Annotated in this window: 56 protein-coding genes, 3 tRNA genes, 1 pseudogene and 1 other annotated feature (2 of these 61 only partly in view); of the genes and pseudogenes, 22 read left to right on the top strand and 38 right to left on the bottom strand. The window is 58.9% G+C overall.

From position 1 onward, the window contains the following. A protein-coding gene (locus tag B9Z31_RS02070; protein ID WP_100117879.1) for a 3',5'-nucleoside bisphosphate phosphatase crosses the window boundary here: on the bottom strand, positions 1-415 show its start. It extends 431 nt beyond the left edge of the window; 415 of the gene's 846 nt are visible here — the first part of the coding sequence; the start codon lies at positions 413-415; the stop codon falls past the left edge of the window. Positions 416-574: 159 nt separating this feature from the next. Here B9Z31_RS02070 and B9Z31_RS02065 point away from each other — a divergent pair, with 159 nt between their 5' ends. Next, entirely contained in the window at positions 575-823 is a 249-nt protein-coding gene (locus B9Z31_RS02065) for a YfhL family 4Fe-4S dicluster ferredoxin (protein WP_100117878.1), read from the top strand. Positions 824-838: 15 nt separating this feature from the next. On the opposite strand, the gene pth is transcribed toward B9Z31_RS02065, so the two are convergent. The 7 genes from pth to B9Z31_RS02030 form a co-directional block, all read right to left on the bottom strand. Continuing rightward, positions 839-1,480: an aminoacyl-tRNA hydrolase gene (gene pth / locus B9Z31_RS02060; RefSeq protein WP_100117877.1), complete on the bottom strand. Its 642-nt coding sequence runs from the start codon at positions 1,478-1,480 to the stop codon at positions 839-841. Positions 1,481-1,593: 113 nt separating this feature from the next. Next, on the bottom strand, positions 1,594-2,220 hold the full coding sequence (locus tag B9Z31_RS02055) for a 50S ribosomal protein L25/general stress protein Ctc (RefSeq protein WP_100117876.1): 627 nt from the start codon (positions 2,218-2,220) through the stop codon (positions 1,594-1,596). Positions 2,221-2,320: 100 nt separating this feature from the next. Beyond that, entirely contained in the window at positions 2,321-3,298 is a 978-nt protein-coding gene (locus B9Z31_RS02050) for a ribose-phosphate pyrophosphokinase (RefSeq protein ID WP_304441700.1), read from the bottom strand. Between the two features lie 41 nt (positions 3,299-3,339). Beyond that, positions 3,340-3,416: transfer RNA gene (locus B9Z31_RS02045), tRNA-Gln, on the bottom strand. Positions 3,417-3,450: 34 nt separating this feature from the next. Next, entirely contained in the window at positions 3,451-4,296 is an 846-nt protein-coding gene (ispE, locus tag B9Z31_RS02040; protein ID WP_100117875.1) for a 4-(cytidine 5'-diphospho)-2-C-methyl-D-erythritol kinase, read from the bottom strand. 46 nt (positions 4,297-4,342) lie between these two features. Next, entirely contained in the window at positions 4,343-4,861 is a 519-nt protein-coding gene (locus tag B9Z31_RS02035) for a lipoprotein insertase outer membrane protein LolB (protein ID WP_100117874.1), read from the bottom strand. Beyond that, positions 4,858-6,585, bottom strand: coding sequence for a lipopolysaccharide assembly protein LapB (locus B9Z31_RS02030; RefSeq protein ID WP_233200624.1), 1,728 nt, complete (start codon positions 6,583-6,585; stop codon positions 4,858-4,860). The genes B9Z31_RS02035 and B9Z31_RS02030 overlap by 4 nt, the downstream gene beginning before the upstream one ends. 77 nt (positions 6,586-6,662) lie before the next feature. Here B9Z31_RS02030 and mutM point away from each other — a divergent pair, with 77 nt between their 5' ends. Continuing rightward, positions 6,663-7,478 carry a bifunctional DNA-formamidopyrimidine glycosylase/DNA-(apurinic or apyrimidinic site) lyase gene (mutM, locus tag B9Z31_RS02025; protein ID WP_100117872.1) on the top strand — a complete coding sequence of 272 codons (816 nt, stop codon included), beginning with the start codon at positions 6,663-6,665 and terminating at the stop codon, positions 7,476-7,478. Continuing rightward, the gene (gene mutY / locus B9Z31_RS02020) at positions 7,478-8,503 is read left to right on the top strand and encodes an A/G-specific adenine glycosylase (protein WP_369804614.1); all 1,026 of its coding nucleotides are present in this window, start codon (positions 7,478-7,480) and stop codon (positions 8,501-8,503) included. The genes mutM and mutY overlap by 1 nt, the downstream gene beginning before the upstream one ends. A gap of 43 nt (positions 8,504-8,546) precedes the next feature. Here mutY and rapZ read toward each other — a convergent pair whose 3' ends face one another. The 3 genes from rapZ to B9Z31_RS02005 are packed head-to-tail and all read right to left on the bottom strand — an operon-like array spanning position 8,547 to position 11,995. After that, positions 8,547-9,410 carry an RNase adapter RapZ gene (gene rapZ, locus B9Z31_RS02015; RefSeq protein ID WP_199174415.1) on the bottom strand — a complete coding sequence of 288 codons (864 nt, stop codon included), beginning with the start codon at positions 9,408-9,410 and terminating at the stop codon, positions 8,547-8,549. Then, the gene (recN, locus tag B9Z31_RS02010) at positions 9,407-11,098 is read right to left on the bottom strand and encodes a DNA repair protein RecN (protein WP_100117869.1); all 1,692 of its coding nucleotides are present in this window, start codon (positions 11,096-11,098) and stop codon (positions 9,407-9,409) included. The genes rapZ and recN overlap by 4 nt, the downstream gene beginning before the upstream one ends. 3 nt (positions 11,099-11,101) lie before the next feature. Beyond that, entirely contained in the window at positions 11,102-11,995 is an 894-nt protein-coding gene (locus tag B9Z31_RS02005; protein WP_100117868.1) for an NAD kinase, read from the bottom strand. A 28-nt stretch (positions 11,996-12,023) separates the two neighbouring features. Here B9Z31_RS02005 and hrcA point away from each other — a divergent pair, with 28 nt between their 5' ends. Further along, entirely contained in the window at positions 12,024-13,028 is a 1,005-nt protein-coding gene (gene hrcA / locus B9Z31_RS02000; RefSeq protein ID WP_100117867.1) for a heat-inducible transcriptional repressor HrcA, read from the top strand. A gap of 408 nt (positions 13,029-13,436) precedes the next feature. Further along, positions 13,437-13,766, top strand: a complete 330-nt coding sequence (locus B9Z31_RS01995; protein WP_199174409.1) for a hypothetical protein — start codon at positions 13,437-13,439, stop codon at positions 13,764-13,766. 280 nt (positions 13,767-14,046) lie between these two features. On the opposite strand, the gene B9Z31_RS01990 is transcribed toward B9Z31_RS01995, so the two are convergent. Genes B9Z31_RS01990 through B9Z31_RS01980 form a run of 3 tightly spaced genes read right to left on the bottom strand, consistent with a single transcriptional unit; the run spans position 14,047 to position 16,065 of the window. After that, positions 14,047-14,451, bottom strand: a complete 405-nt coding sequence (locus tag B9Z31_RS01990; RefSeq protein WP_100117866.1) for a type II toxin-antitoxin system PemK/MazF family toxin — start codon at positions 14,449-14,451, stop codon at positions 14,047-14,049. Beyond that, positions 14,451-15,032, bottom strand: coding sequence for a hypothetical protein (locus B9Z31_RS15590; RefSeq protein ID WP_233200622.1), 582 nt, complete (start codon positions 15,030-15,032; stop codon positions 14,451-14,453). Before B9Z31_RS15590 ends, B9Z31_RS01990 begins: the two co-directional genes overlap by 1 nt. Before the next feature lie 25 nt (positions 15,033-15,057). Then, complete coding sequence (locus B9Z31_RS01980) at positions 15,058-16,065, bottom strand: P1 family peptidase (protein ID WP_100117864.1); 1,008 nt, start codon at positions 16,063-16,065, stop codon at positions 15,058-15,060. Positions 16,066-16,215: 150 nt separating this feature from the next. Here B9Z31_RS01980 and B9Z31_RS01975 point away from each other — a divergent pair. Continuing rightward, positions 16,216-16,292: transfer RNA gene (locus B9Z31_RS01975), tRNA-Arg, on the top strand. 67 nt (positions 16,293-16,359) lie between these two features. Continuing rightward, on the top strand, positions 16,360-16,914 hold the full coding sequence (gene greB, locus B9Z31_RS01970; RefSeq protein WP_100117863.1) for a transcription elongation factor GreB: 555 nt from the start codon (positions 16,360-16,362) through the stop codon (positions 16,912-16,914). A 13-nt stretch (positions 16,915-16,927) separates the two neighbouring features. Here the strand turns inward: greB and B9Z31_RS01965 are convergent, their stop codons facing one another. The 4 genes from B9Z31_RS01965 to B9Z31_RS01950 all read right to left on the bottom strand — a co-directional run bounded on the left by B9Z31_RS01965 (position 16,928) and on the right by B9Z31_RS01950 (position 21,067). Further along, positions 16,928-19,198, bottom strand: a complete 2,271-nt coding sequence (locus B9Z31_RS01965; RefSeq protein WP_100117950.1) for a bifunctional (p)ppGpp synthetase/guanosine-3',5'-bis(diphosphate) 3'-pyrophosphohydrolase — start codon at positions 19,196-19,198, stop codon at positions 16,928-16,930. A gap of 102 nt (positions 19,199-19,300) precedes the next feature. Continuing rightward, complete coding sequence (gene rpoZ, locus B9Z31_RS01960) at positions 19,301-19,501, bottom strand: DNA-directed RNA polymerase subunit omega (RefSeq protein ID WP_062402588.1); 201 nt, start codon at positions 19,499-19,501, stop codon at positions 19,301-19,303. A 31-nt stretch (positions 19,502-19,532) separates the two neighbouring features. Beyond that, on the bottom strand, positions 19,533-20,153 hold the full coding sequence (gmk, locus tag B9Z31_RS01955) for a guanylate kinase (protein WP_100117862.1): 621 nt from the start codon (positions 20,151-20,153) through the stop codon (positions 19,533-19,535). An 11-nt stretch (positions 20,154-20,164) separates the two neighbouring features. Next, positions 20,165-21,067: a YicC/YloC family endoribonuclease gene (locus B9Z31_RS01950; RefSeq protein WP_100117861.1), complete on the bottom strand. Its 903-nt coding sequence runs from the start codon at positions 21,065-21,067 to the stop codon at positions 20,165-20,167. Between the two features lie 188 nt (positions 21,068-21,255). On the opposite strand from B9Z31_RS01950, the gene rph reads away from it, so the two are divergent. From rph to hemW, 3 genes are read left to right on the top strand one after another with little or no spacing between them, the layout of a single operon-like run. Further along, a complete protein-coding gene (gene rph, locus B9Z31_RS01945; RefSeq protein ID WP_100117860.1) occupies positions 21,256-22,014 on the top strand; it encodes a ribonuclease PH in 759 nt (252 codons plus the stop codon). 17 nt (positions 22,015-22,031) lie between these two features. Further along, positions 22,032-22,646 carry an RdgB/HAM1 family non-canonical purine NTP pyrophosphatase gene (gene rdgB / locus B9Z31_RS01940; RefSeq protein ID WP_100117859.1) on the top strand — a complete coding sequence of 205 codons (615 nt, stop codon included), beginning with the start codon at positions 22,032-22,034 and terminating at the stop codon, positions 22,644-22,646. A 16-nt stretch (positions 22,647-22,662) separates the two neighbouring features. Further along, positions 22,663-23,865 carry a radical SAM family heme chaperone HemW gene (gene hemW / locus B9Z31_RS01935; RefSeq protein ID WP_100117949.1) on the top strand — a complete coding sequence of 401 codons (1,203 nt, stop codon included), beginning with the start codon at positions 22,663-22,665 and terminating at the stop codon, positions 23,863-23,865. Between the two features lie 14 nt (positions 23,866-23,879). Here hemW and B9Z31_RS01930 read toward each other — a convergent pair whose 3' ends face one another. Further along, entirely contained in the window at positions 23,880-24,446 is a 567-nt protein-coding gene (locus B9Z31_RS01930; RefSeq protein ID WP_233200620.1) for a hypothetical protein, read from the bottom strand. Continuing rightward, positions 24,443-24,820, bottom strand: coding sequence for a hypothetical protein (locus tag B9Z31_RS01925; protein ID WP_100117858.1), 378 nt, complete (start codon positions 24,818-24,820; stop codon positions 24,443-24,445). The genes B9Z31_RS01930 and B9Z31_RS01925 overlap by 4 nt, the downstream gene beginning before the upstream one ends. A gap of 80 nt (positions 24,821-24,900) precedes the next feature. On the opposite strand from B9Z31_RS01925, the gene B9Z31_RS01920 reads away from it, so the two are divergent. Together B9Z31_RS01920 and B9Z31_RS01915 are read left to right on the top strand one after the other, a co-directional pair. Next, positions 24,901-25,866 carry a Gfo/Idh/MocA family protein gene (locus B9Z31_RS01920; RefSeq protein ID WP_100117857.1) on the top strand — a complete coding sequence of 322 codons (966 nt, stop codon included), beginning with the start codon at positions 24,901-24,903 and terminating at the stop codon, positions 25,864-25,866. Positions 25,867-26,009: 143 nt separating this feature from the next. Next, a protein-coding gene (locus B9Z31_RS01915; RefSeq protein WP_100117856.1) for an IS3 family transposase occupies positions 26,010-27,223 on the top strand; the annotation gives its coding sequence in 2 pieces (ribosomal slippage) (positions 26,010-26,304 and positions 26,304-27,223; 1,215 coding nt in all). Continuing rightward, positions 26,291-26,407 (top strand) — a sequence feature (AL1L pseudoknot). (Overlaps the previous gene by 117 nt.) A gap of 383 nt (positions 27,224-27,606) precedes the next feature. On the opposite strand, the gene B9Z31_RS15350 is transcribed toward B9Z31_RS01915, so the two are convergent. The 9 genes from B9Z31_RS15350 to B9Z31_RS01880 form a co-directional block, all read right to left on the bottom strand. Next, positions 27,607-28,875, bottom strand: a complete 1,269-nt coding sequence (locus tag B9Z31_RS15350; protein ID WP_143473803.1) for a hypothetical protein — start codon at positions 28,873-28,875, stop codon at positions 27,607-27,609. Between the two features lie 488 nt (positions 28,876-29,363). Beyond that, a tRNA-Ser gene (locus B9Z31_RS01910) sits at positions 29,364-29,451 on the bottom strand. A gap of 33 nt (positions 29,452-29,484) precedes the next feature. Beyond that, a complete protein-coding gene (gene ureG, locus B9Z31_RS01905) occupies positions 29,485-30,144 on the bottom strand; it encodes an urease accessory protein UreG (protein WP_100117855.1) in 660 nt (219 codons plus the stop codon). Next, positions 30,141-30,830, bottom strand: coding sequence for an urease accessory protein UreF (locus B9Z31_RS01900; RefSeq protein WP_100117854.1), 690 nt, complete (start codon positions 30,828-30,830; stop codon positions 30,141-30,143). The genes ureG and B9Z31_RS01900 overlap by 4 nt, the downstream gene beginning before the upstream one ends. Then, on the bottom strand, positions 30,820-31,458 hold the full coding sequence (ureE, locus tag B9Z31_RS01895; protein WP_100117853.1) for an urease accessory protein UreE: 639 nt from the start codon (positions 31,456-31,458) through the stop codon (positions 30,820-30,822). Before ureE ends, B9Z31_RS01900 begins: the two co-directional genes overlap by 11 nt. Next, positions 31,458-33,176, bottom strand: a complete 1,719-nt coding sequence (ureC, locus tag B9Z31_RS01890) for an urease subunit alpha (RefSeq protein ID WP_100117852.1) — start codon at positions 33,174-33,176, stop codon at positions 31,458-31,460. The genes ureE and ureC overlap by 1 nt, the downstream gene beginning before the upstream one ends. Before the next feature lies 1 nt (position 33,177). Continuing rightward, positions 33,178-33,483 carry an urease subunit beta gene (locus tag B9Z31_RS01885; RefSeq protein WP_100117851.1) on the bottom strand — a complete coding sequence of 102 codons (306 nt, stop codon included), beginning with the start codon at positions 33,481-33,483 and terminating at the stop codon, positions 33,178-33,180. 7 nt (positions 33,484-33,490) lie between these two features. Continuing rightward, on the bottom strand, positions 33,491-33,661 hold the full coding sequence (locus B9Z31_RS15450; protein ID WP_158235642.1) for a hypothetical protein: 171 nt from the start codon (positions 33,659-33,661) through the stop codon (positions 33,491-33,493). Between the two features lie 18 nt (positions 33,662-33,679). Beyond that, positions 33,680-33,982 carry an urease subunit gamma gene (locus B9Z31_RS01880; protein ID WP_100117850.1) on the bottom strand — a complete coding sequence of 101 codons (303 nt, stop codon included), beginning with the start codon at positions 33,980-33,982 and terminating at the stop codon, positions 33,680-33,682. A gap of 225 nt (positions 33,983-34,207) precedes the next feature. On the opposite strand from B9Z31_RS01880, the gene urtA reads away from it, so the two are divergent. The 5 genes from urtA (at position 34,208) to urtE (ending at position 40,051) form a co-directional block, all read left to right on the top strand. Beyond that, positions 34,208-35,485 carry an urea ABC transporter substrate-binding protein gene (urtA, locus tag B9Z31_RS01875; protein WP_100117947.1) on the top strand — a complete coding sequence of 426 codons (1,278 nt, stop codon included), beginning with the start codon at positions 34,208-34,210 and terminating at the stop codon, positions 35,483-35,485. A 102-nt stretch (positions 35,486-35,587) separates the two neighbouring features. Further along, positions 35,588-37,171, top strand: a complete 1,584-nt coding sequence (urtB, locus tag B9Z31_RS01870; RefSeq protein WP_100117946.1) for an urea ABC transporter permease subunit UrtB — start codon at positions 35,588-35,590, stop codon at positions 37,169-37,171. Between the two features lie 14 nt (positions 37,172-37,185). After that, a complete protein-coding gene (gene urtC / locus B9Z31_RS01865; protein ID WP_233200618.1) occupies positions 37,186-38,358 on the top strand; it encodes an urea ABC transporter permease subunit UrtC in 1,173 nt (390 codons plus the stop codon). Then, positions 38,355-39,230, top strand: coding sequence for an urea ABC transporter ATP-binding protein UrtD (gene urtD / locus B9Z31_RS01860; protein WP_100117849.1), 876 nt, complete (start codon positions 38,355-38,357; stop codon positions 39,228-39,230). Before urtC ends, urtD begins: the two co-directional genes overlap by 4 nt. A gap of 116 nt (positions 39,231-39,346) precedes the next feature. Then, the gene (urtE, locus tag B9Z31_RS01855) at positions 39,347-40,051 is read left to right on the top strand and encodes an urea ABC transporter ATP-binding subunit UrtE (protein ID WP_100117848.1); all 705 of its coding nucleotides are present in this window, start codon (positions 39,347-39,349) and stop codon (positions 40,049-40,051) included. Positions 40,052-40,235: 184 nt separating this feature from the next. Here urtE and B9Z31_RS01850 read toward each other — a convergent pair whose 3' ends face one another. After that, on the bottom strand, positions 40,236-40,901 hold the full coding sequence (locus B9Z31_RS01850) for a LysR substrate-binding domain-containing protein (protein ID WP_233200645.1): 666 nt from the start codon (positions 40,899-40,901) through the stop codon (positions 40,236-40,238). A gap of 96 nt (positions 40,902-40,997) precedes the next feature. Continuing rightward, positions 40,998-41,168 (bottom strand): annotated as a pseudogene (locus B9Z31_RS15585) (LysR family transcriptional regulator); the annotation flags it as partial. A gap of 137 nt (positions 41,169-41,305) precedes the next feature. On the opposite strand from B9Z31_RS15585, the gene B9Z31_RS01845 reads away from it, so the two are divergent. The 5 genes from B9Z31_RS01845 to B9Z31_RS01825 are packed head-to-tail and all read left to right on the top strand — an operon-like array spanning position 41,306 to position 47,416. Next, complete coding sequence (locus tag B9Z31_RS01845) at positions 41,306-42,163, top strand: fumarylacetoacetate hydrolase family protein (protein ID WP_100117945.1); 858 nt, start codon at positions 41,306-41,308, stop codon at positions 42,161-42,163. Between the two features lie 10 nt (positions 42,164-42,173). Next, positions 42,174-44,258: a hydantoinase/oxoprolinase family protein gene (locus B9Z31_RS01840; protein WP_100117846.1), complete on the top strand. Its 2,085-nt coding sequence runs from the start codon at positions 42,174-42,176 to the stop codon at positions 44,256-44,258. Next, a complete protein-coding gene (locus B9Z31_RS01835) occupies positions 44,255-46,006 on the top strand; it encodes a hydantoinase B/oxoprolinase family protein (RefSeq protein WP_100117845.1) in 1,752 nt (583 codons plus the stop codon). The genes B9Z31_RS01840 and B9Z31_RS01835 overlap by 4 nt, the downstream gene beginning before the upstream one ends. After that, entirely contained in the window at positions 45,999-46,421 is a 423-nt protein-coding gene (locus B9Z31_RS01830) for a hypothetical protein (RefSeq protein ID WP_100117844.1), read from the top strand. Before B9Z31_RS01835 ends, B9Z31_RS01830 begins: the two co-directional genes overlap by 8 nt. Positions 46,422-46,447: 26 nt before the next feature. Next, positions 46,448-47,416: a tripartite tricarboxylate transporter substrate binding protein gene (locus tag B9Z31_RS01825; RefSeq protein WP_100117843.1), complete on the top strand. Its 969-nt coding sequence runs from the start codon at positions 46,448-46,450 to the stop codon at positions 47,414-47,416. A 147-nt stretch (positions 47,417-47,563) separates the two neighbouring features. Here the strand turns inward: B9Z31_RS01825 and B9Z31_RS01820 are convergent, their stop codons facing one another. The 7 genes from B9Z31_RS01820 to B9Z31_RS01790 all read right to left on the bottom strand — a co-directional run. After that, positions 47,564-48,394, bottom strand: a complete 831-nt coding sequence (locus B9Z31_RS01820) for an urease accessory protein UreD (protein ID WP_100117842.1) — start codon at positions 48,392-48,394, stop codon at positions 47,564-47,566. 51 nt (positions 48,395-48,445) lie between these two features. Further along, a complete protein-coding gene (locus B9Z31_RS01815) occupies positions 48,446-49,213 on the bottom strand; it encodes an ABC transporter permease (protein WP_100117841.1) in 768 nt (255 codons plus the stop codon). Between the two features lie 14 nt (positions 49,214-49,227). After that, a complete protein-coding gene (locus B9Z31_RS01810) occupies positions 49,228-50,046 on the bottom strand; it encodes an ABC transporter ATP-binding protein (RefSeq protein WP_053170558.1) in 819 nt (272 codons plus the stop codon). 126 nt (positions 50,047-50,172) lie between these two features. After that, entirely contained in the window at positions 50,173-51,207 is a 1,035-nt protein-coding gene (locus B9Z31_RS01805) for an ABC transporter substrate-binding protein (RefSeq protein ID WP_100117840.1), read from the bottom strand. A gap of 172 nt (positions 51,208-51,379) precedes the next feature. Further along, complete coding sequence (locus B9Z31_RS01800; RefSeq protein WP_100117839.1) at positions 51,380-52,861, bottom strand: nucleobase:cation symporter-2 family protein; 1,482 nt, start codon at positions 52,859-52,861, stop codon at positions 51,380-51,382. 197 nt (positions 52,862-53,058) lie between these two features. Next, a complete protein-coding gene (locus B9Z31_RS01795; protein ID WP_100117838.1) occupies positions 53,059-53,901 on the bottom strand; it encodes a phytanoyl-CoA dioxygenase family protein in 843 nt (280 codons plus the stop codon). A 2-nt stretch (positions 53,902-53,903) separates the two neighbouring features. Next, a protein-coding gene (locus B9Z31_RS01790; protein ID WP_100117944.1) for a M20/M25/M40 family metallo-hydrolase crosses the window boundary here: on the bottom strand, positions 53,904-54,319 show its end. Its footprint extends 838 nt past the window's final position; the window shows 416 of its 1,254 coding nt (coding positions 839-1,254); the start codon falls outside the window, past its right edge; its stop codon occupies positions 53,904-53,906.

The following is a 54,319-nucleotide window of genomic DNA, read 5'->3' as shown; positions in this document are numbered from 1 at the left end:
GCGCAAAGTGGGTGCGTGAAATCAATTCGGGGTTGCCCACATAGCGCAAAGCCCCCTCGTAGGCGTTCAAGATGCCGACCTTGGCCAAACCGTCCGACATTTCTTGGGCGCGTTCGCCGCGACCGCCTCGGGTGCGGCGCAAACCTTCGGTCAAGGCGGTGTTGTCTGCATCGAAGCCCAAGCCCACGATGTGCACGGTTTGGTGGGCAAAGGTGACCGAAATTTCTGTCCCCGTCAGGAAGGGCAGGCCTTGAGCCCGGGCTGCTGCCAAGGCGCGCCCCAGACCCGACACCTCGTCGTGGTCGGTCAATGCCCAAAGCTCCACGCCATTGGCCTTGGCGCGCTCAGCCAAGGCTTCAGGGGTGAGGGTGCCGTCAGACATGACGGAGTGGCAGTGCAGGTCGGCGTTGATCATGCAAACATTTTAGGCCCTTGCCGATCTGGCACAGGGGCTTGCAGGGGGAATGCGCCTGCCAGGGCCGCTGTCTGGTAACAGCCCTGCGGCGCTTCGGGCTGATCGGCTTGGCAGATAATTCGTGATGACCTTGCAGCACTCTTTTGTGGATTTCCCCCTATGGCCCTGATGATCACTGACGAATGCATCAATTGCGATGTGTGCGAGCCCGAGTGCCCGAATCAAGCGATCTATCTGGGCGAGGAAATTTACGAAATTGACCCCTCCAAATGCACCGAGTGTGTCGGGCATTTTGACGAGCCCCAGTGTGTCCAGGTCTGTCCCGTGGCGTGCATCCCCCTGCATCCCCAGCATGTGGAGAGCCAGGAGACACTGTGGGCCAAATACCGCAGGCTGCAAGCGCAGTGAGCCTGCGTGCCCGCATCACCCGGCTGTCGGTGGCGGGGCGTCTGGCACGGGTGCTTTGACAGGCCGGGGTGGTTTGGGGCGCGGTGGTTTGCTGGTGTGGATGTGGGCCATGGCTTTTTCCATCTGACCCGCCAAAAGAAGTGGCAAGGCCGCGACCGAGCGGTAGATGCTGTCGTCGATCGCCTTGCGGTGCTCCAGCATCGGTTTTTTCAAGACCCAGCTGACCACTTCGGCCTTGTCCCCCGGGTGGCCCACGCCAATGCGCAGTCGCCAGTAATCGGCCGTACCCAGTTGGGCATGGATGTCGCGCAGGCCGTTGTGCCCCGCGTGGCTGCCGCCCAGTTTGAGCTTGGCTTCGCCGGGCACGATGTCGAGTTCGTCGTGCGCCACCAGAATTTCTTGGGGCTGAATTTTGAAGAAACGTGCCAAGGCGCCCACCGACTTGCCCGACAAGTTCATGAAGGTCTGGGGTTCAAGCAGCCAAAGCGTTTGTCCATTCACGGTGGTGCGGGCCACCAGGCCGTGGTAGCTGCGCTCGGGCACCAGGGACACCTTGAGTTCACGCGCGACGGCATCGATCCACCAGAATCCGGCGTTGTGGCGGGTGTCTTCGTATTCGTTGCCCGGATTGCCCAGGCCGACAAGCAGTTTGATCATGGTGCGTGATTATCCTTGTGCTCATGGGCTTGGGGCCCGAAAGCGGTGCGCCAAAGAAAAAGGCCCGCATGGCGGGCCTTTCGGAGGCGGGCTGTTCAGCCCGAGCGAGAAGATTACTTCTTGCCTTTGCCTTTTTTGGCGTCTGCAGGTGCAGCGGCCACAGGCGCTGCCACCACTTCTTCGACAGGAGCCACCACGGACACGAGGACCGGGTTTTTCTTGCCGTGCGTGATGGCTTTGCAGCCGGCTGGCAAGGTGATGTCGTTCAGGTGCAGCGATTTGCCCATGGTCAGGCCCTTCAAGTCCACCGCGATGAATTCGGGCAGGTTGGCAGGCAAGCAAGCCACTTCCAGTTCGGTCACGACGTGGGTGACTGTGCACTTGTCGGTCTTGACGGCTTCGGACTCTTCTTCGCCGCTGAAGTGCAATGGCACTTTCATGTGCAAAGTGGTGTTGGCGTCCACGCGCTGGAAGTCGATGTGTTGCACCAATTGCTTGTAGGGGTGCATCTGGTAGTCACGCAGCAAAACTTTGCTGGACTGGCCATTGAGTTCCATGTCCAAAATCGAAGCGTGGAACGCTTCTTTTTTCAGGGCATGCCACAAAGCGTTGTGGTCCAGCTCAATCAGTTGGGGGGCCGATGTGGAACCGTAAACGATGCCAGGTGTGCGACCGGAATTGCGGAGACGGCGGCTCGCACCCGTGCCCTGCTTAGCGCGCTCAAAAGCGACAAATTTCATACATTTCTCCTTCTAGGGTCCACCGCGACCAGTGCGACCCTGACTCAAAAAAGCCAGCCAGTCCCACAAGGACGGCTGGCCACTGTGGGCCCGGCTCCGATCAGGCTTGATCGGAGAACAGGCTCATCACCGACTCGCCATGCGCAATCCGGTTGATCGTTTCGGCGATCAGCGGAGCCACGGAGAGTTGGCGAATCTTGGAACACGCTGCAGCTTCAAGCGACAACGGGATGGTGTTGGTCACGACCACTTCATCGAGGGCTTCGCCCTTGGCAATGCGGTCGATGGCGGGGCCCGAGAAAATCGGGTGCGTGCAATAGGCGTAGACTTTTTTCGCGCCGCGCTCTTTGAGCACTTCGGCCGCTTTGACCAAGGTGCCTGCGGTGTCGATCATGTCGTCCATGATCACGCAGTTGCGGCCTTCGATCTCGCCAATGACGTGCATGACTTCGCTGACGTTGGCTTTGGGGCGGCGTTTGTCAATGATGGCCAAATCGCAGCCCAATTGCTTGGCCAGTGCGCGCGCACGGACCACGCCGCCCACATCGGGCGAGACCACGATCAGGTCTTCGTAGTTTTTCTGGCGCAGATCACCCAGCAAAACGGGCGATGCATAAATGTTGTCGACCGGAATGTCAAAGAATCCCTGGATTTGGTCAGCGTGCAAATCCATGGTCAACACGCTGTCGACGCCGACAGCTTCGAGCATGTTGGCCACCACTTTGGCCGAGATGGGCACACGGGTTGAGCGTGGGCGACGGTCTTGGCGGGCGTAACCGAAATAAGGGATGACGGCGCTGATGCGGCCAGCCGAGGCGCGTTTGAGCGCATCGACCATGATCAGCAATTCCATCAGGTTTTCGTTGGTGGGTGCGCAGGTGGACTGCACCACAAACACTTCGCGTGCACGCACGTTTTGTTTCAGCTCAACAGTGACCTCACCGTCAGAGAAACGGCCCACGTCAACAGCACCGAGCTGCGTGCCCAGGTGTTTGGCGATCTCGGCGGCCAAAACGGGATTGGCGTTGCCGGTGAACAGCATGAATTCGGGAGGGAGTGAGGCAGGCTGCATGTGCATTCCAGCGATCAGAAAAAAGGGCCTGTACGAATGAACGTATTTGGCAGGGGAAGAAGGACTCGAACCTTCGAATGCCGGAATCAAAATCCGGTGCCTTAACCAACTTGGCGACTCCCCTACACGGGTTGACCGCTGAAACAGCGACCGACCGATCAACTTTCGCTGGCTGCCCAACCCCGTAAAGGGTGAACCTCCAAATTGCTGCACTTGCGCACTTGCCAGCGGTCCGGGACCACCAAAGACGGCGTGCTTGACGTGCAATGTGCAAACACTGCACTGCCAGAACCTGTCATTCTGCCGTTCATGCCCGCCAACTTCAGCACTTGGAGTGCTTGGGTGACTTCGGGGCACAAAGTCTGAGCAACAGGCTGCAAATCATTGTGACCGTAGTCATATGGCTGTGCAGCGAAGACCGAAATTGTAGCAGGCTTTGTAGCGCGCTGAAGGTCTGGATGCTTAAAAATTTGCGGTGTTTCGACACCCGCGTGGGGTTTGATGACCCAAAAATCCGCGGGCGGTAGTGCAATGGGATTAATTTTTTCACCCACGCCCTCCACCCAGGCATTGCACCCACGCAAGAAGAAGGGGACATCTGCGCCCAGTTGCAAGCCCAGTTTCTCAAGGGTATCAAGGCCCAGCCGAAGGTTCCAAAGCTGGTTGAGGGCCAGCAAACAACTGGCGGCGTCAGACGATCCGCCGCCCATGCCCGCTTGTGCCGGGATTTGTTTGTCCACCGCAATGTGAACGCCTTGCGTGCAGCCTGTTTGCTGCTGCAGCAATTTGGCGGCGCGGGTGATCAAGTCGTCGGCGGGCAAGGGCACCGTCAGGTCTTCGCGGCTGATCGCGCCGCCCGGACGCCCTTCGAAGTGCAATTTGTCGCACCAGTCGATCAGCATGAACACCGATTGCAGCAGGTGGTAGCCATCGGGGCGACGACCTGTGATGTGCAAAAACAGGTTGAGTTTGGCTGGGGCTGGGACGTCGAGCAGTTGTTTCATAGGTCAAATGATCGTGAGGGGTCCCGCTGGGGTGGGGGGCAAGCCATCAGCGGTCGAGCACGATGCGCAAAACAGCTTGCGGCGCGGGCGCTTGGCGCTGGGCGGTCAGGCGACCTTGCGGGTGGGCAGACAAGTCCACATGCCACCCCGGCACCGCGGTGGCTTGACCCGCCAGCCAGTCGAACAAGGCGGCGATGGGCAGGTTGGTGCCTGTCAGCCGTTGACTCAAGCTTTGCAAGCTGGTGCTCTCTGTTTTGTCCTGACCTTGTTCCAGTTGGGCCGATTGGGGGGTCCAACTCAGCCGTGCCAAGGTGGTCCCGATGGGGCTGAGCAGCAGCAGTTCCCCTTGGGCTGCCGAGCCTTGCAATTCAAAACTGGTGCTCCAGTTTTGGGGCGGCAGGCTTTGCAATTGGAGGGCCAAACGGCCGGACCAAAATGAGGCCGGGTTGACAGGCGGGGGGCGCTGGGTCGCGCAACCGGCCAGGACCGACAAGAGCCAGAGGCCAGCGCCCAGCCCCGCAAGCCTTTTGACGGGATGCTTGACGGGTCCTTGGCTTGCTTTCATGGCTTGAAGTTGAAGCGCTTGAGTGTTTCGAGCAAAGTGTCGTTGTCGGCTTTGAGCAGCAAACCCTCTCGCCAGAGGGTGCCCGCTTCATTGGGCTGGCCCATGACCCAGAGCACTTCACCCAAATGGGCTGCGATTTCGGCGTCGGGTTTGGCTTTGTAGGCGGCTTTCAAAATGGCCAAGGCCTCGGCTTTTTCACCTCGGCGAAACTTCACCCAACCCAGACTGTCTTGAATGTAGGGGTCTTGTGGTGCCAACTGCACCGCTTTTTCGATCAGTTGCAGTGCTTCATCCAAGCGGATATTGCGGTCTGCCAAGGAATAACCCAAGGCATTGAAGGCATGGGCTTCTTGGGGGGCCAGGGCCATCAACTGGCGCAGCAGGGCCTCCATTTCGTCAAAGCGTTTGAGCTTTTCGCAAACGAGGGACAACTCGGTCAGCAGTTCGGTGTTCTTGGGCTGTTTGTCCAAGGCGGCTTTGACCAAGACATAGGCCGCTGGCGTGTCGCGGTGTTCACGCAGCCACATGGATTGCGCCAGTACTTTTCGAAGCGCTTGCTCGGCGTTGGCGGGTTTGACCTGTGCCAGCACTTGCCGTGCTTCATCCAGACGACCTTGTTGGGCCAGCACATCGGCTTGTCGGCTGGCCAGTTTGATGGGGTCTGCCCCCGCGGGCATTTGGGACAGCCACTGGTTGGCACGGTCCAGTTGCCCCTGCTTTTGCGCGAGTTGCGCCAAGGACATCAAGGCTTCGGCCAGGCCAGCTTGTTGCTCGGGTGCTGGGCTGCTGCCCAGCAAACGCACGTACTGCTCAAAGCGCTTTTCGGCTTCTTGCAGTTGACCATTTTCTTGCAGGACCAATCCGTGGATCAGCCAGCCGTCTGCAAACACGGGGTGTTTGTCATTGAGTTGCAGCAACTGCGCCAAAGCCTCTGGCAGCAGCTGCAGCGAGACCAGGGTGCGGGCGTAAGCCAAGCGCAGTTCGGGTGAAACGGCTGTGCGCATGTGCGCATCGACCATGGGTTTGAGACTGCTGTTGGCGTTGTCCAGCAAGCTCAAGGCCAAGGCCAAGGCCAATGGGCCTGTGGCCTGGGGGTCTGCGGCATGGCCTTGACGGGCTGCCTCGCTGGCCCGGGAAATTTGTCCTGCATCTCGGCGCATGCGGCCAACGGTGGTCCAGGCTGCGGCCACTGTGGCCTTTTGGGTGAAGGCTTTGGCCATGGCTTTTTCCACCGCATCGGCCGCAAGGGCTTTGTCTTTCACCAGACCAAAGATGCGCGGGGCGGAGGCGATCGCACCGGCTTGTTCATCCAAGGGCAATTCGTTGATGGACACCGCCAGGGCTTTGCCCGCTTCTTCGATGCGGTTGAGCGCCAGCAGTATCTGGAGAACGTAACGATTGGCTTCTGTGGCGGATGGAATTTCCCTTTTCCAGGTTTGCGCCGCTTGCAAAGCGGCTTCACCGGAGCGGGCTTGCAAGGCCATGTCCACCGAACGCTGGAACAAAGCAGGGTCCCGGGTCTTGCGGGCTGCATCGAGCATGAGGGAAAAACCACTGCCGGCTGCGCCTTGTCGGGTGTTCAGTTCGCCCAGCAAAATTTGGTAAAAAAGAGCCGCGTCCAGTGCCGATGGTTGGGGCTTGGGCTCTGCTTGGGGCGCGGATGACTGTGCCCAAGCACCGACGGCAAGCGAGGACAAAACGGCAAGTCGTAACCAGAATTTCATGCTGGACATCATAATCCAGCCACTTTTTAAACAAGCACGGCCAAGCCCAATGGCCGCCCTGACCGCCAGGCCCTTGCATGCCCGAACTCCCAGAAGTTGAAGTCACCCGTCGCAGTTTTGTGGATCGAATTGCTTCGGCCCACATCTTGGCCATGCATTTGGGCAAACCTCTGCGCTGGCCCCTGGGCGTGGCTGCTGCCAGTTTGGTGGGGCGGCAAATCTGGGGCGTTCGGCGGCGGGGCAAATACCTGCTGCTGGACTTGGACCAAGGCTTGCTGCTGGTGCACTTGGGCATGTCGGGAAGTCTGAACTTTGCACCCCAGCAAGCCGAAGCCGGCCCGCATGACCACATGGATTTGGTGACCGACCGGGGCGTGCTGCGCCTGCACGATCCGCGGCGATTTGGCGCGGTGGTTTGGGCGCCGTCCGAAGCTTCACCGCAAGCGCAAAAGCTGCTGGGGCGTTTGGGTGTTGAGCCTTTGAGTGCCCAATTTGATGTCACGGCGTTTGCCCTGGCCCTCAAAAAACGCCAGTCGGCCATCAAGCAAGTTTTGCTGGCGGGCGATGAGGTGGTGGGGGTGGGCAATATTTATGCCTCCGAAGCCTTGTTCATGGCGGGCATCCGCCCCACCACCCAAGCCGCGCGTTTGTCCAAACCCCGTGTGGCCCGGCTGCATGCCGCCATCGTGCAGGTGCTGACCCGTGCGGTGGAGCAGGGCGGCAGTTCGCTCAAGGATTTCGTGAACGCCGAAGGGCGTACCGGGTATTTCCAGCTGGAGGCGGCGGTTTACGGCCGCGCTGGTGAGCCTTGCCGGGTGTGCGCCACACCCATCAAGTCCATGCTGCAAGGCCAGCGCACCACCTTTTACTGCCCCACATGCCAGAAACCGTGATGACTTTGCCCGAAGGGTTTGCCCGCCGCATGGTGGACTGGCAGCGCCTGCATGGGCGCCAAAGCCTGCCTTGGCAAAACACCCAGGATCCGTACCGCGTTTGGTTGTCCGAGATCATGCTGCAGCAAACGCAGGTGAGCACGGTGCTGGACTACTTCCCCAGGTTTCTGGGCCGATTCCCGGATGTGGCGGCTTTGGCCGCTGCACCGCAAGACGATGTGCTGGCCTTGTGGAGTGGTCTGGGCTACTACAGCCGCGCCCGCAATCTGCACAAGTGCGCCCAGGAGGTGATGGGGCGTTTTGGCGGGGCCTTTCCGCGCCGCGCGCAAGACCTGCAAACCCTGCCGGGCATTGGACGATCCACGGCTGCGGCGATCGCGGCCTTTTGCTTTGCTGAGCGTGTCGCCATTCTGGATGGCAATGTCAAGCGCGTGCTCACCCGCATACTGGGCTATGGCGCGGACTTGGCGGTGGCCAAAAACGAAAAAGCCCTGTGGGCGCTGGCGCAAGACCTCCTGCCAGAGCCAGCGGCCGACATGCCGCGCTATACCCAGGCCCTGATGGACTTGGGTGCCACCGTGTGTTTGCCGCGCAAAGCGCAGTGCGAGGCTTGCCCGGTCAGCACGGTGTGCCAGGCAAAGGCGCAGGGCGAGCCACTGGCCTACCCTGTCAAAACCCGCAAGCTCAAACGCAGCAGCGCCACGCTGTGGCTGTTGTGGGCAGTGAACGCCAAGGGGCAGGTGTGGCTGCAAAAAAGACCGGACAGCGGCATCTGGGCGGGTTTGTTCAGCTTGCCCGTGTTTGATTCGGAAGCCGATGTTCTGGCCGCCTGGGCCACTGGGCAGGCGCCTCAATTCATCACGCCCTGGAAGCATGTGTTGACACACCGCGATTTGCACTTGCACCCGGTGCGCATGCGAGGGGCAGGGCGGCCAGCGCCGGCTTGTGAGGGACAGTGGGTGGACGCCGATGCCTGGCCCGGCATGGGATTGCCCGCGCCCATTCGGGCCTTGTTGGCATCCTGAACCGGGCAGGCCGGCGCCCTTGCTGCAGCCTGGAGGGGCAGCTTCAGAGCGCGTCCAGCTCCCTGTGCCGCTTGAGGGTGAGCCAACGGGTTCCAAAGCTTTGCGCCAGTTGCTCCACCATGAACACGGAGCGGTGTTGGCCCCCGGTGCAGCCGATGGCCACGGTCACGTAGCTGCGGTGATCGCGTTCGATGGCGGGAATCCAATGCTTCAAAAAACCTTCGATTTGCAGTTGCATCTGCACGAATTCCTCCGACTGCCGAAGGTAGGTTTGCACCGGCTCGTCTCTGCCCGTCAGGGGGCGCAAAGCGCTTTCGTAGTGCGGATTGGGCAGCATGCGCACGTCAAACACATAGTCGGCATCGGTGGGGATGCCGCGCTTGAAGCCAAAAGATTCAAACACCAAGGTCAGTTGCGCAGCAGGCGCGCTGACCAAAGTCTTGATGTAGGTTTGCAGCTGAGCCGAGCGCAGCAAACTGGTGTCGATGACGTGGGCGCGGTCGCGCAAATCTGCGAGCAATTCACGCTCGAAACCGATGGTCTCCATCAAGGCTTTGTCGCTTTGCGGCTTATCGCCCCCCGATAAAGGGTGTTTGCGGCGTGATTCTGAATAACGTCTTTGCAGGGTGTCGGAGTTCGCATCCAGAAACACCGACTTCACGGTCATGCCCATGTCGCGCAGCAAATTCATTTGCTCAGGCATGAGGTGCAGCGAGTTGGCGCTGCGCACATCGATGGCAATGGCCAAGCGTTGTTCTTGCTGCTGTTCTTCGAGTTTGACAAAGGGGATCAGCAACTCCGGCGGCAGGTTGTCCACGCAGTAATAGCCCGCGTCTTCCAGCGCATGCAGTGCCACCGATTTGCCAGAGCCGGACATGCCGGTGATGAGGATGATGTCCATGTTCAGCTTTGGATGGCTTGGCGGCCACTCGGTTGGGAAGGGGTGCCCAGCATTTCACGGGCATGGGCCAAGGTGGTGGCGGATAACTTTTCGCCGCCCAGCATGCGGGCGATTTCGCTCACGCGCTCTTCACCGCTCACGCCTCGGACCTGGCTGCTGACCTGGCCTTGGACGGCCGCCTTGCTCACAAGCAGGTGGTGGTCGGCGCAGGCAGCCACCTGGGGCAGATGGGTCACCGCCAGCACCTGGCGGTGTTGCCCCAGCTGTTTCATGAGGCGCCCCACGGTTTCAGCCACGGCCCCGCCCACACCCGAGTCCACCTCGTCAAAGATCAGGGTGCCGGCTTCACCCAGCTCGCTGGTGGTCACGGCAATCGCCAGCGCAATGCGCGAGAGCTCTCCCCCTGAGGCTACTTTGCCCACGGGGCGTGGGGTGCTGCCCTCGTGGCCGGCCACCAGAAAACTGACTTCCTCCAGGCCGTGTTGTGCGGGTGCGTCCAGGGTTTGCAGTTGAACCTCAAAGCGCCCCCCTTGCATGCCCAGTTGTTGCATGGCGCTGCTGACGGCTTGGGCCAGCGGTTTGGCGGCTTTTTGGCGCTCTCGGGAGACGGCTTTGGCCGCGAGACTGCAGGCTGTTTGGGCCTCATTTGCCGCTTTTTGCAAGGCGTCCAAATCGGCTGCAGCGTCGAGCTGTGCCAGCTCTTTGCGCCAGGCCTGCAAGGCCAGTGGCAGTTCGTCGGGTGTTTTTTTGTAGCGCCTGGCGAGCGATAGCCACAGACCCATGCGCTCGTCCAGCTGGGCCAGCTGGGCCGGGTCCAGGTCGGTTTTGCGCAAATAGCTGTGCAGGCTGTGGGCCACGTCCTCCGCTTGGGCTTGCGCCGAAGTGAGCACGTCGGCCAGGGCCATGAACTCCGGCTCAAATTGGCCGAGCGACTGAAGGGCCTGGATGGCGCGGGACAGCTGGCGCAGCGCACCGCCACCGCTGTCGCTCTCACTTCCTTCCAGGCAAAGTGTCCCTTCGTTGGCCCCATCGATCAGGGCCTGCGCATTGGCCAAGCGGCTGTGCTGCGTGCTCAACTCTTGCCATTCGTCCACTTGGGGATGGAGTTTTTCCAGCTCGCCAATTTGCCAGGCCAGCCGTTCGCGTTCGTTGGCCAGCGTGCTTTGAGAGCGTTGCGCATCGGCTAGGTTTTGCTGCGCTTGTCGCCAGGTTTGCCAAGAGGCTTTGAGGGGGCGGATGTCGATGCCCGCATAAGCGTCGAGCAGTCCGCGCACCGCGTCAGGCCGCGTCAGACTTTGCCAAGCGTGCTGACCGTGAATGTCCAAGAGCTGTTCACCCAGTTCGCGCAGCTGTGTGGCGGTCGCGGGGCTGCCGTTGATCCAGGCACGGCTTTTTCCGCCGGTGTCCACCGTGCGGCGCAACAGCAAAGAAGCGTTGGTGTCGAAACCGGCTTCTTCGAGCCAGGCCCCAATGGTGGGCGTGGGCTCGAACTCGGCGCAGACTTCGCAGCGGCTGGCGCTTTCTCGCACCACGCCCGATTCGGCGCGTGCCCCCAAAGCCAATTGCAAAGCATCGATCAAAATGGATTTGCCGGCACCTGTTTCGCCCGTCAAGACACTGAAGCCTGGGGTCAGGTCCAGCTCGAGGGTTTGCACGATCACAAAGTCGCGCAGGGTGATGTGCGTCAAAGCCATGGCTCAATCGCCCCCATTCCAGTGCATTTTTTTGCGCAAGGTGTCGAAATAATTCCAGCCCGACGGGTGCAAAAACTTGACCGTGTGCTCAGACCGATTGACCACGATCCGGTCGCCCAAAATCAGGTCGGCCAAGGATTGCATGTCAAAGTTGGCGCTGACATAACGGCCCGCCACAATTTCGATGCTGATTTCTGACGATTCGGGCAGCACGATGGGCCGGTTCGACAAGGTGTGGGGCGCGATGGGGGCCATGACCCAGCCGCCAATGGCCGGGTGCATCAGTGGGCCTCCCACCGAGAGCGAATAGGCGGTGGAGCCTGTGGGTGTCGCAATGATCAAGCCGTCGGCTCTTTGGTTCGACACAAAGCGGCCATCGACTTCGACCCGCAGCTCCACCATGCCCGAGGTGCCGCCACGGTTGACCACCACGTCGTTCATGGCCAGTGCGTTGAACACGCTGCGTTGGTCCCGCATGACGTGGGCTTGCAGCAAACTGCGGTCTTCTGTTTGGTAGTGGCCCTGCAGCATGGGCAACAACACATCTTGGTAACTTTGCAGCGGGATGTCGGTGATGAAGCCCAACCGACCTTGGTTGATGCCCATGAGTGGCAAATTGAAACGGGCCATCTGGCGGCCAATGCCCAGCATGGTGCCGTCGCCGCCAATCACCAAACCCAGATCGCATTGCTGGCCAATGTCTTCCATGTCCAGCATGGGGTACTGGCTCAAACCCGTGTGCATGGCGGTTTCCCGGTCCAGCACCACGTCGCAGCCTTTTCGCGTCAAGAACTGGGCCACATCGTCCAGCGCGCGGCGAGAGCTGTCCAACGCACCACCATGCGCGGTGGTGTGGTACTTGCCAAAGAGTGCAACGTGACGGAACTTTGATCTCATCGGTAAATTACATCATTAAAATGACCGCATGCTAGATGATCGTGCCAAGTTATTGCTCAAAGCGCTGGTGGAACGCTATATCGCGGATGGCCAGCCTGTGGGCTCTCGCACGCTCTCTAAGGCCTCCGGTCTGGATTTGTCACCCGCCACCATCCGCAATGTGATGTCGGACCTGGAAGATCTGGGCCTGATCGCGAGCCCCCACACCTCGGCCGGCCGCATACCGACCAGCCGGGGCTACCGCTTGTTTGTGGACACCATGCTCACGGTGCAGCGCGATGGACTGGAAACCCCCGCCCTCATTCCTGACCAGCCGCAAAAGGTGATCGCCAGCGCGGCCAACTTGCTCTCCAACCTGTCCCATTTTGTGGGCGTGGTCATGACGCCGCGCCGGCCCTCGGTTTTTCGGCACATCGAATTCTTGCGTTTGTCGGAGCGGCGTTTGCTGGTCATCATCGTCTCGCCCGAGGGAGATGTGCAAAACCGCATCCTGTTCACCGAGACCGATTACTCGCAAAGCCAGCTGATTGAAACGTCCAATTTCTTGAACACCCATTACGCCGGCATGGCCATCGAGCAGGTACGCAGCCGGGTGCAACAAGAACTGGTCAGCCTGCAAAGCGAAATCGCCACCCTCATGCAGGCGGCTGTGCAGGTCAGCACCGAGGCGCTGGCCGAAGACCAAAACGAGGTGGTGATTGCGGGTGAGCGCAACCTCCTGTCGGTGAGCGATTTCTCCAGTGACATGGGCCATTTGCGCCGGGCGTTTGACCTGTTTGAACAAAAAACCCAACTCATGCGCTTGCTCGATGTGTCCAGCCAAGCCGAAGGCGTGCGCATCTACATTGGCGGAGAGAGCCAAATGGTGCCCATGCAGGAGCTGTCCGTCGTCAGCTCTCCCTATGAGGTGGATGGCCAAATTGTGGGCACCCTGGGTGTGATCGGCCCGACCCGCATGCCCTACGACCGGATGATCCAAATCGTCAACATCACCTCCCGCTTGGTCAGCAACGCCCTGAGCCAGTCCAAATAAGCGCTGGCTGGGCCACTACAATCAAACCTTCGGTTGGGGCGTTAGCTCAGTTGGTTAGAGCAGAGGACTCATGAAAATTGTGCACCGAGGTAGGAAACTCCTCGTGTGAATGGCGTCAAATTCGGTGAAAGCTAAGTGCAGTCATGCATACGCCAATGCCGAGCCAAGCTCAGTGAGAAATCACTTTGAAGGTGTAGAGACTAGACGGCGCCCGTCTAAGTGCAGTGATGCATAAGATGAAGGCATAGTCCAGGGAGTAGTGAAAGCTACACAAACCAGAATCCTTTGGTCGACAGTTCAAGTCTGTCACGCCCTACCACTTGTAAGAAGCCACCTTTCGAGGTGGCTTTTTCTTTGATGTGGGAGCATAATTCTTCTAGAATTTAAAACGCATTAAAGGAAAAATTTATGTTCAAGTTGTCGATAATTTTGTTGGCTGCACTCTCAGCATCGTTCGCAGTCCATGCTCAAGTAGGCGGTACACGCTATGGCAACACAACTCAGTACAACAATGGTGTGACGGCTAATCAGTACGGTAACACGACGCAATATTCCAACGGTGTGACTGCTAATCGATACGGCAACACCACCCAGTTCTCCAATGGTGTGACTGCTAACCAATACGGCAATACGACGCAGTACTCCAATGGCGTGACCGCAACCCAGTATGGCAACACCACACAATATTCCAACGGCAAAACTTGTACCCAGTACGGTAATACAACTCAATGTAACTAATCATTGAGAGCCATTTCAGTGCAGAAAGCGACTGTTCTAACGGCAGTCGCTTTTTCTTTATCTGAAGGTTGCACACTTACTCAGTTGACAGTGCATAGGGCTGGCAATTCATTCATCGGATGCCCGCAAAAGTCGAGTCCACGGGCACTACCCCTAATCCCTAGACACTTTTCACAGCGCAGTTTGCCGCATGTGTTCCTTAGCGGCTGCAGCCATGTGTGCTTTGCGCTGACAGAAATCCAATGCCCATCAGCCCGTGCAGTTGTAGCCATGGTTGAGCCTATTTGCTTGCTGCTGCGAAAGCGGTGGCGGCAATCTTGACCATGCTCGGATGCAGTGTCCCCAGCTTTGGGAGCTGGCCATGCGGTGCATGGGGAGGAACCGAGAAATAGGCGTCGTTGAACGGAAGCTCAAGCACGTTTCTCAAGTCGAACTTGGTGTCATAACTCAGTCCGGCGCTGTTATACGCGGCTGGATGCTCACTTTTGGCGATGCGAAACTCTCCGCTGTACAGACGGTCCGTCTTTTGGCTGGTGCCGTATGCCACGCTCACGAAGGTCATGCCCTCGTCGTCTTCTTTGGTCGAAACAATCAGGCCTGGCCGTGGTTTGGGCTTGGGGTGAATATTGTCAGGAAAGTGGCACCAGACGATTTCGCCAGCTGTAGGTTCTGGCCACCACCGCATCAGGCGCTTTCCAGTTCAAAAAGACTGCTGCGAACAGTGCCGCCCTTGGCTTTGGGTGCTGATTTTTTGACCTGACTGAGCTGGGCCTTGGTCAGAGCGCCCTCATCAGCCTCGTATTGAGGCAGAAATTTTGTGGCCAGCTCATGCAGGGCCAAGTGAATGACCTGCGTTTCATCAACGCCCAGAACCTCAGCCAGGCGCTTGGCTGTTGTACGAGTCACGCCTGTTGCGCTGTCCTGCGAACGGTAGCGAAAGGCGATCTGAGCTGTTGCAGCTGTCATGGCTAGCCCCTTTGTGTGAATAGATATCTTAAAGATATCAAATGCGGCCCAGGCTGTCAACCAGAGGGGAAACCGGTGCTCGGAAAGATGAAGGAACTGGAGATATCGCCAAAGTTCCTGAATCAGTTCTTTGACCGTTCCCCATTGATTTACTGAAATGGCAGCGTTGTCCCAAGCTCTTCGAAAGGAGTGACCAATGCTGCGAGCAACACCAGCACCCGAGGCGCCTTCATCCAGAGCGCCGCTTCCCCTGAATCCACCATGCCCAAGCAGCGGGTGTTGAACACGGCTACCCCTCATCCGGTGGGCTTTGTCGTATTGGGGTTCAAGTGGCCAGATCTTTGGCAGCTGGAATGTCGCCCCAAACTGTGCGGATGCCCCGTGCCTGGCGAATGGCATCGACCGTGGCCAATGCGGTGGCCTCGGCAGCCATGACAGTGAGCAGCATCAAATCCACCGGGCTGGACTCGGTGCCTGTGGCCAAGGCAAACAGGGTGTCACCGTCCAGCGGGGTGTGGGCCGGGCGGATGCTGCGGGCCAGGCCGTCGTGCGCACTCATGGCCAGGCGTTTGGCTTGGGCTTTGGTGAGGGTGGCGTTGGTGGCGACCACGCCAATGGTGGTGTTGGTGCCAGGCAGGGGACGACTGCCGCGCTCGCCCGCCAGCAATGCACGTTGGGTGTCCAGCAGTTGCAAGCCATCGGCCGTGCGGGCGCCCGCCAGCAGCTGGCCTGTTGCCGGGTCAAGCACATCGCCCACGGCGTTGCAGGCGACCAAGGCGCCCACCACCCAGGGACCCACGCGAACGCTGGCATGGCCGATGCCGCCTTTCATGCAGCGATCGAGGTCGAACAGTTTGCCCACACAGGCACCGGCACCTGCGCCCACATTGCCTGCGGCGGGTCGGGCCGTGGTGGCCGCTTGGCAGGCGGCGTAGCCAGCATCTGCACCGGGCCGGGCTTGGGGGTCATCGCCCGTTCGCACCACGGGCAAGTCAAACAAGACGGCCGCAGGCACGATGGGCACGCGGCCGTAACCGGTTTCAAAGCCGATGCCTTGCTCATCGAGCCAGCGCACCACGCCCGTGGCTGCGTCGAGACCAAAGGCGCTGCCGCCGCTCAGCACCACGGCATGGACTTTGTCCACCAGGTTGCTGGGGTCCAGCAAATCGGTCTCACGGGTGCCCGGGGCGGCCCCGCGAACGTCCACTGCGCCCACGGCCCCAGGGGGGCTCAGCACCACTGAGCAACCGCTCAGGCGCTCCTTCAGCGTGAAGTGGCCCACCAGAAGACCCGGGACGTCGACCATGGATCCTGTGATCATTGAGCTCGGCATGTTATTGATTCCTCCCGTTGAGATGACGCTTGTGGTGAGACTTGAGAATAACGCTTGCACAAGGCCTGTACCAGGGACACTTTGCCCAGCCATTTAATTGAGGTGCGGGCCGGGATGCCCTCAAAAGCTTGCTATAATTGCGTGCATGATGCGGCTGTAGCTCAGCTGGATAGAGTACTTGGCTACGAACCAAGGGGTCGTGGGTTCGATTCCTGCCAGCCGCACCAAAAATTAGAAAGCCCACAACGAAAGTTGTGGGCTTTTTTCTTTTTTTCTAGCGGTCCACAGCCTGCCATGAGCAAAGCTTTCACTAAAGAGTCCGACGGCGACGAAGACGAAGCACTGGGTTTGCCGGCCTTGCCCGTGGGTGCGCGCAACTACATGACGCCTGGGGGTTACGCCCGCCTGAGGGCCGAGCTGTTCACCTTGATGGATGACGAGCGGCCCAAAGTGGTGGAGGTTGTGCATTGGGCCGCCAGCAACGGTGACCGCTCAGAAAACGGGGATTATTTGTATGGCAAGAAACGCTTGCGTGAGATCGATCGGCGCATCCGTTTTTTAACCAAGCGGCTCGAGGTGGCAGAGGTGGTCGATCCCACGGTTCACCATGGCAGTGAGCAGGTTTATTTTGGCGCCACGGTCACGTATGCCGAGGCTTCTGGCACAGAACGCACGGTGACCATTTTGGGGATTGACGAGGCCGACAGCTTGCAAGGGCAGGTCACCTGGGTATCGCCCATCGCCCGCACCTTGCTCAAGTCGCGCGAAGGCGATGAACTCAAACTGGTGACCCCGTCGGGTGTGGTGCTGATCGAGGTCTTGAGCGTCAGTTATCCCGCCCCGGCTTGAGGGCCCCACTTCCTCAGACGCTGGTGATGCCTTTGTTGGTTTGGCGCTCAGCTTTGATCACCGAAGGGGTGCGCTTGAGGTGGCGCATCACTTGCTCCAGGTGGGTCGTGTCCCTGACCGCGACCACAAATTTCAACTCTGCGGTGTCTTGCGGCGTTTCATGGCCCATGTCCACGTGAACGATGTCGGTCTCCGCGCTGGCCAATGCACCGGCCACTCTGGCCAATACGCCTTGGCCGTTGACCACGGTGACGTTGATGCCGGTTTCAAAACTGCGGGTCATCTCGTCCGACCACTCCACACCAATGAAGCGCTCGCTGTCTTTGTGTTCCAGTTTGCGCGCGGTGGCGCAGTCCCGTGTGTGAACGGCCAGGCCTTCGCCACGGCCCAAATAACCCACGATGTCATCGCCAGGCAAGGGCCTGCAGCAACGGGCGTAGACCACCGATGCGTTTTCGCTGCCATCGAGGGTGATCGCGCCCTGGGAAATGGATTCGTGCGCGGTAAAGCGCTCGCGTGTCATCAGCAGCGCGTCGGGCTTTTGGCCGTTTTCAGACAACAAAGCCGCTAAGCGTTTCGCCACGATGGTGGCGATGCGTTTGCCCAGACCAATGTCCATGAGCAAGTCGGGCAGATTGCGGTTGCCGGTAAATCGGAACAACTTTTCCCACAAGGCTTGATGGGCCTCGTTGTCTTCGGGCAATTTCTCAATGCCTTCAGCCCGCAGGGATTGGCTCAGGAGTTTCTCGCCCAGTTCCACCGATTCTGTTTGGGCCATGGTTTTGAGGTGGTGGCGAATTTTGGAGCGCGCGCGCCCTGTGCGCACAAACCCGAGCCAAGCGGGGTTGGGGGCAGACACGGGCGCGGTGATCACTTCGATCACATCGCCATTTTTCAATTCTGTCCTGAGCGGGACCTGTTCACCATTGATGCGTGCGGCCATGGCGTGGTCGCCCACGCGGCTGTGGATGGCGTAGGCGAAGTCCACCACCGTGGCGCCCCGTGGCAAGGCCATGATTTGGCTCTTGGGTGTGAAGACATAGACCGCGTCGGGGAACAAATCGACTTTGACATGGTCCCAAAATTCGGCTGCATCGCGCGTTTCGGTTTGGATGTCGAGCAGTGACTGCAACCACTGTGTGCCCAAACGTGCCGATTGGGCGCTGGCCGCTTCGTGTTCTTTGTACAGCCAGTGCGCCGCTACGCCCGACTCGGCCACCAGGTGCATGGCCTCGGTGCGCATCTGGAACTCCACGTTCACACCCGAGGGTCCGACGAGCGTGGTGTGCAGCGATTGGTAACCGTTGACTTTGGCAATCGCGATGTGGTCCTTGAACTTGCCCGGTACGGGTTTGTAAATCTGGTGCAACCAGCCCAAGGCGGTGTAGCAGTCGACCACCGAAGGCACGATGACCCGAAAACCGTAAATGTCGGTGACCTGCGCAAAACTCAGGTGTTTGTCGTCCATCTTTTTGTAAATGGAGTACAGCGTTTTTTCGCGACCACTGATGCGCACCTGCATCTTGGCTTGCGCAAAAACGGCTTCGACGTCCGCTTTGACTTTCTGGATCAGGTCCCGTCGGCGGTTGCGCGCGCGGGAGACGGCTTTGGTCAAGACCGCATAGCGCCAAGGCAAGAGGTGCTTGAAGGCCAGGTCTTGCAGCTCGCGGTAAATCTGGTTCAGGCCCAAACGGTGGGCAATGGGGGCGTAAATTTCCAGCGTTTCAGATGCGATGCGGCCCCACTTGCTGCGCGGCATGTCGGACATGGTGCGCATGTTGTGGGTGCGATCGGCCAGTTTGATCAGGATGACACGCACATCACGGGCCATGGCCAACAGCATTTTTCGAAACGACTCGGCCTGGTTTTCTTCTCGGGTGTTGAACTCCAACTTGTCCAGCTTGGTCAGGCCATCCACCAGTTCGGCAACGGGGGAGCCAAATCGCTCAATCAACTCGATCTTGGTGATGCCGCAGTCTTCCATGGCGTCGTGCAACAGGGCAGCAGCCAAGGCCTGCGCATCGAGCTTCCATTCGGTGCACAAACCCGCCACCGCGATCGGGTGGGTGATGTAAGGCTCGCCGCTTTTGCGCATTTGGCCCAAGTGGGCTTCGTCGGCAAATTTGTAGGCTTTGCGCACCACCTCGACGTCGGCTTCGTTCAGGTAGCCAATTTGGGCTTCCAACACCGCAAAACTGGCCGCCGCCGCATTGGCCGCCGCGGGGGCCAAGGCCTGGGGTTGGCTGTGACCTGTTTTGGATGACGGTGGCGTGACAGTGCTCATGACATCAATGTAACGCAAGCGGTTGAGGGCTTGATTTTCAGACGAAAAAAAGCCCCATGGCTGGGGCTTTGGCTGATCCGGCAAGAGCCGGACAGGGGTCGATCAGGACACGCGCTTGAGCATCTCGATACCGACTTTGCCTGCGGCGATTTCGCGCAGCGCCGTCACACCTGGCTTGTTTTTGCTCTCGATGCGGGGGGTGTGACCTTGGCTCAACATGCGGGCGCGGTAAGTAGCGGCCAAAACCAGCTGAAAGCGGTTCGGGATTTGTTCCAGGCAATCTTCAACAGTGATACGGGCCATGATGTTTTCCTTGAAAATTTGGGTGCTGGGTTCAAGCCATTTTGAGCGCTTGGAAGGTGTCAGGCCGGGCACGGCGCTGAACGTGGTACTTGAGCCGCTGGGCGTGAACAACCGCTTTGAGGTCAAACAAGGCACGATCAAATACTTCATTGATTATAACGAAGTCAAATTCAGGGGCCTGGGCGATTTCGATGGCCGCATTTTGCAGGCGCAGCGCGATGATGTCTGGCGCATCTTCGCCGCGCCGCTCCAAGCGAGCGCGCAGTTCTTCCCAGCTGGGGGGCAGGATGAAGATGAGCACCGCATTGGCATACATCTTCTTGATTTGCAAAGCGCCTTGGTAGTCGATTTCCAGGATCACGTCCGCACCTTGGGCCATGCGGTCTTCAATCATCCGCTTGGAGGTGCCGTAGCGCTGGCCATGGACATGGGCCCATTCGACGAAGGCGTCGCCCAGCACCATGGCATCGAACTCTTGCGCCGAGGTGAAAAAGTATTCCCGGCCATGCTTTTCCTGGCCCCTGGGCGCGCGGGTGGTGTGCGAGACCGTGGGCTGCACGCGTGAATCGAGCTCCATCAAGGCCTTGACCAAGCTGGATTTTCCGGCCCCGCTGGGGGCGGCCACGACAAACAGGTTTCCTGGGTAATCCATGCTGGGGCTCTTTATTCGATGTTCTGGACTTGTTCGCGCATTTGCTCAATCAGCACCTTCATGTCCACCGAGATGCGCGTCATCTCGAGCACGGCCGATTTGGAGCCCAAAGTGTTCGCTTCGCGGTGCAGTTCCTGGATCAGGAAATCCAGGCGTTTGCCGATGTCGCCGCCTTGGCTGAGCAGTCGGGAGAGTTCGTCCAGGTGCGAGCGCAGGCGGGTGAGCTCTTCGGCCACGTCGATGCGGATCGCAAAAGCGGTGGCTTCGGTCAGCGCCCGGTCTTGTGCGGCTTCGGGCAAGTGACTGCCGTCCGCCAAGGACATGGCGTCTTTCCAGCGCTCCAAAAAGCGCTGGCGCTGCTGTTCGACCAGTTGCGGCACCAGGGGGAGGGCCTGTTCGGCCAAGCCACGCAGTTGCTCAATGTGGCCTTGCAGCATCTCGGTCAGCCGGGCACCTTCACGGGCGCGGGCCTCGCGCAGGGCGGCCACGGCTTGGGCGGCCAGTTGCATCCAGGCGGCTTCATCGGGCGCTGCTTGGCCCGAGCTGCCCGCCGTCATGCGCAGCACGTCGGCCACGCTCAAGGCGCGGGCGTCGGGCAACCAGTCCTGGATTTTGTCTTGCAGCGCTGCGATTTTTTGCAGGGCCTGGTGGTTGGGGGCTTGCAGGGTGGCGCCGTCACCTGCATCTTGGCTGGCACGCACTTCCACTTTGCCGCGTTTGATTTGCCGGGTGATCAGCTCGCGCAGTCCGGGTTCGAGCTGGCGCAGCTCTTCTGGCAGGCGGAAACTCAGGTCCAGAAAGCGGCTGTTGACCGAGCGGATTTCAAACCCCAGCCGGGCTGTGGGGGCCGCGCTGGCAGGGGTTTCGCCGTCTGCGGCCAGCGGGCTGTGCTGCACGCTGGCGTATCCGGTCATACTGTAAACTGGCATGGATCAAGTTCCTTGTGGCAGCGCCTGACCCCATGGGCCTGTGTGCACTGCAAATGCTGCAGCCTAACAGCTGAGCATGAAACGAGGCATTATCTCAAACTCTTGGGTCTGACCCGCCTGCCCATGGCCAGGCGCATTGTCAGGGCCAGGCACTCACTTCATTTCTCGCCATCATGAACACCAGCACCTCTTACGTTCGAACCGGTCGCCCTGCCGATGCCCTGCGCCCGGTGCGCATCACCCGCGGTTACACCGTGCACGCCGAAGGCTCGGTGCTGATCGAGTTTGGCCAGACCCGCGTGCTTTGCACCGCTTCGGTGGAGGAAAAAGTGCCGGGCCACAAAAAAGGCAGTGGTGAGGGCTGGGTCACGGCCGAATACGGCATGCTGCCCCGCGCCACCCACACCCGCGGTGACCGCGAAGCCGCACGCGGCAAGCAAAGCGGCCGCACGCAAGAAATCCAGCGCCTGATTGGTCGCTCATTGCGGGCTGTTTTTGACTTGAAAAAACTGGGCGAGCGCACCATTCACCTCGATTGCGACGTTCTGCAAGCCGACGGCGGCACCCGCACCGCCAGCATCACCGGTGCTTTTGTGGCGGCGCAAGACGCCGTCAACTGGCTCATGGCCACGGGCAAGCTGAGCGAGTCCCCCATCCTGGACCGCGTGGCCGCGATTTCGGTCGGCCTGAAAAACGGGGCGGCTTTGCTGGACTTGGATTACCCCGAAGACTCGGCCTGCGACACCGACATGAACGTGGTCATGACGGGCGCGGGCCACTTTGTGGAAGTGCAGGGCACGGCCGAGGGCGTGGCTTTCACCCGCGTGGAGATGGACCGCATGCTGGCGCTGGCCGAAAAAGGCATTGCCCAGCTGGTCCAGCTGCAAAAGCAAGCGCACGACGCACCCCAGACGCTGACCTTCAGCGCATAAGCGCTGCCCCTCTCTTCATGAAAATCGTTCTGGCTTCCAACAACGCGGGCAAATTGGCCGAGTTGCAAACCCTGTTTGCGCCGCTGGGCATGACGCTGGTGCGCCAGTCCGAACTGAACATCCCCGAAGCCGCTGAGCCCTTCAAAACCTTTGTGGAAAACGCCTTGGCCAAAGCCCGGCACGCCGCGCAGCTCAGTGGCTTGCCGGCCCTGGCCGACGATGCGGGTCTGTGTGTGGACGCTTTTGGCGGTCAGCCTGGCGTGGACACGGCTTTCTACGCCACCCGCTTTGGCTACCCCAAGGGTGACGACACCAACGTGAGCGCCTTGCTGGAACAAATGCAGGGCATCACCCAGCGCCGCGCCGCCATGGTCAGCACCTTGGTGGCCTTGCGCAGCGCCGACGACCCGGAGCCCCTGGTGGCGGTGGGCCGGGTGGTGGTGCAGATCACGCCCGAGCGCCGGGGCAGCCATGGTTTTGGCTTCGATCCGGTCATGTTGTTGCCCGAGTTCGGCAAGACGTTTGCTGAACTGCCGCCTGACGTCAAAAACGCCCACAGCCACCGAGGCCGCGCCGCACAAGCCATGCTGGCGCTGATGCGCGAGCGTTGGCCGGCCGACGCTGTGGCATGAAGCGCCCATGAACCCCATGATGGACCCGGTGCACGCCATGCGCCCAGGCGTGCTGCAACTGAGCAGTCTGCCGCCCCTGTCGCTGTATGTGCACCTGCCCTGGTGCATCAAGAAGTGCCCCTACTGCGACTTCAACTCGCATGAATTTCGCGATGGCGCAGACCCGGTTTCAACGCAAGACGCCTACATCCAAGCGCTGTTGGCCGACCTGGAAGCCAGCCTGCCATTGATCTGGGGCCGCAGCATCCAGACCGTGTTTTTGGGCGGCGGCACGCCCAGCCTGTTTTCGCCGGAGGCGATTGAGCGTTTGGTGAGCGGCATCCGCGCCCGTGTGCGCTTGGCACCGGACGCCGAAATCACCATGGAAGCCAACCCCGGCACTTTTGAAAAAGACCGATTCAAGGCTTTCCGCCAAGCAGGCATCACCCGTTTGTCGATCGGTGTGCAAAGTTTTGACAACGCGCACCTGAAAGCTTTGGGCCGGGTGCACGACCGCGACCAAGCCTTGGCCGCCGTGACCGAAGCCGCGCAGGTGTTTGACACCTTCAACCTCGACCTGATGTACGCCTTGCCCGGCCAAACGCTGGAAGGCCTGACGCAAGACATCGCCACTGCGCTGGCCTTTGCGCCCCCGCACATCTCGATCTACCACCTGACGATCGAGCCCAACACGGTGTTCGCCAAGTTTCCACCGGCCTTGCCTGAAGACGATTTGGCCTACGACATGATGGACCGGATCACCGAACGCACGGGTTTGGCGGGTTTGGAACGGTACGAAGTGTCGGCCTACGCCAAGCCCGGACACCGCTGCGCGCACAACCTGAATTACTGGCAGTTTGGTGATTACCTCGGCATTGGCGCAGGGGCGCACAGCAAGCTCAGTTTCGCGCACCGTGTGCTGCGGCAGGTGCGTTACCGCGAGCCAGCGCTTTACATGCAGCAAGCCATGAAGGGCGAGCCTGTGACGCAAAGCACCGAAGTGTCGCGCCAAGATTTGCCGTTTGAATTCATGCTCAATGCCTTGCGTTTGCGCGCTGGTTTCGAATTGGCCGATTTCGTGGACCGCACGGGCCTGGCCATGACCAGCATCCAAAAGGGTCTGGCGGAGGCTGAACAACTGGGCCTGATCGGGCGCGACCTGCACCGGGTCTGGCCGACAGAAAAAGGCTTTGATTTTTTGAGTGACCTGCAGGCGCTGTTTTTGGCCGAAGCCGACTGAGGTCTCAGGCCTTTTCAGCGGTTTGGGTGGACCAAGCGCATTCTGTCCAGGACGAACTTGAAGCCGTAGAGCATGACCAAAGCGCCCGTGACGTTGCCAATGAACATGGGCCACACATCCACCCAAAAGTTGGTCTGCGGACGTTCCAGCCAAAGCCAGACCATTTGGTGAGCCGCAGCGCTGGCGGCTGAGGTGCTCAGTGTCAAGTTCAGCAGCTGCAAGGGGTTGAGCTTTTGCAGTTGGTCGCTCAACCACTGTTGTTTTTGCAGGTATTTCATCACCAGCCACGGGGTCAATCCGCCGGCCACCCCGTTCAAAAAGGCCAGCAAGATGTTCGGCCCATCGATCAGGCCTGCATCGATGTACCAGCTGCCCAGCATCAAACCCAAAGCACCGGGAAGGCCCAGCACCAACACCAAAATCACCCTGAAGCCAGCAGGCAAAAACAACCAGTTGATGCCCTGTTTGTGTTCAAAGTCGTGAAACAACCAACCGTTGAGTTCGAAGAAGCACACAAACAAAACAGCACTGAGCAAAGCCAGTACTGTTTTTTGAAGTGAGCTGCCGACGAATGAACTCATGCAGGTGTTTCTTGGTGGGCTGCCTGCATGGATTGCCCCAGGTGGCTGAAGTAATCCAAGGTGCGTTGGGTCGGGATCAAAAATTTGGCGCGGCGATCGCCTTCCAAATTGAACGTGCTGAGCATTTCCTTTTCGCGCAGCCGCGTGATTCGCTTGTGCAGCGTGGCGGGGGAGCCCAAGTCCGCCAGTGCAATGGCTTCGCGCACGGTCATGGGCTGATTTTCATACCAGCGAAGCACCACGGCTTGCAGCAAGGCCTTCTCGTTGGCATCCATTTCCATCCCATCGGGCAGGGCCTGGATGACTTTGGCCAATTGTAAAAACCGCAGGTAAGCGGCTGCAAATGGGCTGTTGGTACTGTTGGTTTTTTCCATATCGATGATTTTATCGAATTTATCGTCATCGTCATCGCCCCATTTGTCTGGGGTTAAGCTCAAGGCTTCAGGAGAACCACATGACACATCGAATGGCCATTGTTGGGCTGGGCATCATGGGCCGACGCATGCTGGAAAACGCATGGCGACACCCCGCTTTTGACGTTTGCGGTGTTTGGGATCCGTCGGCCGAATCCGTCGCCAAAACGCGCGAACTCTTGCCGGATGTCCCGATCGCCGCCAGTCCCGAAGCCGCCATGGCGGGCGCCGATGTGGTGTATTTGGCTTGCCCGCCGGGACCTCGCAAAACCTATGCCCTGCAGGCTGCTGCGGCCGGGCAAGGTGTGTTCATGGAAAAACCCTTGGGCACCGACAACGCGCAAAGCCGTGATCTGGTGGCTCAGCTGGCCCGGGCCCGTTGGCCAGGCGTGGTCAACTTCACACAAGCCGCATCGCGGGGTTTTGACGAGCTCCACCGCGCCATCGCTGCGGGTGAAACGGGCGAGCTGTTGGGCATCGACATCGTGGTGAATTACCCCGCCTGGCCCCGTGCCTGGCAAAAAGACGCCGATTGGCTGCGCCTGCGCCACGAGGGGGGATACACCCGGGAGGTGATTTCGCACTTCCTGTTTTTGGCGGGTCGATTTTTGGGGCCTTTGACTTTGCAGCAGGCCTTGCCGCGTTACCCCGAAGATCCCGCACTGTGCGAGCTGGACATGCTGGCCCGATTGACCACGGCCGACGGCAAACCGGTGACGGTGATGGCCACCACGGGAGGGCAGCAGCCCGATCGCCAAGAAGTCACGGTGCGCGGCAGCCGCCTGAACCACCAATTCCGAGAGTTTTACCAACTGTGGCGCTCCGACGGCGGTCCTTGGGTTGAGGCCCTGGACTGGACCACCGAAGACCCCCGCACCAGCGCATTGCAGCGACAACTGAGCGAAGTGGATTTGTGGCTGCAAGGCCAGCCGCACAAACTGGCGACCGCCGAAGAAGCGCTGGCGGTTCAGGTGTTGGTGGAGGCGATGTTGGTGGGTAAGCGCTGAAATTCGCTGCGCCATGCAAAACGCCCCTCGTGAGGGGCGTTTTGCATGGTGTCTTGGCGGAAGCGGTGTCCGAGCGGATACTGTTCTGAAAAGTGAATCGCCCCGGGTTTTGAGGAGGCTCCAAACTTTGAGAAGATGGAGCCATGAACAAGAGATCAAACAAATTTTCCCCGGAAGTGCGTGAACGTGCAGTACGCCTGGTGCAGGAGCACCGCGGTGAGTACCCATCGCTGTGGGCCGCCATTGAATCGATTGCGCCAAAGATCGGTTGCGTGCCGCAAACGCTCAACGATTGGGTCAAGCGCGATGAGGTTGACAGCGGCCAGCGCGAGGGCTTGACCAGCAGCGAACGCGAGCAGCTCAAGGCATTGCAGCGGGAGGTCAAGGAGCTGCGCCGGGCCAATGACATCCTCAAGACGGCCAGCGCGTTTTTCGCCCAGGCGGAGCTCGACCGCCGACTCAAGAGTTGAAGGCGTACATTGACCAACACAGTGATACCTATGGGGTCGAGCCGATCTGCAAGGTTTTGCAGATTGCCCCGTCGTGTTACTGGCGTCACGCTGCCCAAATGCGCGAGCCGGCATTGCGCTGTGACAGGGCCAAGCACGATGACGAACTTATCGCGCAAGTCCAACGGATCTGGCACGCCAATATGCAGGTCTACGGAGCCGACAAGGTGTGGAAACAGATGAACCGTGAGGGAATTGCCGTTGCCCGGTGCACTGTCGAGCGACTGATGCGCCGACTGGGCCTGCGCGGTGTACGCCGTGGCAAGGTCGTACGCACCACGACCCCAGACGCCAATGCACCATGCCCGCTGGACCGGGTCAACCGGCAGTTCAAGGCAGACCGGCCCAATCAGTTGTGGGTGTCGGACCTCACCTACGTCTCTACGTGGCAAGGCTGGCAATACGTGGCCTTTGTGATTGACGTGTATGCGCGTCGGATTGTGGGTTGGCGTCAGAGCAGCTCCATGCGGACAGACTTTGTGCTCGATGCGCTGGAGCAGGCTTTGTACGACCGGCAACCCGAACGAAGCGACGCCCTGATTCATCACAGCGATAGGGGTTCGCAATACGTGTCCATCCGGTATAGCGAGCGATTGAGCGAAGCGGGGATAGAACCTTCAGTAGGAAGCCGGGGTGACAGCTACGACAACGCGTTGGCGGAAACGATTAACGGGCTGTACAAAGCTGAGTTGATTCACCGCCGAGCACCCTGGAAAACCAAGGAGTCACTGGAGATTGCAACGCTTGAATGGGTGTCTTGGTTTAACCACCACAGACTGCTTGAGCCGATTGGGTATATTCCACCTGCCGAAGCTGAAGACAATTACTATCGGCAACTTGCCAGTTAAACCGCCACAACGGAATGACTTAAACCAACTGGCCTCCTTGATACCCGGGGCGATTCAGGCGCTGAACTTGAAAGCATCTCAGCTGTTGAGCATTGCTGATGTCTGACCCCGGTAAAACCCAAAGCGTGGGGGGCATATGGTTGCTTTGATGGCTATATTTCATAATGTGGAATTATCAAATAACCGATTTCTTTTTAAAGCCTTCAAGACCGACACCACTCGCAAGCGTCAAGATTTGCCGGTGCGGGGTGTTCTTTAAAAAACGCTTTTTATTTGTTACTAATTACCCGGTGGCGTGACATTCGAAACACTTTTGGGGTGATTGGCTGGATGCATGAACTTATTTGTAACGGTCCAATTTCAACATAAAAACGGTAGGTTGTTTAAATATTTGGCGACAACTTTCTTAAGTATTGTCCATCCATAAAATATATATTTGCATTATTATCCACAATTGGCGATCTGAAATCTTGAAATAATCCAATTATAGCTGGAGTACTATCTATAACAGCAAAGGTAGTTTGACTATAAATAACTTCCAATGCTCCTGAAGGAGTTATTTTGGAAATAGCCAGACCATTCCGGATATTTGAGGCTGCGAATATGTTACCAAGTTTGTCAGAAAAAAGATTGGCACCACCTGGAACTGATGCATCAATACCTACTCCTTCAATTAATGATGGATTCCCTGAGCCAACAAAATTTGTAACCATGCCAGATGTGTCGACTTGACGTATATATGGAGCATTATCTGATATATATAATTTATTATTTAAACCCAACGTATAGGTGCCTATATTTTGAAATCTTGCCGCCCCCGCCAATCCATTGGCATATCCAGGGAGTGAACTGCTACCAGCAAAATCAGTAATAACACCAGTTAGTGGGTTGATTTTTCTGAGAATTTTGCCATTCCAAAGGTCAGTTTGTATCAGATCACCATTATCATTCAAAACCATAGAGCCACCATAGTAGGAAGTTGTCGCTATGGTGGTGACATCACCATTTGGTGCTACTTTTCTTATATGTTGGTAATTTGAATCATAAACATAGAGATTGCCAGCCGAATCCAATTGCAACGATTGAGGGAAAGAAAACTGTGCTAATGTACTATTGGCATCTAAATATCCATTAATAGACCCAGCGTAGACCGATATTACACCAGAAGGCGTAATTTTATAAATTACATGCTCCTGACTTGATGCCAGAAAAAAATTGCCATTAGTATCCATAACCAATGTATTGCCGCGGTGGTCCCAATTAGTATTGGAGAAAGTTGCTATTGTTGATACGGTGTAATTTTGTTTGCAAAGTATTGTTACGTTACTGATGTTGGCACTTGCGGTTCCAACACCATTGCTCACAGAGCATTGGTATCCTAGCGGTTTTTCCTTGACAGTAACTGCGTATGCGTCACCTGAAGACAAAGCACTCGGAAATTGTGTCAAAGCACCATTTACCCTCAGATTCAAAGCATCAATTTGGTTGTTATAAAGCAAAATGGATTCCCCGAAAGGTAAGCCGGAAACCATGACCTTCACACGGTATGTTTGGCCCGAGCCGCCCGAGCCGCCAGATGTGATCGTGTCACCACCGCAAGAAACAAGCAGCATCAAACTGGCAAGAGTTGGAACAAGGAATCTTTTAAACATTTGTAGCTTTCTCTATAAATTTGTTAAATTTAACCACCTATAGATTGAATCTATCAATCAGTACTAACCCTCCAAACAATATTTTTTACTTATATATTAAGGATTGCTCACTTGGCAATAATTTATTAGAAAGTAGCTAAAATTAAAAACTAGGTATCTCATCCCCCAAGCCTAGACACCTTGCTAAAGCTAGCAAACCGTCTTGACACCACCGTTTCCGCTCTCATTGCACCGGTGTCACAAAAAAGGCCTAATTGCCTTTTTGGGCGAATAGGCGGGTGCAGCAACTTATTTGCAACGGCCAAGACCCCACCCCCCCTAAAGTCGACCTAGGCAGGGAGCAATCAAAAGTCGCAGGGGCAACGGCCGACACTCCGAGACCATGGCAACGACCAAGGTTTTTTAAGTGGGCGTGTGTATAGAAATGTGGGCTGGATATTGCAGATAACCAGTAAACCTAGCATCCATGCCGGTTGCAGGGAAGGCACTGGCGGAAGCGGTGAGATTCGAACTCACGGACCCTTTCGAGTCGCCGGTTTTCAAGACCGGTGCAATCGACCACTCTGCCACGCTTCCTTGGGGGGTCATTGTAACGACTAATGACGTCGTTCAAGCCTGGCCGAGCATCCCGCGCTTTTCAATGAAGGCGACCACCTCGGCCAGGCCGTCCAGCGTTTTGAGGTTGGTCATCACCCAGGGGCGTGTTTCGGGATTGGGCCGCATGCGTTGGGTGTCGTCGCGCATCACCTGCAAGTCGGCGCCCACATGGGGCGCCAAATCGGTCTTGTTGATGACGAACAAATCGCTCTTGGTGATGCCGGGCCCGCCCTTGCGGGGGATCTTTTCGCCTGCAGCCACGTCGATCACATAGATGGTGAGGTCACTCAGTTCGGGGCTGAAGGTGGCGGCGAGGTTGTCACCGCCGCTCTCGATGAAGACGACGTCGGCATTCGGAAACTTCTCGAGCATGCGGTCGATGGCTTCGAGGTTGATGGACGCGTCTTCGCGGATGGCCGTGTGCGGGCAGCCGCCCGTTTCCACGCCCATGATGCGCTCCGCAGGCAGGGCGCCGCTCACGGTGAGCAGGCGCTGGTCTTCCTTGGTGTAGATGTCGTTGGTGATGGCGATCAGGTCCCAGCGCTCGCGCATGTTTTTGCACAGCATCTCGAGCAATGTGGTTTTGCCGGAGCCGACCGGCCCGCCGATGCCCACGCGCAGGGGCGGCAGTTTTTGGGTGCGGTTCGGGATGTGGTGCAGTGCAGAGCTCATGATCGGAAAATTCGGGAGTATTGGGTTTCGTGGCGGGCCGACAGGATGGCCAGCATGGGGCTGAAGGCTTGGCGGTCCTCGTCGGACACATGCAAGGCGGTTTGCACCGCCACAGGGATCTCTCGGGCGAGCCGGGCCAGCATGCGTTGGCCCGCACTTTGGCCCAAAGGCACTGACTTGAGCGCAGCTTGCGTCATGTTCTCGGCCCAACCAAAAGCGCAGGCTTGCAGGGCATGGTCCAGCGGCGTTTTGGCCAGGGAAAGTGCCAGCGCCATGGCCAGTGGGTAGGTCACGGGCAAGTTGGCGCACAGCCGCAATTGCTCGCCGCTGGCTTGCTGCAGGTTGCGCAGCCAGTCGAGCAGAGAGCGGCCCATTTGTTCGGTTTGCAAGCGCATCTCAGCGGTTTCGCGGGTGGTCATGACCCAGTCGTTCAGGGCTTGCAATCGGGCAGTGTCGTGGTTTTGCCAGGCGGGAATCGCTTGCGCCAGCACCGACATGTCGCCACGCGACTGCGTCAGGTGCAGTTGGTCCACCACCCAGTCGGTGGCGCTGTGTTCGTCGTGCACCAGGACTTGCTCGATGGCCGCTTCCAGGCCCTCGGAGTAGGAAAACCCACCGATGGGCAAAGCCGGTGAGGCAAGCCAGATCAGCTGCAGCAGGCCCGAAGGCGCGGACTCAGTGGTCATGTTTGCAGTGCGGGCCATGCACATGGGGCGCGGCCGCGGCAGCGCGGATGGGAATGGCGATGCGTTTGGGTGTGGCCGTGGCCGTGGCCGTGGTCGGGAGCGGGGTCGCATGACTGTGATCGTGATCGTGATCGTGGCTGTGCCCATGCCCATGCCCGCCATGCCCAGAGGCGTGCTCACCATACGCGCCGTTTTCAGGCTCAAAGGGCTCTGAGACCTGCACCACCGTCATGTGCATGGCGCGCAGCATGTCGGCCAGCACATGGTCGGGCTCAATCTTCAGGTGGTCGGGTTGCAGCTCGATGGGCACATGGCGGTTGCCCAGGTGGTAGGCGGCGCGGGTCAGGTCAAAAGGCGAGCCGTGTTCGCTGCAAGCGGTGATGCGCAGCACGCTTTGTGGGGCGGCTTGCACACGAACGAGTGAGCCGTCTTCGGCCACCAGCACATCGCCACCGCGCACCACGCTGCCCCGGGCTAAAAACACGCCCAGGGCGCGCCCAGCGCTGTCTGTGGCGTCAAAGCGGCTTTTTTGTCGGGTGTCCCAGTCGAGCGTGATGGTGCTGGCGCGATGCACCAGCACACGGGCCAGGCCACGGCCTTGCGGCATGAGTTTGGAGCAGAGGATCATCAGAACAGAAAGTAGCGTTGCGTCATGGGCAGGCTGGTGGCGGGTTCACACACCAGCAACTGGCCGTCGGCGCGCACCGCGTAGGTCTGTGCATCGACTTCCATGCGGGGCGCGTAGTCATTGTGGACCATGTCCTTCTTACCCACTTGGCGGATGTTTTTCACCGCGCTCAGTGTTTTGGCCAGGCCATAACGCGCACCCACGCCCGCTTGCCAACCCGCTTGCGAGACAAAGGTCAGCGAGCCGCGCGCAAGCGCCCCGCCAAAGCTGCCAAACATGGGGCGGTAGTGCACAGGCTGGGGGGTGGGAATGGACGCGTTCGGGTCGCCCATGGCGGCCAGCGCGATGAAGCCGCCTTTCATGACGATGGCGGGTTTGACGCCAAAGAAGGCTGGCTTCCAGATCACCAAGTCCGCCCACTTGCCCACCTCAATGCTGCCCACTTCGTGGCTCATGCCGTGTGCGATCGCGGGGTTGATCGTGTATTTGGCGAGGTAGCGTTTGACGCGGGCGTTGTCGTGACGTTCGGTGTCGCCGGGCAGGCTGCCGCGCTGCTGCTTCATTTTGTGCGCGGTCTGCCAGGTGCGGATGATGACCTCGCCCACCCGGCCCATGGCCTGGCTGTCGCTGCTCATCATGCTGATGGCGCCCAGGTCGTGCAGGATGTCTTCGGCCGCGATGGTTTCCTTGCGGATGCGGCTCTCGGCAAAGGCCAGGTCTTCGGCAATCGCCGGGTCGAGGTGGTGGCAGACCATCAACATGTCCACATGCTCGTCGAGCGTGTTGATGGTGTAGGGGCGCGTGGGGTTGGTGGAAGAGGGCAGCACGTTGGCCTCGCCCACCACTTTCAAAATGTCGGGTGCGTGCCCGCCGCCCGCGCCTTCGGTGTGGAAGGTGTGGATGGTGCGGCCCTTGAAGGCGGCCACCGTGTCTTCCACAAAGCCCGATTCGTTGAGCGTGTCGGTGTGGATGGCCACCTGCGTGTCAGTGGCTTCGGCCACGCTCAGGCAGTTGTCGATGGACGCAGGCGTCGTGCCCCAGTCTTCGTGCAGCTTCAAACCAATTGCGCCTGCGCTGATCTGCTCGTGCAGCGCAGCTGGCAAGCTGGCATTGCCCTTGCCCAAAAAGCCCAGGTTCATCGGGAAGGCGTCGGCCGCCTGCATCATGCGCTCGATGTTGAAAGGCCCGGGCGTGCAGGTGGTGGCAAAAGTGCCGGTGGCCGGGCCCGTGCCGCCGCCCAGCATGGTGGTCACGCCGCTGGCCAGCGCTTCGTCGATCTGTTGGGGTGCAATGAAGTGGATGTGCGAGTCGATGCCGCCTGCGGTGACGATCAGGCCTTCGCAGCTGATGATTTCGGTGCCCGGGCCAATCACGATGTCCACGCCCGGCTGCGTGTCCGGGTTACCCGCTTTGCCAATGGCGGCGATGCGGTTGCCCTTGAGGCCAATGTCGGCTTTGACAATGCCCCAGTGGTCGATGATGAGCGCGTTGGTCAGCACGCAGTCCATCGCGCCCTCGGCGTTGGTGCGCTGCGATTGCGACATGCCGTCGCGGATCGTCTTGCCGCCGCCGAACTTGACCTCTTCGCCGTAGCCACCTGCCAGCAAGGTGAAGTCTTTTTCAACCTCGACAAGCAAGGCGGTGTCGGCCAGGCGAACGCGGTTGCCCACGGTGGGGCCGAACATCTCGGCGTACGCACGTTTGTCGATGTGGGCCATGTCAGAGTTTTCCTTGCGTTAAACCGCGAAAGCCATAGACCACCCGGTCACCCGCGTAGTCCACCAGCTCCACGGTGCGTTGCTGGCCGGGCTCAAAGCGCACGGCCGTGCCCGATGCAATGTTCAAGCGCATGCCACGCGCAGCAGCGCGGTCAAAGCTCAGCCCGCCATTGGTTTCTGCAAAGTGGTAGTGCGACCCCACCTGAATGGGGCGGTCACTGGCGTTTTGCACCACCAGGGTGCAGGTGCGACGGCCCACGTTCAAGTCGTGTTGGCCGGGGTCGATCAACAGTTCACCGGGAATCATGCGGGGCTCACTTTTTGCCGAAATAAACCGCCGCAGCCACCAAGGCTGCAGCGACCACAAAACCCAGCGCATCGGTGGCATGCCAGTGCGGGCCCCCCAGGCCGTGACCGTCGTGTGCGACAGCGTTGCTGGCCAGTTGCGAGAAGGCCAAAGAAAGTGTGAAGGCGATTTTTTTCATGTCAGCTCCTGCGTGTTCTCAAACGATGGGTTGGTGCACGGTCACCAATTTGGTGCCATCTGGGAAAGTGGCTTCGACTTGGATGTCGGGGATCATTTCAGCGATGCCGTCCATCACATCGGCACGCGTCAAAACGGTGCGGCCTTCGCTCATCAATTGGGCCACGGTCTTCCCATCCCGTGCGCCTTCCATGACGGCGGCGCAGATCAAAGCGATGGCTTCGGGGTAGTTCAATTTCAGACCGCGCGCCTTGCGGCGTTCGGCCAAAAGTGCGGCTGTGAAGATGAGCAGCTTGTCTTTTTCGCGAGGCGTGAGTTCCATTTTGGTGCGTTCTGAAAGAGTGGGTGCATTCGATCCCATCAATGTAGCAAAGACTGTGCCCCCTTATAGAGCGCTCATCTTTTTTCTAGGGAAACAGCCGCGCCATCCGGGGTGCATCAGGGTTCTCCCTGAAGTTGGCACGGTGATTGCAAGAGTGGGTTCAGCGTTGCAAGTCTCCGCGTGTTTGTTTCAACAACCTACTTTCCTGATTGGAGTGATCTCATGATGAATCGTCGTGGCCATCTCAAAGCCCTCGCAACCGCCGCCGCCATCGCCGCTGGCAGCCTGACGTTGGCCAGCCAAGCCCAAGCGCAAGCGGGCAACACCATCAAGGTGGGCGTGCTGCACAGCCTGTCGGGCACCATGGCCATTTCCGAGACCGTGCTCAAAGACACGGTGCTCATGGCCATTGATGAAATCAACGCCAAAGGTGGCGTGCTCGGCAAAAAGCTCGAGCCCGTGATCGTGGACCCGGCTTCCAACTGGCCCCTGTTCGCTGAAAAAACCAAACAACTGCTCGGCCAAGACAAAGTCTCGGTGATCTTCGGTTGCTGGACTTCGGTGTCGCGCAAATCGGTCTTGCCCGTGGTGGAAGAAATGAACGGCTTGCTGTTCTACCCCGTGCAGTACGAAGGTGAAGAACTCAGCAAAAACGTGTTCTACACCGGCGCTGCGCCCAACCAGCAGGCCATCCCGGCCGTCGATTACCTGATGAGCAAAGAAGGCGGCGCAGCCAAGCGCTGGGTCTTGCTGGGCACCGACTATGTGTACCCCCGCACCACCAACAAAATCTTGCGTGCCTACCTGAAAAGCAAAGGCGTGGCCGACAAAGACATTGACGAAAAATACACCCCGTTTGGCCACAGCGATTACCAAACCATCGTGGCCGATGTGAAGAAATTCTCTGCGGGCGGCAAGACGGCCGTGGTCTCCACCATCAACGGTGACTCCAACGTGCCTTTCTACAAAGAACTGGGCAACGCGGGCCTGAAAGCCAAAGACGTGCCCGTCGTGGCCTTCTCGGTCGGTGAAGAAGAACTGCGCGGCGTGGACACCAAGCCTTTGGTCGGTCACCTGGCCGCATGGAACTACTTCATGAGCATCAAGAACCCGGCCAACGACGAGTTCACCAAGAAGTGGGCGGCTTATGCCAAGGCCAAAAACATCGCGGGTCACAAAGACAAGCCTTTGACCAACGATCCGATGGAAGCCACTTACATCGGCATCAACATGTGGAAGCAGGCGGTGGAAAAAGCCAAGACCACTGACACCGACAAGGTGATCGCGGCCATGGCCGGTCAGACCTTCAAGGCGCCAAGCGGTATCACCAGCAAGATGGACGAGAAAAACCACCACTTGCACAAGTCGGTGTTCATCGGCGAGATCAAGGCCGACGGCCAGTTCAACGTGGTCTGGAAGACCCCTGGCCCCGTCAAGGCCAAGCCATGGAGCCCCTTCATTCCAGGTAACGACGTCAAGCCTGACGAACCTGCCAAGAAGTGATCGTTTGAACGCGTTCTGAAAAAAGGGGAGGGCACAGTCCCTCCCCTTTTTCTGAAAGATGACCGAAGGGGCGACTGCTCGCTCGACCAAGAGATGTTCAAGATGAAACGATGGATTTTGAAAGCCACGTGGATCGCCAGCGCTGTGTGGGGTCTGTCGGCAGCGCACGCTTTGACCATGGACGAAGCCCTGGCGATTTCCGTGGGCGAAAGCGATGCGCGTGTGCAGGCTTTGGCGCAAGCCGTGGCCCAAGGGGACGAGAGGACCGCTGCTTTTTTGCAAGCGCTGGCCGACGATGTGGTCAAGGTGGCCAAGGACCAGGTGCTGGTGGTGCGCGATGGTCAAGGCCTGAACCCAGTGACCGGACAGGCGCTGCCCGTGCCGCAAGAGGCCGAAGATGTGATGCTGAACAACCGCTTGCGCGGTGAACTGGACACGGCCCTGGCGGCCCTGAAATTGTTCAGCCCTGATGTGAAGGTGCGCCGACTGGCTGCCTTGGCTTTGCTCAAAGAGCCCGATGCCAGCCGCAGACCCTTGCTCGACAAAGCGCTGGCCACTGAAAAAGATGCCACCGTGCAAAGTCTGGTGCGCCAAGCGCGTGCCGCGGCCATGCTGGTCAGCGAGCTACCCCATGAGCGAGGGTTGGCCGCCGGCGAACTGGCCGAGAGCCAACAGCCCGAAACTTTGCTGTTGCTCAACCAGCAACTGGCCCAAGAGCCAGACCCTGCGGTGAAAAAGCAAATTCAAGCGGCATTGACCGCCGTGCAGGAAAGTCTGCGCTGGGGTGAGCGCCTGGGCACCTTGTTCACCGGGGCCAGCCTGGGCTCTATTTTGTTGTTGGTGGCTTTGGGGCTCGCCATCACCTACGGCCTGATGGGTGTGATCAACATGGCACACGGCGAGCTGATGATGATCGGGGCCTACGCCACCTATGTGGTTCAAGCCGTGTTCCGCCAATACCTGCCGGGCGCATTCGATGCCTACTTGCTGGTGGCGGTTCCCGTGTCTTTCCTCACGGCCGCTTTAGTGGGCGCCGTCATGGAGCGCACGGTGCTCAAGCATTTGTATGGCCGCCCCCTTGAAACATTGCTGGCCACCTGGGGCATCAGCTTGGTGCTCATGCAAGGCGTGCGCAGCTTGTTCGGGGCACAAAACGTGGGCGTTGAAAACCCCTCGTGGATGAGCGGTTCGCTGCAGCTGCTGCCCAATTTGCAACTGCCTTGGAACCGTGTGCTCATCATCGTGTTTGCCGCTGCGGTGCTGGTCGGCATGGCGCTGTTGATTGGCAAAACACGCCTGGGTCTGTTTGTGCGCGGCGTCACGCAAAACCGCCCCATGGCTTCGTGCATGGGCGTGAACACCGCCCGCATCGACACCTACGCGTTCGCTTTGGGCTCGGGCATTGCAGGCCTGGCGGGTTGTGCGCTCAGCCAGGTGGGCAACGTCGGCCCGGACCTGGGGCAGAGCTACATCGTGGACTCGTTCATGGTGGTGGTGCTGGGCGGGGTGGGTCAGCTGGCGGGCACGGTCTACGCTGCTTTGGGACTGGGCTTGGCCAACAAGCTGCTCGAAGGTTGGACCGGTGCGGTGCTGGCCAAAATTGCGGTGTTGGTATTCATCATCGTCTTCATCCAGAAGCGCCCGCAAGGCATCTTCGCGATGAAGGGTCGCAGCGCTGAAGCGTGAACAGGGATACGAAAATGAACCATTTTGAACTTCCGACCCACGCGCCTTTGCTGGGCAGAAAAGCCTGGGCGGCCTTTCTGCTCGCGCTCATCGTGGTGGGCGTGCTGGCCCCGGTGCTCAACTTGTGGGTGCCTGCAGGCAGCCCCTTGCACCTGAGTGACTTTGCCGTGTCCCTGATCGGCAAGATCATGTGTTACGCCATTTGTGCACTGGCGATGGACCTGATTTGGGGTTACACCGGTATTTTGTCGCTGGGCCATGGGCTGTTCTTCGCCTTGGGCGGCTATGTCATGGGCATGTACCTCATGCGCCAGATCGGGCAAGACGGCAATTACAAAAGCGAGTTGCCTGACTTCATGGTCTTTTTGGACTGGAAAGAGCTGCCCTGGCATTGGCTGCTCTCGGACAGCTTCTTGGCCACGCTGGTGCTGGTGGTGTTGGTGCCCGGCTTGATTGCCTTTGTGTTTGGCTACTTTGCTTTTCGCTCGCGCATCAAAGGGGTGTACTTCTCCATCATCACCCAGGCCATGACCTACGCGGCCATGCTCTTGTTCTTCCGCAACGAAACTGGTTTTGGCGGCAACAACGGCTTTACTGATTTCAAGCGCATTTTGGACTTGCCCATCGCCACCCCGAACATGCGCATGGCGCTGTTTGTGTTGACCGGATTGACACTCCTGGGCTTCTTTTTGTTTGCACGTTGGCTGGTGGGCAGCAAGTACGGCCGGGTGCTGATGGCGATTCGCGATGCCGAAACACGGGTCATGTTCTCAGGCTATTCGCCACTGCCGTACAAGCTCAGCATCTGGGTGATCTCGGCCGTGATGTGCGGCATTGCCGGGGCCTTGTATGTGCCGCAGGTCGGCATCATCAACCCCGGTGAGATGAGCGCGGCCAATTCGATCGAGATGGCGGTGTGGGCGGCGGTGGGTGGCCGTGGCACCTTGATCGGTCCGATTGCGGGTGCGTTTTTGGTCAATGGTGCCAAGAGCTGGCTCACGGTGACAGCGCCTGAGTTTTGGTTGTACTTCTTGGGCGCCCTGTTCATTGCGGTGACTTTGTACCTGCCGAACGGAGTGGTCGGCTTGCTGCGCAAGCCGGGTGGGGTGGTCGGTTTGCTGCGCAAGTCGGATGGGCTGCTTGGGCGCGTTGCCAATCTCAAAAGCAAGAAAGGCGGTGCGGCATGACGCCTGACCTGCTCCAAAAAGGCGCTGAGCGTGTGGCCAAGTCGGCCCAGCAGCGCGCAGAGTTGACCGAATCCGGTGGCCGCAGCACAGGCTACGGCCGTGTGCTGCAAGACGCCAGCGAAGTCGACGTGACCCACGGCCGTATCTTGTACTTGGAAGATGTGAGCGTGAGCTTTGACGGCTTCAAGGCCATCAACAAGCTGTCGCTCGACATCGCGCCGGGCGAGTTGCGCTGCATCATCGGCCCCAACGGTGCGGGCAAGACCACGATGATGGACATCATCACCGGCAAGACACGGCCGGACGAAGGCACCGTCTACTTTGGCAGCACCATCGACTTGCTGCGCCACAACGAACCCGAAATCGCACAGCTGGGCATCGGTCGCAAGTTCCAAAAGCCCACGGTGTTCGAGCACCTGACGGTGTTTGAAAACCTGGAACTTGCACTCAAGACGCCCAAAGGCGTGAAAGCCTCGATGTTCTTCCAACTCGATTCGAGCCAAAGCGACCGCTTGGCCGAAGTGCTGCACACCATCCACCTGGCGGACAGCGTCCGCAAGCCCGCTGGCTTGCTCAGCCACGGGCAAAAGCAGTGGCTGGAGATCGGCATGCTGCTCATGCAAGACCCCAAGCTGCTCTTGCTCGATGAACCCGTGGCCGGCATGACCGACCATGAAACCGAGCGCACGGCCGAGTTGTTCCTCACACTCAAAGGCAAGCATTCGCTGATGGTGGTGGAGCACGACATGGGCTTCATCCGCACCATCTCGGACATCGTCACGGTGTTGTGCGACGGTTCAGTTCTGGCCCAGGGCACGCTCGATCAGGTGCAAGCCGACGAGCGGGTGATCGAAGTTTATTTGGGGCGCTGAATTGTTCCTCATGGTGGGAGGCCGCCCCTGCGGCCGAAGACCCGCCAGGCCAAGGCACACATTCGCGAGCAGGGGCTCGCTCCCACCAGGGATTCAACTGTCCAGGATTTGCAGCCATGCTTGAAGTCAACAACATCCATCAGTATTACGGCGGCTCCCACATCCTGCGCGATGTGAGCCTGAGCGCCACACAGGGCCAGGTCACGGTGCTGCTCGGGCGCAACGGTGTCGGCAAAACCACCTTGCTCAAATCGCTCATGGGTCTGGTGCCCATAAAAAGCGGCAGCGTCACCCTCAGCCAGCAAGACCTGACGAATGCCAAACCCTATGAACGCGCGGCAGCCGGCATCGGTTACGTCCCGCAAGGCCGAGAAATCTTTGCGCGCCTCACGGTGGAAGACAATTTGCGCATGGGCCTGGCCACACAGTCGGGCGGCACTCCCATTCCCCCTGAGTTGTTTGAGCTCTTCCCTGTTCTGAAGCAAATGCTGCACCGCCGGGGCGGCGATTTGTCAGGTGGGCAGCAGCAGCAACTGGCCATTGCCCGCGCACTGGCCGCCAAGCCGCGCTTGCTCATCTTGGACGAGCCCACCGAAGGCATCCAGCCCAGCATCATCAAAGACATCGGCCGCGTGATCCGCCAGTTGGCCGATGTGGGGCTGCAGGGCCAACGCATGGCCGTGTTGCTGTGCGAGCAGTATTACGACTTTGCCGAAGAACTGGCCGACCAGTATCTGGTGATGGAGCGCGGCGAGGTGCTCGCCCGTGGGCCGGGCAGCGAGATGAAGGAAAAGAACATTCAGCAGCTGGTGGCGATTTGAGCCCCAGGCAGCCAAAAAAATGGATGGGCCTTGGGGCTTGACCGATGAGCAGCGGACAAGGTCACTGGCGCAATCGTGCTGTCTGTCTCTCAATGGTCAAGCGTCATCCGGTGAAGACACCAGCGATGTCGAACGCCAGAAGTAAGACACCGAGGGTTGGGGGTGATTTGGCGACACTGACGCGTCAATTTTTGAGCTGGCTGTTGGGCCATGTGATTTGGCTTTTCCAGACAGTGACCGTTTCTTTGATCAACTGCGAAACGATTCGGCTTGCTTGAGTCAGTTGCCCCTGTTTGGGGTGAGCCAAAGTCACGTAGCGTTTCAAGTCAGGACCGATGACTTTGGCAGCTTGCAGTTTCCCCAAGCGCAACTCGTGGTCGACAGAAAACGGTCCGAGAAGCGCATAAAGATGCGGGTTGTCGGCAATCAATTCTTTTTGAACCCTCAATGAATCGGCCTCTATGGCCGTTTGCAAGTGGAAGCCTTTGCTTTTGGCGGTTTCATCCAAAATCGATCGCCAATGCGCTGGTCGCCGTGGCATTACCAAGGGCAGGCCCTCTAGGCGGCGGAACTCAACCGTCTCCGGATGCGTCAAGGACAGGCCTGGCCGCGAGACCAGATAAGTGCTTGCGGTAGTGAGCAGTGTTTCATCTGGGGTGCTGGGTTTGTCGAATCTGAACAGAATGGCCATATCGACGCTCCCCGAATCGAGCATGGCATCGAGCTCGCCGCCTTGGCCCTCGCGAATGTTCAGGGTGATTTTGGGAAACTCGTGGTGCAAGCGCTTGAAGACTTGCGTCATCAATGGGTGGGCGGCTGAAGGCAGTATGCCTATGCGCACCTCGCCCATGGGCACCGTTGCAGTTTGTTGGATGTCTGCAAAAAAAGCGTCGGTTTCCCGGACCCATTTGCGCGCATTGAAAGCAACGTGGGTTCCAAATTCAGTCAAAGCCACCCCACGGCCAGTGCGCTTGAACAATGGACTGCCGCAGGCTGCTTCGAACGTGCTGATCTGTCGACTGATGTGCGATTGCACTGTTTGCCGATGGGCCGCGACTTTGGTGAAGCTGCCCAGCTCAGCCACCTCCAAAAACAGTTTGAAGTCTTGAAGTTGCATACGCCTCCTTGGTATGCCGAATTAGGCATATCTGAAATCTCAAATGAGATTCTATGCAGATGGCAATGTCCTGCCTAGACTTCCCCCTCATGGCCATCAAGGCATCGACAACCGATGCCAGTCATCCGAGGAAAATCATGAGATTTGTAAGCTTTGAGGTTCAGGGAAAAGCCAGTTATGGCTTGTGGAAAGACGAAAACAACTGGTTGCAAGTCCCCGATTCATTGGCTGCCCAATATCCGGATCTCAAGTCGGTCATTGCCGCTGACCAGTTGGATGCTTTGGAGGCGGCAGTTCTTCAGTCCGGTGTCCCAGTCAAATCCAGCGAGGCCCGGCTTTTGCCCGTGATTGCCAACCCTGGAAAAGTGTTCTGTGTCGGGCTGAATTACAAAACCCATGTGGCCGAGATGAAACGTGCTGACAGCGAACATCCCGCGATCTTCACGCGCTTCGCCGACAGCTTGAGCGCCCACGGCGCGCCTTTGCCCAAGCCGGCAGCGACGCAGCGTTTCGATTTCGAGGGTGAACTTGCGGTGATCATTGGCCAAGGGGGGCGACATATCTCTCAAGAAAAGGCCTGGGACCATATTGCCGGTTACGCCTGTTTCAACGACGGCACCGCGCGTGATTGGCAGCGCCACACCCACCAGTGGACGCCTGGCAAAAACTTTCCAGCCACGGGCCCGCTCGGTCCTTTCATGGCAAGTCGCAAGGCCATACCGGATGTCAATCAGCTCACGCTTGAAAGCCGCCTCAATGGTCAAGTCATGCAGCACGCCTCGGTGGCGGATCTGATTTTCACCTTGCCTGTGATCATCGAATACCTCTCAGGTTTTACAAACCTGAGTCCCGGTGATGTGATCGCGACCGGGACGCCAGGAGGCGTTGGCGACAAGCGCGAACCACCGGTCTACATGAATGCGGGTGATGTCATCGAGGTTGAAATCAGTGGGCTGGGCATCCTTCGCAACGTGGTGGTCAACGCTGGCATCTGAAGGAAATTGCATGACAACACATTCCAAAAAATCACGCATCGCGGTCGACATTGGTGGCACTTTCACCGACATGGCTTGCTTCGATGAAGCGAGCGGACAGATCTCTTTCGGAAAAGCTCTGTCCACCCATGGCCATTTGCATGACGGTATCCAAAACACGCTGGACGGCGCAGGCATTGACTTGACCCATGGGTATTTGTTTTTGCATGGTTCAACGATCGCGATCAACACCCTGCTGGAACGCAACGGCGCCAAGACCGCCTTGTTGATCACCGAAGGATTTCGGGACATCTACGAAATCGGCCGCGTCAACCGCCCCGATGCCTACAACCTCTTCTTCTCCAAGCACGTGCCGCTGGTGCCGCGTTCGCAACGCCATGAGGTGAGCGAACGCCTGCGCGCAGACGGTTCTTTGCACAAGCCGCTGGATGAAGACCGCGTTCGCGTTCTGGCCAAGCAACTCAAGGCAGAAAACATTGAAGCCGTCGCTGTATTGCTGTTGCATTCTTACCGCAACCCTGATCACGAGCGCCGGGTCAAAGCCATCTTGCAAGAAGAAATTCCGGGCGCATTTGTTTGCGCATCCCACGAGCTGTCACAGGAATACCGCGAATTTGAACGCGTCTCCACGGCGGTGGCCAATGCTTATGTGGGTCCGCGCGTGTCCGCCTATTTGGGCAAACTCGAAGAGCACCTCGAAGCCAAAGGGTTTGACGGTGATTTTTATGCCGTGCAATCCACCGGCGGATTGTTCCCGCTTGAGCATGCGCGCCGCGACTGCATTCGCATGCTGGAGTCCGGACCTGCTGCGGGCGTGATCGGTGCGCAAGCCATTTGTGCGCAACTGGGCCTGCCCGATTCCATCGCATTCGACATGGGTGGCACAACCGCCAAAGCAGGTGTCATCAGTGAAGGTCGTCCACTGACAACAGGCAGCGCGCTGATTGGTGGTTACGAGAAAGCCCTGCCCATTCAGATCCCGATGATGGATATTTTTGAGGTGGGCACTGGGGGGGGATCTATTGCTCGCGTCGAATTGGGCAATTCATTGAGAGTCGGCCCACGTTCGGCCGGTTCGATGCCGGGCCCTGTTTGCTACGGCCGTGGGGGTGAAGAGCCCACCGTGACCGATGCCAACTTGATTTTGGGTCGTCTGGATGAGCAAAACTTTCTGGGCGGCGAAATGCCCTTGTACCTGGAAAGCGCCAAAAAAGCGATGGAAGACAAGGTGGCTCACCCATTGGGGCTGGACGCCACGCGTGCTGCGGATGGCATCTTGCGCATCGCGGTCACTCAGATGTCCCATGCGGTCAAGGCCGTGACCACAGAGCGAGGCCTCGATGCTGGCAGCTTCACCATGGTGGTGTACGGTGGCGCGGGGCCCCTGCACGCATCGGCCATTGCCCGGGAAATCGGGATTCGCAATGTGCTGATCCCTTACGCCCCTGGGTACTTCTCGGCTTACGGCATGCTGTTCTCTGATCTGCGTTACGACTATGTGCGTTCGGTGTTCCGCCGCTTAGATGGCATGTCCTTCGAAGAGATCGAAGCCATTTACAAAGAAATGGAAGACGAGGGACGTGCGGCCATCGGCGCTTCTCAGATTCGGCCTGAGGAGATAGTGTTTGAGCGTGCCGGAGACATGCGGTACTTCGGCCAAGAGCATGCTGTGACGGTGGATCTGCCGCGTGAATTTTTTGACCGTCAGGACCGCGCTGGCATCAAGAACCATTTTGACGAGGTGCACAAAGTGCGTTACGGCACTTCGGCGCCCAAGGAAGCGGCGGACATTGTCAGCTTGCGCGTCACGGTCATGGGCCGCATGAAGAAGCCACCTCGCAACGAAGTGGCGACGGGAATGGCAAAACCCGAAGAACAAGGGCTGCGCGCACACAAGCCAGTGTATTTCCGCTGCGCGGGCGACTATGTGTCAACTGCGGTCTACAAGCGGGACGGGCTCAAGCACGGCAATCTGATTGAGGGGCCTGCCCTCATCGAAGAGCATGCCTCGACCACGGTCGTTCAACCGGGTGACACCGTTCGAGTCGACCAGTTCGGTAATTTGCAAATTTCCATTGGGAGCGATCGCACATGAGTACCAGCGCACTTCAAAGTCCGTCGCAGAAGGTGGATCCTGTGATTGTGGAAATCATTCGCAACGGTCTTTTCGCCGTCACCGAGGAGATGAAGACCAACCTGATGCGAACGGCCTACAACCTCATCATTTATGAGGCGTTGGATTTCACGGTAGGGCTGTTCACCAAAGAAGGGGATACCGTCTCCATTGGTCTGGGTCTGCCGATGTTCATCCGTGGCATGTCCGAGACAGTCAAATCCAAAATCCGTCACTTTGGTTACGAGAACATCCATCCCGGCGACATTTTGGTGACCAACGATGCCTACACCACCGGCAGTCACCTGAATCACTTCACATTCACCATGCCGGTTTTTCATGAGGGCCAGTTGATTGGTTTTACCTGCTGTATGGCCCATTGGTTGGATGTCGGTGGAAGTCTGGGTCAGATCACGACCGACATCTTCTCCGAAGGCATTCAAATTCCAATCGTCAAATACCAGAGTGCCGGCAAAGTCAATCAAGACCTGATTGACATCATTGGCATGAACGTTCGCATGCCTGAGCGTGCATTGGGCGACTTGCGTGCGCAGATCACCGCCATCACCACCGGCGAGCGTCGTTTTTTGGAGTTGGTACAACGGTACGGCAACGATGCTGTGCAAGGTGCCATCCAGGAAATCATGAATGCCTCGGAAGCGTTGGCTCGCCAAAATACGCTGACCATTCCAGATGGTGTTTACGAAGCCGAGTCTTTCATGGACGACGACGGCTTGGAGGTTGGCAAGCGCATTCCGATCCGAGTGAAGGTCACGGTCAAAGGCGATGAGATGGAAATTGACCTCTCCGATGTCAGTCGTCAGGTCAAAGGCTTTTACAACTCGGGCTTCACCACTGGCATCGCCTGTGCTCAGGTGGCCTACAAGTGCCTGACCACTCCGACCGATTACCCCGTCAACGATGGCAGCTTTCGACCGCTCAAGGTGATCATGCCCATGGGTACAGTCATCAGTGCCGAGCGCCCATACCCCATGCGCGTTTGGATGACTTTCCCGATGACGGTGATCGACACCATCTTTAAAGCTTTGGCGCCTGCTATCCCGGACCGCTCCATTGCAGGCCATCACGCCGACTTGGTGTTTCCGAACATCCACGGCATCTCCCCTGAAGACGGTCGCCTGTTCATCGTGGGCATCGGCCCGCTGGGCGGTGGCTGGGGTGCAAAGAGCAGAGAAGATGGCGTTTCGGTGACGGTTTGCATCAACGATGGCGACACCCACAACAGTCCCACAGAACAACTCGAAGCCAAGTACCCCGTGTTGGTTGAGAGTTACAAAATTCGTGAAGACAGCGCAGGTGCTGGCGAGTTCCGGGGGGGGCTTGGCGCTGAAATGGTGGTCCAGGCACTTTCACCTTTTTCTGTCACCACACGCATAGACCGCATGCATTGCAAGCCTTGGGGCTTAGAAGGGGGTGGAGAGGCTGCTGGCAACGGCATCGCCATCCGCCACAAAGGGCAATGGCAAGAGGACTTGCCCAATGCCAAGATTTTCAACGTCCGACTGGAGCGCGGGGATGCCTACAAGATGCTCTCAGGCGGCGGCGGTGGATTTGGCAATCCTCTCAAGCGCGATGCACAAAAGGTTGCGGACGATGTCCGTGAAGGCTATGTGAGCCGCGAAGCTGCTCAAAAGCTTTATGGCGTGGTGCTGGACGACAAGTGCCAAGTCAATGAGGCAGAAACTTCAGTGTTGCGTGCCCATGCTTGACGTGCTGCAAGAGAACACCATCCGGGCACAGGCCACACATCTGTCGGAGTTGTGGCACCGGTTGTCAACGCAGCATATTGCGTTGGGGTGTTCCTGCAACATGACGGGCATCAGCGTCACTTTGGAAGATTTCGAGCGCGATATTGCCGACTACCTGTGGGCTGAAAGCGAAAGACTGGGCGAGACCCGGGTCGTTGCTTTTCTTCTGTCCCCAGGCCCTGTCGCAGAACAACATCAACCCATCCGGTTGATCTTGACGCGCCTACAAAAAGAGCAAGCGCCACCCGAGGCGGCTGATTGGCTTTTGTCACGATTGACCAAAACCATCGAGTCCTACGCCAAGCTGCACGGACCTGCAGTTGAAGCGCCTTTGCTGGGTGGCTCCCGCGCTTGGCGTTCTGCTTATCGGGATTGATTTTTTAACCACAAGAGGAGACAGACATGCACCCCATCAAACGCGTCATCGCAGTGATCACGCTTCTGGCCGGCAGCACTGCCATGGCGCAAACCAAATTGCCAGATGGCCCCATCAGAATGGTCGTACCCTTCGCACCAGGGGGCGGCGTAGACAGCGCCGCCCGTTTGATTGCCAAACAACTGGGTACCAACCTGAATCTGTCTGTGCTCGTCGAGAACAAACCTGGCGCCAATGGCTCGGTGGGTGGCAAGTTTGTTCAGTCCGCCAATCCAGATGGGATGACGCTGTTGTTTTCTGCATCGACCCATGCGCTGGCCAAGCAAGTGATGGCCAATCCGCCTTATGACCCTCAAACCGATTTTTCGGCGGTGGCGCGTGTCGGCGAAGCGCCATTGATGATGGTGATATCCCCCAATTTGCCGCAAAACAAGCTGTCAGAAGTCATTGCCGCTGCCAAGCAAAGTCCTGACAAATGGACCGCGGCGTTGCCCGCACTGGGCGCTGCCAGCCATTTGGGCACTCTGATGTTTGCCAAACAAGGCAACTTGACCAATTTGGTGACAGCTGTCTACAAAGGCACGGCGCCAGCGCTGACGGATGTCGCAGGTGGCCACGTGCAAATCCAGATCGACGCCATCATCGCTTTACAGGGCCTGGCCAAGTCAGGCAAGGTCAAGCCCATCATGGTCACGTCTGCCAAACGCAGCTCGGTCATGCCCAATGTGCCGACGGCGATTGAAAGTGGCTATCCTAAATTCGTGACCGAATCTTGGTATGGTGTTTGGGCGCCGAAGGGTGCACCCGCTGACCGTGTCCAGTTTCTGAACAAGGCCATCAATGAGACGGTGCAGCAGTTGACCAAGGCCGGCTCGTTCGAAGCACTGGGCATCGATCCCATCACGGAGAGTGTGGATGACTTCAAGAAATACATGGGTGCATACGTGTCTGAAAGCGCAGAGTTGTTGAAGGGCGCTGGATTCAAACCGGAATGATTTTCCTGAATAGGGATCAAACGGCTCCTGATCGGGGCCGTTTTTCATGGTTCCATCAGGATTTCCCCATCCACGATCCAAGGCCCCATGCGCCCGTGGCCTGCGGATTGTGGAACACAAGGGGCTTGGGTCAATCCAGCACGGGGTTCACAGGTTCCACAGCCGAGGCACCTTGCCAGGCAAACCCCACATCTCGTGTCGCCAAGCCGCCCACACCTGCCGCAGCAGTTGAAAGGCCGGCTCGGTCACGGGTGAGAGCACCCGCAGCACGATGACCTGTGGGTGTGGCGAGGTGGCTCCGGCGGTCCAGCGCAGTTCAGACGCTTCAAGCCACTCACGCGCACAGGCCAGGGCGCGGTCAGCGCGTTCTGCAGCGATGGCACTGCCCGCTGCAAACACCAGCGTGGCCATGCAGCGCTGGCCTGCCAGGCCCAGTGGGCTGTTCATCAAGCGGGTGTCGTTGGCGCTGAGGGTGCCGCGCTCCAGCCACACGCCGGGAATTTCCAGATGTTGGCGCAATGCGCCTTGTGTGAAAGGCATGTCTGCGGCTGGCAAGCCCAAAGCGGTGATGTCCCATGTGATCAACTCGGCCCCGGGAGCGAGGTCGAACACCGCGCGGTTGAGGCCATCACAGCCGCTGTAGGCAATCGCTTCGAGCGGCAGCCATTCGAGTCGTGAACCTGTTTCTAAACGGGCATGCACCTGCTGCGTGGCCAAGCCCGCTTCGCTTCTGTAAAAGCGGGTGGCGCCGGGCGTGGTCACCAGGCCATGGGCGCCGGGGCCGACCGTGACGCGCATGTCGAGCGTGTCGCCACCCACCAAGCCGCTGGGCGGGTGCACCAGCACGTTGTGGCACACCGCATCGCCTTCGGGGTACAGGCTTTGCAAAATGCGCAGCGGGCCTTGGTGCAGGTAGCGGGCCACGCTGCGCTCGGCTTCGCGCGTGTAGTCCAAATCCAGACGGGCCAGCCAAGTCATAGGGCTATGCCGAAACGCTTGTGCAACTTCACGCCAAAGCGTTCAGACGTTTCATTCACCCTGCGAGCCGCGATGTGCCCAGGCGGTGGTGTGCTTTTCGATGTAGCTGAACAACTCGTACATGACCATGGCCATGGCGCCCACGACCACCAGACCAGAAAACGCCAGACCCATCTGCATGGCCGAGCCGGCCGAGATCAAGAGGTAACCGATGCCTTCGTTGGATGCCGTCATCTCGGACACGGTGGTGCCGACAAAGGCCAGGGTGATGGCGACTTTGAGCGAGCCGTAAAAGTAAGGCATGGAGCGCGGCAGGCCGACTTTGACCAGCACGTCCCAGCGCTTGGCGCCCAGCACGCGTAGCACGTCTTCCAGCTCAGGCTCCAGCGTGGCCAGACCGGTGGCGATGTTCACCATGATCGGGAAAAAGCTGATGAGGAAAGCGGTGAGGATGGCGGGGCCGATGCCGATGCCGAACCACACCACCAAGATCGGCACGAACGCCGCTTTGGGCAAGGCGTTGAAGGCCGTCATCAGCGGGTACACGGCGGCATAGGCCAGGCGTGAGCTGCCGATGATGAAGCCCAGCAGCACGCCCACCACGATGGCGATGCCAAAGCCCACCATGGTCACCCAGAAGGTGCGCCAGGCGTGGCCCGCGATCACGTCGCGGTATTCCACGGTTTGTTCTGCAATGCGCCAAGGACTTGGGAACACGAATTCCGAGACGTTGAAGGCGCGGCACAGGCCTTCCCAAATCAGCAAGCTCAGCACCAGCAAGATCCAGGGCGACCAGGTTTCGAGAGATTTCTTGTTCATGAGGGGGCTCCCGCTTATTGGTTGATGGCCGCGCCGGTTTTGCGCATGGCACCGATGTGGCCGCGCAGCTCGTGCACGATGTTGGTGAACTCGGGGGTGTAGGTGATCTCCAGATCACGCGGACGCGGCAGATCGATTTCTTTTTTCACCACAAAGCGGCCGGGGCTTTTGCTCATCACGTACACCGTGTCGGCCAAAAACACCGACTCGCGCAGGTCGTGCGTGACCAAAATGACGTTGAACTTTTGCTCGGTCCAGAGGTCGCGCAAGATGCACCAGAGTTCTTCGCGCGTGAACGCGTCGAGCGCACCAAAGGGCTCGTCCAGCAGCAGCATCTTGGGCTCATGGATCAAAGCGCGGCAAATGCTGGCGCGTTGCTGCATGCCGCCCGACAGCTGCCAGGGGAATTTGTCTTCGTAACCACCCAAGCCCACCGTGTTCAGCAGCTTGCGGGCGCGTTCCACGTACTCGGCCTTTTTTTGCTTGAAGTTGGAGCGGTAGGGCTCCACGATCTCCAGCGGCAGCAGCACGTTGTCGAGCGTGGTGCGCCAAGGCAAGAGCGACGAAGCCTGAAACGCCATGCCGCTGATCTTGAGCGGGCCGGTGACCGGTTGGCCGTCGACCAGGATGCGGCCTTTGCTGGGCATTTTGAGGCCGGTGGTCAGCTTCATGAAGGTGGACTTGCCGCAACCCGATGGCCCCACGATGGCGATGAACTCGCCTTGTTTGACTTGCAGGTTGATGTCTTCAACCGCGAAATGGTTTTGCGCCAGCAACTCGTCGTTGTAGGCGAGCCAGACATTCTGGAAATCAACGAATGATTCTTGGGTCATGGTGAGAGCTCGAAAATGGTGTTCGAAAGTGTATACACGCTACGCCCTGTAAAAGCCCACCGACCCGAAAGGGGTGAAGGTGGGCTTGGCGCAAGGGGGCGCGATGGCCCCGCAGCTTGCGCTGATTTACTTCTTGCCTTTGGGCAGAATGTCCAGCTCTTTGGCTGTGGGCAAGAACGCACCGTTCCAGATGTCTTCCACCTTGACGCGGGTCTTGGTGTTGAAGGCGTCCGACACCTGCGAAGCCATCAGCGTCAGGCGAGGACCATTGACTTGGCCAAAGCCTTCGGCGCGGGCCGATGGGCTGTTGATCACGGTGTCGATGGCCAGTTGCAGGCGGCGGGTTTCGAGTGCCACGTTGATGATGCCGTCGCGGGCCTTGACCGATTCAATGGCTTTGGCCGGATCGGCCATCACGTCCTTGGCACCTTTGGTGAAGGCGCTCAAGAAGGCTTTCACAGCCGCGGGGTTTTCCTTCAAGATCTTGGGCGAGGCGATGATCGCGTTGCCGTAGAGCTTGACGCCAAAGTCAGGGTACTGCATGACCACCACGTCTTCGGCTTTCACGCCACGTGCTTCGATGTTGAGCAGGGACGTGAAGGTGAAGCCGGTGATGGCGTCCACATCACCACGCACCAGCATGGTTTCGCGCAAGGGTGGGTCCATGGCGGTCCAGGCCACGTTGCCAATGCTGTTGGCCTTTTGGAAGATGGGGAATGCGCGGCGACCGGCGTCAAACACCGGGGCGCCCAGCTTCTTGCCAGCCAGGTCGGCGGGGGTCTTGATGCCGGACTTCTTCAAAGCCATCACCGAGGCCGGTGTGTTGTTGTAGACCATCATGATGGCCACAGGCTTGTTGGGCGCGTCGGGGTTGTTGGCGTGGAATTCCATCAGGGCGGCCAGGTCGGCAAAACCCAGGTCGTAAGTGCCCGAGGCCACGCGGGTGACGGCGCCACCCGAACCGTTGCCAGAGTCGACGGTCACGTCCAGCTTGGCGTCTTTGAAATAGCCTTTGGTGCCAGGGACCAGAAAGAAAGCAGCAGGGCCCTCAAAGCGCCAGTCCATCTGAAACTTGATGGGCGTGGTCTGGGCTTGCGCCAAACCGAAAGAAGCCACAGCGGCCAAGGCGGCTGTGGCTTTGATGAAGAAACGCTTGTTCATGAGGGGCTCCAGGTTCAAATAAACGGTGAATCTTGTTTAGCAAATTCGGTGCCATTATCGACCATGGTTCTGACAGGCTGTGTCAGGTTCATCCCCTAGAAACCCCCTCTTTTGGTGCCCAAGCCTGGCTTGTCTGGCACCAAAATGGGGTTAAAAGTATCTACGCACCTTTTCAATGCGCTTCGGCTTGTTTGGCCGCTTCGATCGCGTCGCGGCTGTCGCCTTTGGAGCCGTTGAAGTACAGGTTCAAGAGCACGGCACTGATGGATGCGAGCAAGATGCCCGACTCGATCAGCGGGTGGATGCTGTGCGGCATCCACTGCAGGTAGCGCGGCGCGATCAGCGGGATCATGCCAAAGCCGATGGAGATGGCCACGATGAACAGGTTGTTGCGGTTGGCCTTGTAGTCCACGCTGGCCAGAATGCGGATGCCGGTGGCGGCCACCATGCCGAACATCACCAAGCCCGCACCACCCAACACAAAGGTGGGCAGCGACTCCACCAGGGCCGCCATTTTGGGCAACAAGCCCAGCACGATCAGGATCACGCCGCCTGCCACGCAGACGAAACGGCTTTTCACGCCCGTCACACCCACCAGGCCCACGTTTTGCGAGAAGCTGGTGTAGGGGAAGGTGTTGAAGATACCGCCAATCAGCGTGCCCAGGCCGTCGGTGCGCAGACCGGCGGTGAGCATTTTTTGATCGACTTTTTTGCCCGTCAAATCGCCCAAGGCGAGGAACATGCCGGTCGACTCGATCATCACCACGATCATCACCAGGGTCATGGTCAGGATCAGGATCGGGTCAAAGACGGGGGTGGCAATTTCGAAGGGCAGCACCAGGTCAAACCAGCCGGCTTTGCTGACTTTGTCGAAGTTCATGAGGCCAGCGGCCGTGGCCACCACGCCACCGATCACGATGCCCAGCAGCACCGAAATGTTGGACACAAAACCACGGGCGTACTTGGCAATCAGCAAGATGGAAACCAACACGATGGCGGCAATGCCGATGTGCGAGAGCTGCGCGTACTTGGGGTTAGGCACCGTGCCGACGATGTTCATGCCCGCAGGCACTGGGGGCACTGCACCCGTGCTGGCCGCTTGTTTGGCCGCATCGAGCCAGGCCAGGTGTTCCGGGTTAGGGATGCTGGGCGCTGTGGGGCCGAAGGGGTTGCCAAAAATCCAGTTGATGCCCACGCGCATCAAGCTGATGCCGATGACGGCAATGATGGTGCCGGTGACGACCGGCGGGAAAAACCGCAACATCCGGCTCACGATGGGCGCGATCAAGATCGAGATCACCCCCGCGCCAATGATGGCGCCAAAGATCAGCCCCGCGCCTTGCACGCCCGGGTTGTTGTTGGCCATGGCCACCATCGGGGCCACAGACGCAAACGTCACGCCCATCATCACGGGCAGCTTGATGCCAAACCACTGTGTGGCGCCCAGCGATTGGATCAGCGTGACCAAACCGCAGCAAAACAGGTCGGCCGAGATCAGCATCGCCACTTGTTCAGGGCTGAGCTTGAGGGCGCGGCCCACGATCAAAGGCACGGCCACCGCGCCGGCGTACATCACCAGCACATGTTGCAGGCCCAAAGCGGCGAGCTTGCCATTGGGCAAATGCTCGTCAACAGGGTGAACAGTTGAACTCATGGAGGGGTCTCCTGAAAAGTAAACAGAGGGGGAAAACCGCAAAGAAACTAAATGTGTGCTTCTTTGTGTTCGAAACTGTATACAAAATTGAAGGCGGTGTGACGCGGGGAAACCCTGTGTTGCACAAGGTCGATGCCCAGCCGGGAGGGAGCGGCCTGCAGATCTTCACCCATGCGGGCCGAACTCGCTCTTTGGGGTCAAACCGCCATCAAGGGAAACAGCGCATGGTCCATCGGCGCCCCTGCGGGGAGTTCCTGGTCCAGGCCTGGGAAGGGCGGCGAAGTCACCCAAGGGCGCGGTGCGTGGGTCATGTCGTCGCCCAAAAAGCGCACCGAGTACACGCGCCTGCGCTGCGTGCCGTCCACGCCGGCAGAGGCGTGCAGGCTGAGCATGTGGAAACACACCAGATCGCCCGGCTGCAAGTCCCAGCCCAGGATGGGGAAGTCTTGGCGGTGGTTTTCAATGTCGGGCAATTCGGCCAGCGAGCCTTCGGGGAACCATTTGGCTTGGTTCGTCATGAAAGTGCGCGGCATGAGCCAAGGGCCACTGTGAGAGCCCGCGATGAACTCCAGCGTGGACGGGCGGGACACCGGGTCCACCGGAATCCAGAAGCTGATGTTTTGCAAGCCGTCCACGTTGTAATAAGGCTGGTCTTGGTGCCAAGGCGTGCGCTGGCGCGTGCCAGGCTCTTTGACCAGCAGGTGGTCGTGGTACAGGCGCACCGTCTGGCTTTGCATGAGGCGCTGGGCCAGTGCGGCCAGTGGCGTGTCAAAAATGAAGCGCTGGTACTGCGCGATGTCCTGCCAGTTGCAAAAATCTTCAAAAAAGCGCCCCGGGTCGTCCGGCCTGCTGGCCACCATGCCGCGCGGGCTGGGCTGGGCCAGGTTGGCCTCGATGCCATCCCGCAGCAGGGACACTTCTTCGGGGCTGAACAGGTTGCGGATGCACACCGCGCCATCGCGCTGGTAGTCGGCCACATCCTGGTCGGTGGTGCAGGCCTGCACGCGCTGGCGCAGGGTGTCAAGCTGCGGCGCGCGCATGTTCAGGCCAGCAAATCCAGCAGTGTGCGTGCAATCACCTTGGTCGCGCGGCGCAGGTCATCGAGCTGCACATGCTCGTCGGCGCGTTTGGCGTTGGACTCGCGCACGGTGCGGGGGCCTGCGCCGTAGATCACGCCGGGGATGCCGCGCTCCACATACAAGCGCACATCGGTGTAGAGCGGGGTGCCCAGGGCAGGGATGGCTTCGCCGAAAACTTGTTCGCCGTGTTTTTGGATGGCGCTGACCAGAGGCTGGTTGCCCGCCAGCGGCTTCATGGCGTTGGCCAGCAGCATGCGGCGCACGTCCACTTGCAGGCTATTGCCGCCGCGTGGGGGCTGGAAGCAGGCCGCGGCCTCGGCAATGGTTTGGCGGATGCTGGCTTCCACTTCCGCAGGGTTCTCTTCGGGGATCATGCGGC

Source organism: Limnohabitans sp. G3-2 (genome assembly GCF_002778275.1).
Lineage (GTDB): Bacteria > Pseudomonadota > Gammaproteobacteria > Burkholderiales > Burkholderiaceae_C > Limnohabitans_A.
Note: the sequence above shows the minus strand (reverse complement) of the source record. Positions and strands in the feature narration are given on the sequence as shown.

Excerpts from the sequence above, each read along its gene's own strand:
- recN (WP_100117869.1), bottom strand. The coding sequence starts at position 11,098 with ATGGCTTTGACGCACATCACCCTGCGCGACTTTGTGATCGTGCAAACC.
- B9Z31_RS01810 (WP_053170558.1), bottom strand. The coding sequence starts at position 50,046 with ATGACCCAAGAATCATTCGTTGATTTCCAGAATGTCTGGCTCGCCTAC.
- B9Z31_RS01805 (WP_100117840.1), bottom strand. The coding sequence starts at position 51,207 with ATGAACAAGCGTTTCTTCATCAAAGCCACAGCCGCCTTGGCCGCTGTG.
- B9Z31_RS15450 (WP_158235642.1), bottom strand. The coding sequence starts at position 33,661 with ATGAAAAAAATCGCCTTCACACTTTCTTTGGCCTTCTCGCAACTGGCC.
- pth (WP_100117877.1), bottom strand. The coding sequence starts at position 1,480 with ATGATCAAACTGCTTGTCGGCCTGGGCAATCCGGGCAACGAATACGAA.
- urtE (WP_100117848.1), top strand. The coding sequence starts at position 39,347 with ATGCTTGAAGTCAACAACATCCATCAGTATTACGGCGGCTCCCACATC.
- B9Z31_RS01845 (WP_100117945.1), top strand. The coding sequence starts at position 41,306 with ATGAGATTTGTAAGCTTTGAGGTTCAGGGAAAAGCCAGTTATGGCTTG.
- hemW (WP_100117949.1), top strand. The coding sequence starts at position 22,663 with ATGATGGACCCGGTGCACGCCATGCGCCCAGGCGTGCTGCAACTGAGC.
- B9Z31_RS01840 (WP_100117846.1), top strand. The coding sequence starts at position 42,174 with ATGACAACACATTCCAAAAAATCACGCATCGCGGTCGACATTGGTGGC.
- B9Z31_RS02035 (WP_100117874.1), bottom strand. The coding sequence starts at position 4,861 with ATGAAAGCAAGCCAAGGACCCGTCAAGCATCCCGTCAAAAGGCTTGCG.
- ispE (WP_100117875.1), bottom strand. The coding sequence starts at position 4,296 with ATGAAACAACTGCTCGACGTCCCAGCCCCAGCCAAACTCAACCTGTTT.
- ureG (WP_100117855.1), bottom strand. The coding sequence starts at position 30,144 with ATGAGCTCTGCACTGCACCACATCCCGAACCGCACCCAAAAACTGCCG.
- B9Z31_RS01990 (WP_100117866.1), bottom strand. The coding sequence starts at position 14,451 with ATGCGGTGGTGGCCAGAACCTACAGCTGGCGAAATCGTCTGGTGCCAC.
- rdgB (WP_100117859.1), top strand. The coding sequence starts at position 22,032 with ATGAAAATCGTTCTGGCTTCCAACAACGCGGGCAAATTGGCCGAGTTG.
- B9Z31_RS01925 (WP_100117858.1), bottom strand. The coding sequence starts at position 24,820 with ATGGAAAAAACCAACAGTACCAACAGCCCATTTGCAGCCGCTTACCTG.
- B9Z31_RS01880 (WP_100117850.1), bottom strand. The coding sequence starts at position 33,982 with ATGGAACTCACGCCTCGCGAAAAAGACAAGCTGCTCATCTTCACAGCC.
- rpoZ (WP_062402588.1), bottom strand. The coding sequence starts at position 19,501 with ATGGCCCGTATCACTGTTGAAGATTGCCTGGAACAAATCCCGAACCGC.
- B9Z31_RS02030 (WP_233200624.1), bottom strand. The coding sequence starts at position 6,585 with ATGAAATTCTGGTTACGACTTGCCGTTTTGTCCTCGCTTGCCGTCGGT.
- B9Z31_RS15590 (WP_233200622.1), bottom strand. The coding sequence starts at position 15,032 with ATGAGGGGTAGCCGTGTTCAACACCCGCTGCTTGGGCATGGTGGATTC.
- B9Z31_RS01825 (WP_100117843.1), top strand. The coding sequence starts at position 46,448 with ATGCACCCCATCAAACGCGTCATCGCAGTGATCACGCTTCTGGCCGGC.
- B9Z31_RS01800 (WP_100117839.1), bottom strand. The coding sequence starts at position 52,861 with ATGAGTTCAACTGTTCACCCTGTTGACGAGCATTTGCCCAATGGCAAG.
- B9Z31_RS01980 (WP_100117864.1), bottom strand. The coding sequence starts at position 16,065 with ATGCCGAGCTCAATGATCACAGGATCCATGGTCGACGTCCCGGGTCTT.
- rph (WP_100117860.1), top strand. The coding sequence starts at position 21,256 with ATGAACACCAGCACCTCTTACGTTCGAACCGGTCGCCCTGCCGATGCC.
- B9Z31_RS01965 (WP_100117950.1), bottom strand. The coding sequence starts at position 19,198 with ATGAGCACTGTCACGCCACCGTCATCCAAAACAGGTCACAGCCAACCC.
- gmk (WP_100117862.1), bottom strand. The coding sequence starts at position 20,153 with ATGGATTACCCAGGAAACCTGTTTGTCGTGGCCGCCCCCAGCGGGGCC.
- greB (WP_100117863.1), top strand. The coding sequence starts at position 16,360 with ATGAGCAAAGCTTTCACTAAAGAGTCCGACGGCGACGAAGACGAAGCA.
- urtB (WP_100117946.1), top strand. The coding sequence starts at position 35,588 with ATGAAACGATGGATTTTGAAAGCCACGTGGATCGCCAGCGCTGTGTGG.
- B9Z31_RS02005 (WP_100117868.1), bottom strand. The coding sequence starts at position 11,995 with ATGAGATCAAAGTTCCGTCACGTTGCACTCTTTGGCAAGTACCACACC.
- B9Z31_RS01995 (WP_199174409.1), top strand. The coding sequence starts at position 13,437 with ATGTTCAAGTTGTCGATAATTTTGTTGGCTGCACTCTCAGCATCGTTC.
- B9Z31_RS02055 (WP_100117876.1), bottom strand. The coding sequence starts at position 2,220 with ATGAAATTTGTCGCTTTTGAGCGCGCTAAGCAGGGCACGGGTGCGAGC.
- B9Z31_RS01815 (WP_100117841.1), bottom strand. The coding sequence starts at position 49,213 with ATGAACAAGAAATCTCTCGAAACCTGGTCGCCCTGGATCTTGCTGGTG.
- B9Z31_RS01900 (WP_100117854.1), bottom strand. The coding sequence starts at position 30,830 with ATGACCACTGAGTCCGCGCCTTCGGGCCTGCTGCAGCTGATCTGGCTT.
- B9Z31_RS01835 (WP_100117845.1), top strand. The coding sequence starts at position 44,255 with ATGAGTACCAGCGCACTTCAAAGTCCGTCGCAGAAGGTGGATCCTGTG.
- ureC (WP_100117852.1), bottom strand. The coding sequence starts at position 33,176 with ATGGCCCACATCGACAAACGTGCGTACGCCGAGATGTTCGGCCCCACC.
- B9Z31_RS01930 (WP_233200620.1), bottom strand. The coding sequence starts at position 24,446 with ATGAGTTCATTCGTCGGCAGCTCACTTCAAAAAACAGTACTGGCTTTG.
- B9Z31_RS01795 (WP_100117838.1), bottom strand. The coding sequence starts at position 53,901 with ATGCGCGCGCCGCAGCTTGACACCCTGCGCCAGCGCGTGCAGGCCTGC.
- mutM (WP_100117872.1), top strand. The coding sequence starts at position 6,663 with ATGCCCGAACTCCCAGAAGTTGAAGTCACCCGTCGCAGTTTTGTGGAT.
- urtA (WP_100117947.1), top strand. The coding sequence starts at position 34,208 with ATGAATCGTCGTGGCCATCTCAAAGCCCTCGCAACCGCCGCCGCCATC.
- B9Z31_RS01850 (WP_233200645.1), bottom strand. The coding sequence starts at position 40,901 with ATGGGCGAGGTGCGCATAGGCATACTGCCTTCAGCCGCCCACCCATTG.
- urtC (WP_233200618.1), top strand. The coding sequence starts at position 37,186 with ATGAACCATTTTGAACTTCCGACCCACGCGCCTTTGCTGGGCAGAAAA.
- B9Z31_RS01830 (WP_100117844.1), top strand. The coding sequence starts at position 45,999 with ATGCTTGACGTGCTGCAAGAGAACACCATCCGGGCACAGGCCACACAT.
- B9Z31_RS02050 (WP_304441700.1), bottom strand. The coding sequence starts at position 3,298 with ATGCACATGCAGCCTGCCTCACTCCCTCCCGAATTCATGCTGTTCACC.
- B9Z31_RS01950 (WP_100117861.1), bottom strand. The coding sequence starts at position 21,067 with ATGACCGGATACGCCAGCGTGCAGCACAGCCCGCTGGCCGCAGACGGC.
- B9Z31_RS01820 (WP_100117842.1), bottom strand. The coding sequence starts at position 48,394 with ATGACTTGGCTGGCCCGTCTGGATTTGGACTACACGCGCGAAGCCGAG.
- urtD (WP_100117849.1), top strand. The coding sequence starts at position 38,355 with ATGACGCCTGACCTGCTCCAAAAAGGCGCTGAGCGTGTGGCCAAGTCG.
- B9Z31_RS01920 (WP_100117857.1), top strand. The coding sequence starts at position 24,901 with ATGACACATCGAATGGCCATTGTTGGGCTGGGCATCATGGGCCGACGC.
- B9Z31_RS01885 (WP_100117851.1), bottom strand. The coding sequence starts at position 33,483 with ATGATTCCCGGTGAACTGTTGATCGACCCCGGCCAACACGACTTGAAC.
- mutY (WP_369804614.1), top strand. The coding sequence starts at position 7,478 with ATGACTTTGCCCGAAGGGTTTGCCCGCCGCATGGTGGACTGGCAGCGC.
- ureE (WP_100117853.1), bottom strand. The coding sequence starts at position 31,458 with ATGATCCTCTGCTCCAAACTCATGCCGCAAGGCCGTGGCCTGGCCCGT.
- B9Z31_RS02065 (WP_100117878.1), top strand. The coding sequence starts at position 575 with ATGGCCCTGATGATCACTGACGAATGCATCAATTGCGATGTGTGCGAG.
- B9Z31_RS15350 (WP_143473803.1), bottom strand. The coding sequence starts at position 28,875 with ATGTTTAAAAGATTCCTTGTTCCAACTCTTGCCAGTTTGATGCTGCTT.
- hrcA (WP_100117867.1), top strand. The coding sequence starts at position 12,024 with ATGCTAGATGATCGTGCCAAGTTATTGCTCAAAGCGCTGGTGGAACGC.